This is a genomic window from Nocardia sp. NPDC006630, assembly GCF_040611495.1.
Lineage (GTDB): Bacteria > Actinomycetota > Actinomycetes > Mycobacteriales > Mycobacteriaceae > Nocardia.
Genome location: NZ_JBEXOK010000013.1, coordinates 115344 through 172038, shown reverse-complemented (window position 1 = coordinate 172038; position 56695 = coordinate 115344). Strand labels below are relative to the sequence as shown.

Genomic DNA, 56695 nt, shown 5'->3' with positions numbered 1-56695 from the left:
GGCCTCCTCCACGGTGAGCTTCTCCTGATTGAGCAGCTCGATGCAGCGGTCGACGAACACGCGCACGGCCGTGGTCTTGGTGGCCAGCTCGGCCAGCACGAAGCGGGTGTTCTGCTGGGCTCCAATGGGTTTGCCGAACGCCTTGCGATCGCGCACGTACTGGATGGTCCCCTTCAGCGAGCCCTCCATGGCCGCCGCCGCCATGACGGCGATGGACAGCCGCTCCTGCGGCAGGTTCTGCATGAGGTGGATGAAACCCTGGCCCTCGGTGCCGAGCAGGTTCTTGCCCGGGACGCGCACGTCCTGGAACGAGAGTTCCGCGGTGTCCTGCGCCTTGAGTCCGATCTTGTCCAGATTGCGGCCGCGCTCGAAACCGGCCATGCCGCGCTCGACCACCAGCAGCGAGAAGCCCATGGCGCCCTTGGCCGGATCGGTCTGGGCGACCACGATGACGATATCGGCATTGATGCCATTGGTGATGAAGGTCTTGGAGCCGTTGAGCACCCAGTCATCGCCGTCCTTGACCGCGCGGGTCTTGATGCCCTGCAGGTCGGAGCCGGTGCCGGGCTCCGTCATGGCAATGGCGGTAATGATCTCGCCGGAGCAGAAACCGGGCAGCCAGCGCTGCTTCTGCTCCTCGTTCGCGAGCTCCAGGAGGTAGGGGGCGATCACATCGTTGTGCAGGCCGAAGCCGAGACCCGAGTACTGGCCGTAGGTGACCTCTTCGGTGACGACGGCGTTGTAGCGGAAGTCCTTCACGCCACCGCCGCCGTACTCCTCGGGCACCGCCATGCCCAGGAAGCCCTGCTTGCCGGCCTCCAGCCAGACCGTGCGATCGACAATGCCGTCGTGCTCCCACTGCTCGTGGTTGGCAGCGACATGCTGATCGAGAAACTTTCGGAACGACTCCCGGAACAGATCGTGTTCAGGTTCGAAAATAGTGCGTTCCACGCCAACCTCCTGAGTGACCACATCGGCACATGCCTCTGCCACATACGGTACTAGAAAGTCGAATCAGGGTTAACTTCGAACCCCGGAAAAGTGGTTCGAACTGCGACAGTCGCCTTTGACGTCGCCGGTCGAATCAGATGAACCCCGGTAAACTACCGGGCGGCCCGAGCGGTCGGGGACAGCATGGCCCGAGCGGTCAGAGACCGACGGCGGAGAGGGTGCGGCCGAGCAGATGGCGGCCGCGATCGCGAGACCGCTCGGTGAGCAGGAAATCGAGCTCACCCTCGAGCGCCTTACGCGTCACCACCTGCAGTTCGACCGCGGCGGCTTCGATATCCGGGGCATCACGCCACGGGCTGGTATCGATCGGCGTGCCCAGTGCGTAGTAGAAGCGCTCCGGCTTGGGCACCAGCGTCGGGCCGAGGCCGCGAATCAGCGGCGGCGTGAGGTTCGCGCGCAGACCCAGACCCGTGACCGCCTTGCGCAGCGGGCGCATGACCGGATGGTTGCCGTCGAAGACGATGTCGTAGATATCGTCACCGCCGACCATGGCGATGGGAACGATCGGCGCACCGGTCTCGATTGCCATGCGCGCGAAGCCCGTTCGCCCCTCCCACAGCAGCTTGTACTTCTGCCCCTTGCCGCGCATGGCCTCCCGGCCACCGCCGGGGAATACCGCCACCGCCTCGCCCGCCTCCAGCAGCGAATAGCAATTGTGCCGATTGCCGCGCACAACTCCCAAGCGGTGCAAGCCATCTCGCAGCACCGGCACATCGATGAGGACATTCTCGGCCAGGCCCCGCACCAGCCGGTCATGCTTGACGAGGATTTCGTGCGCCAGCACCGGCGCATCCGTGCCACCGGCCAGGGTGTGGTTGCCGACCAGCAGCACCGGACCCTCGGCCGGGAAATTCTCCAGCCCGTAGAAGCGCGGGCTGAACCAGGCCCGCGACGGCGCCACCAGAAGTTCGATCGCGCGCCGATCCAACTCGGTCAGCGCGACATGTAGTGGGGCCCCATCGGTGAGCCCCTGAGCCTCGGATTCTCGAGCGTCATTTCGAGACAAGACATCCCTCCCTGCAGAGATTTCGATAGCAGCATGCTAACGAAAATCCCCGCAGGGGACTCGGCCGGGTGAGTCCACCCCTAGTGGATCCGTTGCGGCTCAGTCGATTTCGACCGGCTCCGTACCGGCGGAGACGAATTCTGTGAGTACGGCGGCCAGGAACTGGGGCACGCGGGCGCGGACCCGGGTTCCGGACTCGACATGCTCGGAGCTGATGATGCGGCCGTCGGCGTGAATACGGGCGAGCAGATCACCGCGGGTGTAGGGCAGCAGCACGCTGACCTCCACATCCAGACCACCGAGGATATTGGCGAGCTGGGCGCGCAGGGTCTCGATGCCCTCGCCGGTCTGGGCGGAGACGAAGACCGCATCCGGCAGCCAGCCGCGCAGCTCGGTCAGCTCCATCGGCGCCAGGGCGTCGATCTTGTTGACCACCAGCAGTTCTCGCGGCGCCGGAGTCTTGGTATCGCGCAGCACATCCGCGATGACCTCGCGCACCGCCTTGATCTGCCCGTCGGGCAGCGGGTCGGAGCCGTCCACCACATGCAGCAGCAGATCCGCGCCGGTGACCTCTTCGAGGGTGGAGCGGAAGGCCTCGACCAGCTGGGTGGGCAGATGCCGGACGAAACCGACGGTATCGGTGAAGACGACCTCGCGCCCGTCTTCCAGCGCGGCCCTGCGGGTGGTCGGATCCAGGGTCGCGAAGAGTGCGTCCTGCACCAGTAGTCCAGCGCCGGTGAGCGCGTTCATCAGGCTCGACTTGCCCGCATTGGTGTAGCCGACAATGGCCACCTGCGGTACGCCGCTCTCGACGCGGCGGGCGCGCTTGGTATCGCGGGAGGTCTTCATCTCGCGAATCTCGCGGCGCAGCTTGGCCATGCGCTCACGAATGCGCTGGCGGTCGGTCTCGATCTTGGTCTCACCGGGACCACGGGTACCGACACCGCCATTGGCGCCGGCGCGACCACCGGCCTGCCGGGACATGGACTCACCCCAGCCGCGCAGTCGCGGCATCATGTACTGCATCTGCGCCAGTGCGACCTGCGCCTTGCCCTCACGGGAGGTGGCGTGCTGGGCGAAGATGTCCAGAATCAGGGCGGTGCGGTCGATGACCTTCACCTTGACGATCTTCTCCAGCGCGGTCAGCTGCGCGGGGCTCAGTTCACCGTCGAGGATGACCGTATCGGCGCCGGTCTCGAGCACCATGGCCCGCAGCTCCTCGGTCTTGCCGGAGCCGATGTAGGTGGCCTTGTCCGGTTTGTCGCGGCGCTGGATCAGCGAATCGAGCACCTCCGAACCGGCGGTCTCGGCGAGAGCAGCCAGCTCGGCCATGCGTGCGTCGACCTGGGCGGTGCTGCCCTCGGTCCAGACGCCGACCAGCACCACACGCTCCAGACGCAGCTGCCGGTACTCGACCTCGGTGACATCCTCGAGTTCGGTGGACAGCCCGGCGGTGCGGCGCAATGCGGCGCGCTCGTCGAGCTGCATCTCACCGACTGTCGGCGACGCGGACTCGGACCAACCGGTCTCGGCCTCGGCGTCGCCGGTGTTCTCCTCAGCGGGAGTGAACTCGTACGTCTCTTGTTTACTCATACGCCTTCCATGGTCCCACGGACCAACCGAATGGCGCATTCGGTTATTTAACGGCGATTCTCGACTAGGCGTCTTGCCACCACTTGGCCGCAATGGTTCCGGTGGCTACGAGGACCGAGGGGCCTCGGAGCGAGGCTGCGCCGTTGTCGATGCCCACGGTGACCGTTCCGCCTGGGATGTGGACCTGGACGTGGCCGGAGTCGGTGGCGAGGTCGAAGCCGTCGCGGGCCAGGGCGGCGGCGGCCGCGGCGACGGTTCCCGTTCCGCAGGAACGGGTTTCGCCTACACCGCGTTCGAAGACGCGCATGTCCACACCGCGCTGACCGTCGGAGGCGACGCCGAGGGCGGTGAGGATTTCCACGTTCACGCCCTTCGGGAAGAAGGTGTGGTCGAAGGACGGGGCGTGGGTGAAGTCGAGTTCGCCCAGTTCCTGATGCGTGAGGGTGGCATCCACGCAGGCCAGGTGCGGGTTGCCGACGTCGATGCCGAGACCGGTGAATTCGCGGCCGTCCAGGGTGGCGGCCGACTCACCGAGCACGCGAACCGTGCCCATGGCGACGGTGACCTCACCATGGACGGGATCGGCGTGGTGCACGACCACCGGGCGTGCACCCGCGCGGCTGCCGACCACGAACTCTTCACGCTGTTCGAGACCGGTGGCGACCAGATAGTGAGCGAAGACACGGACGCCGTTGCCGCACATTTCGGCGATCGAGCCGTCGGCATTGCGGTAGTCCATGAACCAGTCGCTCGCGCTCACGCCCTCGGGGAGCACCGGCAGGGTGCCGTTCTCGAAGAGTGCGCCGGCACGTGCCACGCGCAGGACACCGTCCGCTCCGATGCCGCGCTGGCGATCGCACAGGGCCGCGATACGCGACTCGGTCAGTTCCAGCCACGCGTCCGGATCGGGCAGCACCACAAAATCGTTCTGGGTGCCGTGTCCTTTGCTGAATTCGATATCAGCCGCGCTCTCGTTCACCATGCCGTCCTCACCCACACCGTTGTCCGCACCCGGACCCGAAGTTTTCACCGCAACGCCCGGCGCTGCCGAGAAATTTCGTACAGCGCCACCGCCGCCGCCGATGGCGCACCGAGCGTGCCGTCGGACGGAATGCACACCAGCTCGTCGCACGCCTGCTGCCAGGCGGGGCCGAGCGTCTCGCTTTCATCGCCGAGGACCAGCACGGTCCCGCCGTCGAATGCGAGCTCGTCGAGGGCGATTCCGCCGTGATCGTCACTGCCGACGATACGGGTGGCGATACCGCGGCGGCGCTGCCGGTCCCGGAATGCGAGCACCTGCGCGGGTCCGGAGGCGCGCAGCACGGGCACCGCGAAGAGGGCTCCGGCGGATGCCTGCACGCTGCGCGGATCGTAATGGTCCGCGCCCGAACCGGTGACGATCACACCGCCCGCCCCGAAGGCCGCCGCCGAACGAATGAGCCCACCCAGGCGCGCGGGCGAGGCCGGGCGGTCGATGACCACCACATTCGGCGGGTGATCAGGTGTGCCGGGCGCGAAATCCTCGAGCTCCATGCGCCGCGCGATGGCCACCGCCACCAGTTCCGGCACCTGCTGCGAGGGTTCGGCCAGCTCGGACATCACCTCCGGCACCAGTCCGACGCTCGGCACACCGCTGGAATCGAGCACCTCCCGGGCCCAGGCCGACGGCTCCGGGCCGCCCAGGCGGTAGACGAGAGTCTCCAGCGGCCAACGGCATTCGAGCGCCTGGGCGATCGGCCGCATGCCGTGCACCAGAAACCGATTGTCCCGAAGTCGGCTGGCGCGATTGTTCAGGTACGCCTGCCACACCTGTACCGAGGCATTGCGGGCGTTCGCGCGACGGGTCACTTACCGCACTTCCTGTTCATCCTTCTCGGTCGAGGAGTCGATGAGCGCCAGTGCCGTCACCGCCAGATCGGGATCCGCGCCGTTCACCCATCGCACCCGCGTATCGCGGCGGAACCAGGAGCGCTGTCGCCGGACATAGCGCCGGGTACCGATGAAGGTGCGCTCCTGTGCTTCGTTCAGGTCGTATTCGTTGTCCAGGTAGTCCAGGACTTGTGCGTAACCGATTGCGCGGCGGGCGGTCTGGCCTTCGCGCAGGCCCTGGTCGATGAGGGTGTGCACCTCCTCGACCAAACCGGATTCGAACATGCCCGCGGTGCGCAGTTCGATGCGGGCGTCGAGTTCGGCGGTCTCGCGGTCCACGCCCAGAATGACCGTGCCCCAGCGGGGTTGACCGATCTGCGGGGCCGAGGCGGCGAAGGGTTTGCCGGTCAGTTCGACCACCTCGAGGGCGCGCACCATGCGGCGGCCGTCGGTGGGGAGAATGGTGGCGGCGGCGACCGGATCGGCGGCCCGCAGCGCTTCGTGCACGACCACCACACCGCGCTCGTCCAGCAGGGCTTCCCATTTGGCGCGAACCGACGGGTCGGTGGCCGGGAAGTCCCAATCATCCAGTAGCGCTTGCACGTACATCATCGAACCACCGACGATGACCGGTGTGTGGCCGCGCGCCATAATCGCCTCGACATCCGCGCGCGCCGCGGTCTGGTAGGCGGCGACCGTGGCGGTCTCGGTGATATCGAGAACGTCCAGCTGGTGGTGCACAATGCCGCGGCGTTCCGCGACGGGCAGTTTCGCGGTGCCGACATCCATGCCCCGATACAGCTGCATGGCATCGATATTCACGATTTCGCCGTGTAGCCGCTCCGCCAGATCCAGTGCCAGATCGGATTTTCCGGTGGCGGTGGGGCCGACAACGGCGATGGGGGTGATCATGCGGCGCCGCCCGGGTACCAGACGCTCACGTGGTACGCCACACCGAACGGGGCTGCGGCGTAGCGGGTTTCGACCTTCGGGTGGGTGTCGTCGGCGCTGAAGAGCCCGGCCAGGATCTGGTAGGCGGGGCGGCCGGCCACATCCAGGTCGGCGCACAATTGCGGGTCGAGGGCGGCCAGTGCGGCCCGGTCCCCCGCTGTGAGCGCTCGATCGATATCCGCCTGCACCGCTTCCGCGCGCGTATCGAGGTATCGGGGGGCTGTGGTGGACATGGTTGCCGCACCGTCGCCGACGACCAGGACGCCATACCGGTCGGTCTCGGCATCGAGTTCGGCGCGCAGCCGGGCGCCGAAGGCCACACACTCCGCGGGCGTGCTGTCGGCGGCGATCAGGCGGGCCTGTGCCGACGCCTCGGGAGCGACCTGTTCGCGGAGCCAGCCACCGATCAGCATCGGCAGCGGCAGCGCCGGGTCGGCCGTCGTCGATGCCACGGCCCTTGACAAACCCACCCGCACATCGACGCCGTAGCCCCGGAACGTGCCCGCCGTCTCCGGTCCCAGTACCAGATCGGACTCGGCCGCACCGACCACGATCCAGCGCGAGACCTGCTCGGCAAGCGCTCCCGCGGCGGACAAAACAGCCCTGCGCAGCACAGCGGGTTCACCATCGGTCGCTGCGCCCGCCGCGCCCCCGAGTTCGGGTACCAGGGCGGGCGGTGAGGGAACCAGCGACGCAACACAGAACACGCCGTCAACCGTAGCGCTACCGTGCCTCACCAGCCCCACCCCGCCCGGGTCGCCGCGCCACCCAGGTGGCCTCAAAGACAGCATTTCGCACCCCAGCCTGGTTGAATGGGGTCAGCTAGACAGATGAGCTAGGGCGTAACCAGGCAGCCGTGACGCGCGGCAGGGACGAGGAGCGATGACCGAGAACAGCGGAAACGAAAAGGCTACCCAACCGGAGTCGGCCCCGACGCCTGTGCCCGGCGCCGCCGCTCGACCGTCACCGGCCACTGTCGCCGGTCCCCGTCCGGGGCCCGGGCCGCGCAAGCCGGAAGCCCCGAAACCACACGCCGTCAAGCCCACTCCCGGCGCGGCGACCCCGCATCCGCATCCGGTGGTGGTTCCCGCCGTGAGCGACCCCAGCCAGTGGGGACGGGTCGACGAGGACGGCACCGCCTGGGTCAAGACCATCGAGGGCGAGCGGGTGGTCGGCTCCTGGCAGGCCGGCGATACCGCCGAGGGCCTGGCCCACTTCGGCCGCCGCTTCGACGATATCGCCACCGAGGTGGCACTGCTGGAGGCCCGGCTCGCGGCCGGTACCGACGCCCGCAAGACCAAGGCCGCCGCCACCGCGCTTGCCGAAACATTGCCGACCGCTGCTGTCATCGGTGATATCGACGGTCTCACCACCCGGCTGCGGGCCATTATCGAGCACTCCGACGAGGCAGCCGCACACGCCAAGGAGGAGAAGGACCGCTCCCGGCACGAGCAAACCGAGCGCAAAGAGGCGCTGGCCGCCGAAGCCGAGCAGATCGCCGCCGAATCCACCCAGTGGAAGGTCGCGGGCGACCGGCTGCGCGAGATCCTCGACGAGTGGAAGACCATTCGCGGCGTGGATCGCAAGGTCGACGATGCGCTGTGGCGGCGCTTCTCCAAGGCGCGCGAGGCATTCAACCGCCGCCGGGGAGCACACTTCGCCGAACTCGATCGTGAGCGCGCGTCCGCCAAGACCCACAAGGAAGGGCTGTGCGTCCGGGCCGAGGAGCTCTCCAGTTCCACCGACTGGGCCGGTACCGCCGCCGTCTTCCGAGATCTGCTGGCCGAGTGGAAGGCCGCCGGCCGCGCCCCCCGCGAGGCGGACGAGCAGTTGTGGAAGCGCTTCAAGGCCGCACAGGACGTGTTCTTCGCGGCCCGCAATTCCGCCGCCTCCGAGCGGGATGCCGAATTCGAGGACAATGCGACAGCCAAGGAAGAGCTGCTGCTGCATTACGAAAGGCTCGATCCCGAAACACATCTGGACGCCGCCCGCGCCTCCCTGCGCGATCTGCAGGAGAAGTGGGACGCCATCGGCAAGGTCCCGCGCGAGCGCATCCACGATCTCGAGGCCCGCCTGCGCGCCGTCGAGAAGCGAGTCCGCGACGCCGTGGACGCCCAGTGGCGCCGCTCCGACCCCGAAGCCATGGCCCGCGCCGCCCAATTCCGCGAGCGCGTAGCCCAATTCGAGGAACAGGCCGCAAAAGCCCAGGCCGCAGGCAAGACCCGTGATGCCGAAAAGGCACTGGAACAGGCCAAGCAGTGGCGCGAATGGGCCGAAGCCGCCGAAGGCGCCGTCAGCCAGCGCTGAGCACACCCGCGAAACGGGCCTGGGCAACCGAATACGGTCAGCCCAGGCCCTTTTCGTCGGTCCACGCGGCTCGAAGCCCTCGGCAACCCGGGCGGTTTCGTCGGCGTGCCGGCGAGAAGCCGAAGCCCCTCGTCATCCCGGCGCGCTTTTGGCCGGGATCCACAGAAACCTGTTGAGCGCAGCCGGGTTGGATCCCGGCCAAAAGCATGCCGGGATGACGGGGGCGGCATTTCCTTGATGGCCAGGGACGCAAGCGCGCTGTCGGCCTGGCGCGAGCGCTGGCACTGCTCGGCTGCGCCCCTTCGGCCAGCGCGGCGCGCTCCCTCGTCGATGTCATCGGAGGGGCCGGCATCCAGCGCGAGACGACTGGCGGCGGCGCGATGAGCGTTCCCACCGGCCGGCGGGGCGGGTGGATTCTGTTGGGGGGCAAATGAAACCAGCGCTGGGTGGGGAGCGGCGTTAGGCTCGCGGGATGGTACCGAACCGGGAAGCACTTATCGCGCATCTGCTGGCGACCGGAATGGCGGGGCGGGTGGCCACGCCTCGGGAGAACAATCTGCTGCATTATCTGCTGCTGGCGCATCGGGATCCGGATTATTTGTTCGGGCTGGATCCGGGGCCGCAGTGGACCGCGGATGCGGTGCTGGAGTTGATGGCGCGCAAGGTGGGGGTGAGTCCGCGGCTGAATTTTCGGCGGGGGGTGGACACCATCGATCCGGAGCTGACGGCCGCGGCGCTGGACCGGTATGCCGCGAGATTCCGGGTGGCGCTGCGGAATCGGCAGCGGGTGTTGTTCGCCACCGGGCATCCGCGCACGCTGGGTCCGTTCTATCAGCTACTGGCCGCGGCGCTGGAGGAGGCGGGCGGCACGGTGGTGAATGCCGGTGCGGGACTTGGCTACAACGGTGAGACGCGGTACGGCATGCAGCGGCTGGAGGTCGACTTCTTCCTGGGGGTCGCGACGCTGCACGATCCGGGCGGCCCGATCCATACGCACTCGGCCGAGCCGGTGCAGATCGTGCTCGCGGAGCTGGCGCACACCGGCGCACAGATGCCGGATCTGGTTGTCGCCGATCATGGTTGGTGCGGCGGGGCGGCGCAGGCGGGTCTGGATGCGATCGGGTTCGCGGACTGCAATGATCCGGCCCTGTTCGTCGGCGAGGAGGAGGGCACGGTCGCCGTGGCGGTGCCGCTGGACGACGGCATCGATCCCGACAGGTACGGGCTGCTGGCCGAGTACATCCTGGCCGACTCTCGCAGCAACGCAACCGATCTCAACCGGTGACGACCTCATGCCTGCTGGCGCGATGAGAGCGGCGGTACTCACTCGGTGAGACGCCCACCTCGCGGCCGAAGTGCGCGCGCAGGTTGGCGGCGGTGCCCAGACCGCAGCGTTCGGCCACGGCATCGACGGGAAAGTCACTGGCCTCCAGCAGTTCCCGGGCCCGGATCAGCCGCTGGGTGAGTAGCCACTGCAGCGGGGTGCCGCCCAGTTCGGCATGGAATCGGCGGGCGAGGGTGCGTTCGCTGGTATTGGCGTGCCGGGCCAGATCCGACACGGTGAGCGGCTGATCCAGCCGGTGGATGGCCCATTGCAGCGTGGCCGACAGTCCGCTGTCGTCAGGGTAGACCGGGACCGGCGATTCCAGATATTGCGCTTGCCCGCCCGCCCGGTGCGGCGGCACCACCAGATAGCGCGCGGCGGCATTGGCGGCCCCCGAACCCAGATCCTTGCGAATCAGGTGGATGCACAGGTCCATTCCCGCCATGGTGCCCGCACTGGTGAGAATGCGGCCATCGTCGATATAGAGCACCGACGGGTCGACCTCGAGGTGCGGAAAGCGTTCGGCGAGCGCGCTGATATGCCGCCAGTGCGTGGTCATGCGCCGACCGTCGAGCAGCCCCGCGGCCGCCAGGACGAACGCTCCCGTACATAGCGAGGCGACGCGGGCACCCGCCTCGTAGGCTGCGCGAACGGCGTCCACCAGATCAGCGGGCGGGTCCTCGCGCACATTCGGCACGGACGGGACGATGACGGTATCCGCGCGGACCAGATCGTCGTAATCGTGATCGGTCAACGCCACGAACGGATCTCGCAGTTCCGCCGACCGGGTGCCCCGCGGGCCGCAGAGCTGGAAGCGATACCAGGAGTCCGGATCGACGCCCAGCGGCGGCTCGTAGAACACCTGATAGGGAATGGCGACTTCGAATATCGGCATACCCGGCGCCACGGCGACCGCGAGCGTGCCGGGGTCAGTTCGGGTTCCGGAGCCATTCTGGTCCATGTCAGAATCCTAGCGCATCATGGCATTCCTGCCACTGTTCGCGGGAATCCCCAGGTCGCATAGTCGAATCATGACGACAACGACCGAACGGGAAGCAGCGCTGCGGCAGCAACCGCAGGATGCGCCGAACCCCCGGCGGTGGCAGATCCTGGCCATCGCCGGCATTGCCCAATTCCTGGCCATCCTCGACCTTTTCGCGGTGACCGTCGCCTTCCCGACCCTGCAGGCGACCTTCGGGACCTCCACCAGCGCGGTGTCGTGGACGCTGAACGCCTACACCATCGTGATGGCGGCGCTGCTCGTACCGGCCGGGCGACTGGCCGACGACACCGGCCGCAAGCGCGGATTCCTCATCGGCATAGCGCTTTTCGGGCTCGCCTCGATCGCCTGCGGCTTCGCCCCCACACTGGGGACGCTCATCGCGGCACGGGTGGTGCAGGCCGCGGCCGCCGCGCTCCTGGTGCCGACCGGCTTGGGGCTGGTGCTCCCCAGCTTCCCGCGCCGGGAACACGCCACCGTCATGGGCATCTGGACCGCCATTGCCGCCGCCGGTGCGGCCAGCGGACCGGTACTGGGCGGACTGCTCCTACAGGCCGGGTGGCGCTGGATCTTCTTCCTGAATGTGCCGTTCACGCTGGTGGCCTTCATTCTCGGCATAGTGGTGCTGCCCGATATCAAGCTGCATGCCAAGCGACGGCTGGATCTGCTCGGCGCGCTGCTGATTCTCGGCGCGACCGCAGGCTTCACGACGGTGTTCGTACAGGCCTCCACCTGGGGGTACACCGGTCCGGCCACGCTCGGATGCCTGGCTGCCGCCATCGTGCTGACGGGTTGGTTCGCCTGGCACGTGCAGCACCATCCGGATCCGGTGGTGAGCCCGGTCGTCCTGCGGCACAAGCTTTTCCGCACCGCCACCTTCGGAGTGTTCTGCTACTACCTGGCTTTCGCCGCCATGATTCTGGAGGCGACACTGTTCCTGACCGAGCACTGGCACTACTCGGTGCTGGCGGCCAGCCTCGGCGTCGCACCCATGCCGATCAGCTGCCTGGTGCTCTCGCCGTTCTCCGGGCGCTTCGTCGCCTGGGTCGGCGCGCGCGCCTCGGCCGCGCTGGGTGGTGCGAGTCTGGCGGTGGGCTGCGCGTGGTGGGCGGTGAGCAGTGGGTTCACCGATTCGTATGCGCTGGTCATACTGCCCGGCAGTGTGCTCGCCGGAGCCAGCACCGCACTGCTGCAGCCGCCGCTGTTCGGATCCGCGGCGCTGCTGCCCGCCGATCAGATCTCGCTGGGGTCGGGCACTCTCATGATGGCGCGGCAGACCGCTTCGGCGCTCGGCGTCGCGATTCTGATGGCGATACTCGGCGAGGGCTCGCAGCGGACCCTGGGGGAATTCCGGGCGGGCTGGATCTACATGGTGGTCGTCGGCATCGCGGCCATGTTCGCCGGTCTGGCGTATCGGCCGAAAACCATGGCCGAGCAGAGCTGAGAGCAGCGCACGAAAAAGGCCCGGCGGCACCGAATTCGGTGCCGCCGGGCCTGCTGTTCGCGTATTCGCTGTTCGCTTATTCGCCGAACAGGCGACGGCGACTCGCCTCCTCGGCGGCCGCGGCGGCCATGCGGCGCTGCTCCTCGGCGGCCAGGTGCACGGAGGTGCGGCCCCACACCACGCGCACCCAGTGGAAGGTCAGCACCACAATGGCGACGGCGGACAGGATCAGGCCGAAGCCCGGTCCCGCACCGTGATAGTTGTTCAGGCCCGGCGTATTGCGATGCCAGATGGAGAAGACGCCGAACACACTGCCGACAGCGGACCCGGCGACCGCGATCCAGGCCAGCGCCCAGCGGCGGGTCATCAGGGCGAGCAGTGAGAAGCCGATGCCGAAGACCAGGACGAACCATTCGAAAACGCGGGACGGCAGCCCGATGTGCTCGGCCTTGGCGGCGGCGTCGTACATGATGACGTCGAAGCCGCGGGCATGACCGGCATGCGGCAGCACCATCGAGAGCAGCAGCACGAACACCGCACCGGCGACCACCATGGCGCGCACGCCCGGATCGATCTCGCCCGCGATCTTGCGCTCCACCGCTTCGAGGTCGTCCCGGAACTGCTCGAAGTCCTGACTGTTCTCGGCCGGCTTCATGCTCTCCTCGTTCGCTTCGGGCGCCGGTGTCGACGCCGAATCGGGCTGTGCGGCTTGATCTTCCGGTCGCGCGTCGCTCGGCTCGCGAGCCTCGTCGGGGCCGGTGGGCTGCTGCTCGGTCATACGCTGTGATCCTGAGTCGTCCTGGAGGGGTGTCGACCCATCATGCTCCCGCACCGATCGGCCCTACTACGCGGTGTCGGATTGACCGTGGGGCGCTGCTGATCGGCCGCGTGATTGGGGACCACCGACCGCATTAGACCCGTCAGGCTCCGCACTCGGAACCGCAGCCCGCCGCGGCGGTTTCCACCACGATCGGCGCGCCGATCTGCGGCAGGCCGAGACCGACGCCGATGGGTGCGGTCTTCGGGGTGATGCCCAGCTCGTGCGCATCACCGGCGCGGGTACGGCGGTGGGTCTGCACGGGGGCGTCGGCGATCAGATGGTGCGGGGCGGCACCGGTGATCTCGACGGTGATGATGTCGCCGGGGCGAATCTCCGAGCCCGCGGGCAGATCCGCCGTCGGGCGGAAGTGCACCAGGCGGCCGTCCCGGGCGCGACCGCTCATGCGCGCGGTGGCCGCGTTCTTCTTGCCCGCGCCCTCGGCGACCAGCAGCTCGACCGTGGTGCCGACCATCGCCTGATTGCCTTCGAGGGAGACCTGCTCCTGCAGTTCGATGAGTCGCATATAGCGCTCCTGCACGACTTCCTTCGGCAGCTGATCGGGCATATCCGCGGCGGGAGTGCCGGGGCGGATGGAGTACTGGAAGGTGAAGGCGCTGGTGAACCGCGCCTGCCGCACCACATCCAGGGTCGCCTGGAAGTCCTCCTCGGTCTCGCCGGGGAAGCCGACAATAATGTCGGTGGTGATGGCGGCGTGCGGCATGGCGGCACGCACCTTGTCGATGATGCCGAGGAATTTGGCGCTGCGGTACGACCGCTTCATGGCCTTGAGCACCCGGTCGGAGCCCGATTGCAGCGGCATGTGCAGCTGCGGGCAGACATTCGGGGTGGCGGCCATGGCCTCGATCACGTCATCGGTGAATTCGGCCGGATGCGGGGAGGTGAAGCGCACGCGCTCCAGGCCTTCGATACTGCCGCAGGCGCGCAGCAGTTTCGCGAAGGCGCCGCGGTCGCGCTCCTCGTTCGGGTCGGCGAAGGAGACACCGTAGGAATTGACGTTCTGACCCAGCAGGGTCACCTCGAGCACACCCTGGTCGACCAGTGCCTGCACCTCGGCGAGCACATCACCGGGGCGGCGGTCGACCTCCTTGCCGCGCAGGGCCGGGACGATGCAGAAGGTGCAGGTGTTGTTGCAGCCCACCGAGATCGACACCCAGCCGGCGTACGCGGATTCCCGCTTGGCGGGCAGCGTGGAGGGGAAGGCTTCCAGGGATTCGATAATTTCGACCTGGGCTTCTTCATTGTGGCGGGCCCGCTCCAGCAGCACCGGCAGCGAGCCGATGTTGTGGGTGCCGAACACCACATCCACGTACGGCGCCTTCTTGACGACGGTGTCGCGGTCCTTCTGCGCGAGACAGCCGCCGACCGCGATCTGCATTCCGGGGCGCTCGGCCTTGATCGGCGCGAGATGGCTGAGCGTGCCGTACAGCTTGTTATCGGCGTTCTCACGCACCGCGCAGGTGTTGAAGACCACCAGATCCGCGATCACACCGGGGTTGGCCTGCACATATCCGGCGTCTTCGAGCAGTCCGGAGAGGCGTTCGGAATCGTGCACGTTCATCTGGCAGCCGTGCGTGCGCACCTCATAGGTTCGCGCTTCCTGCTCGCCATCGCGCTCGGCTACCGCGCCACGTGCTGAAACCTGCCCCAACGAATTCACCCAACCAGGGTAATCGCTGCCCAGCCGGGGTTACGGGCGGGTGTCGACTCGGCGCAAGGTACCGATGCTGGAACCAAAGACGAGCATTTCGGGCACAGTGCCTCTAAGGTCACAATTCATGACCGACGCGCCTGTATCCGTCAGCAAGTCCGCGCCGATGATTTCGATGCGGAGTGTGGACAAGCACTTCGGCTCGCTGCACGTGCTGCGTGACATCAATCTCGAAGTGCCCGCCGGGCAGGTCGTGATCGTGGTGGGACCCTCCGGCTCCGGCAAGTCGACCCTGTGCCGCACCATCAATCGATTGGAGACGATCGACTCGGGCGAGGTCGCCATCGACGGGGTGCGGCTGCCCGATGAGGGCAAGGCCCTGGCCAAGCTGCGGGCCGATGTCGGGATGGTGTTCCAGTCCTTCAATCTGTTCGCGCACAAGACGATTGTCGAAAACGTCATGCTCGCGCCGGTGAAGGTGCGCGGCCTGGACAAGACGACCGCGCGCGCCCGCGCCATGGAATTGCTGGAGCGGGTGGGCATTGCCGAACAGGCGGACAAGTATCCCGCGCAGCTGTCCGGTGGACAGCAGCAGCGTGTTGCCATCGCGCGGGCGCTCGCCATGGATCCCAAGGTGATGCTGTTCGACGAGCCGACCTCCGCACTCGACCCGGAAATGGTGTCGGAGGTCCTCGATGTGATGGTGCAGCTCGCCAAGGACGGCATGACCATGGTGGTGGTCACCCACGAAATGGGGTTCGCGCGCCGGGCCGGCAATCGTGTGCTGTTCATGGCCGACGGGCAGATCGTCGAGGACACCGAGCCCGAATCATTCTTCACCGCACCGAAATCGGAACGCGCCAGGGATTTCCTCGGCAAGATCCTCAGCCACTGACCTGCTCTCCCTACAGAATAGGATTTTCGATGAGGCTCAATAACGTGCTCAAGGTCGCCGCCGGGGCGGTTGCCCTGGCGGTCGTCGCCACCGGATGTGGTGGCGGCAGCGATAAGACCGCCAGTCAGCACGCCGCCGACGGAAAGCTCACCGTCGGAATCAAATACGATCAGCCGGGTCTGGGCCTGCACAATAAGGACGGCTCGTTCAGCGGCTTCGATGTGGATGTGGCCAAGTTCGTCGCCGACAAGATGGGCGTGAAGCCGGAGAACATCACGTTCAAGGAGGCGCCGTCCGCGCAGCGCGAGACGCTGATCCAGAACGGGCAGGTCGATTTCATCGCCGCCACCTACTCGATCACCGATACGCGCAAGGAGAAGGTCGATTTCGCGGGGCCCTACCTGCTGACCGGGCAGTCGCTGCTGGTGCGTGCGGACAATACCGATATCACCGGTGCGGACTCGCTGAACGGCAATAAGAAGCTGTGCTCGGTGAAGGGCTCGACCCCGGCGCAGAATGTGAAGGACAAGTACGCCAAGGAAGTTCAGCTGCAGGAGTACGACACGTACTCGCTGTGCGTGGAGGCGCTCAAGTCCGGTTCGGTCGACGCTGTCACCACCGATGATGTGATTCTGCGCGGTTATGCGGCGCAGAATCCGGGTGCGCTGAAGGTGGTCGGCGCGCCGTTCACCGTCGAAAAGTACGGCATCGGCGTCAAGAAGGGCGATACCGAATCGCGCACCAAGATCAATGACGCCATCGACGCCATGATCTCCACCGGTGCCTGGAAGACGGCGCTCGAAAAGAACTTCGCCGGAACCGGATTCCAGGTTCCCGCGCCGCCGCAGGTCGATCGGTACTGAGTCGATATCGCGTGCCGGGCGGTGATTCGCCCGGCACGCTTCGGCTTTCAGTAGTTACTGCACTCAGAGTTACTGCGATCGGAGGGGCGCGGACGCCGTGTTCGACTTGATCTCGAAATATCAGACCCAGCTGCTGGATTCGTTCTGGGTGACCATCAAACTGACGGCGTATTCCGCGGTGCTGGCGCTGATTCTCGGCACGATCATCGCCGCCATGCGGGTGTCACCGATACCGGTCGCGCGCTGGCTCGGCACGGCGTACGTGAATACCTTTCGCAATACGCCGCTGACGCTGATCATTATCTTCTGCTCGATCGGGCTGTACACCACGCTCGGTGTGAAACTGGCGCCCGCCGGGCCGAATGATCTGGCGGAAAACAACTTCCGGTTCGCGGTTCTCGGATTGAGTGTGTACACAGCGGCTTTCGTCTGCGAATCGCTGCGCGCGGGCATCAATACGGTATCGCTGGGGCAGTCGGAGGCGGGGCGCTCGCTGGGCTTCACCTTCCTGCAGAATCTGCGACTCGTGGTGCTGCCGCAGGCTTTTCGCGCCGTCATCGCGCCGCTGGGGAGCGTGTTCATCGCGCTCACCAAGAATTCGACCGTCGCATCGGTGATCGGTGTCGGTGAGGCCGCGCTGCTCATGGACACCATGAACGAGAACGAGGCCGCCCCGCTGGCCATCGGCGCGATCTTCGCGCTCGGCTTCGTGGTCCTCACCCTGCCCACCGGCCTGCTCTTCGGCTGGCTGGCCAAACGATACGAGGTAGCCCGATGAGCTCGGCTTCGGTCCTCTACGACGCCCCGGGGCCCAAGGCCCGGCTGCGCTACCGGCTGTACTCGGTCGGCGTGGTGGTGGTGCTGGCCGCGGCCGCCTGGTTCGTGCTGCACGCCCTCGACAGCAAGGGCCAGTTCGAGGCCGCCAAGTGGAAACCGTTCGTGGACGGGCAGATCTGGTCCACGTACCTGCTGCCGGGTCTGCGCGGGACCATCGAGGCGGCGGTGCTGTCGATCGTCTTCGCACTGGTGATCGGCATGGTGTTCGGCATTCTGCGACTGTCCGAGCATCGGATCGTGCGGGTGGTCGCGGGCGCCGTGGTCGAGGTGGCGCGCGCCATCCCCGTGCTGATCCTGATGATCTTCCTGTTCGCGCTGTTCTCGACCAAGAACCTCTTCCCCTCCGATCAGCTGGCGCTGGCGGCGGTGGTGACCGCGCTGACCATCTACAACGGATCGGTCATCGCCGAGATCGTGCGCTCGGGCATTCGCTCGCTGCCGAAGGGGCAGTCCGAGGCGGCCGTCGCGCTGGGCCTGCGCAAGAACCAGGTCATGCGGGTGATCCTGCTCCCCCAGGCCATTACCGCCATGCTGCCCGCGCTGGTCTCGCAAATGGTGGTGGCACTGAAGGATTCGGCGCTGGGCTACCAGATCACGTTCGTGGAAGTGGTCCGCGCCGGCAAACAACTCGGTGCCGCCGAACAGAACACCGTCCCCGCCCTACTGGTGATCGCCGCCATCATGATCACCCTCAACTACACCCTCAGCGTCGTAGCCACCCAGCTCGAACGCTGGCTGCGCACCCGCAAACGCGGGTCGACCGTAGTGAGCGCCAACATCACCACCGGCGCACCGGGCATGGACCTGACCGGCGCAACCCGCCCGTAATTCCTGTCGCCCCAGCCCGGGACGGAATGTGATTCCCGGGCTGGGGCACATCTCGTTCTCCCCGAACGACCGTTCGCGTTCACTCGTGCAGCTCACATCAGCTTTCGAGTTGGGGCCAATGTCCCCGAGCCTCGGACAACCGGCAATCCTTCCTCGCATACTGCTCTATATGAGCGAAGAGGACAGAGCCCGAAGACAATTCCTCCTCGGCCTGATCACGGTCGCGGTCCTCACCCCCCTCGCGGCCCTCTGCACCGCCCTCGCCGCAGCCCTGGGCACCCTCCTGATGCAAGACGCCCGCACCCGCCTGGCCCACGCCCTCCGCCGCGAGCCCGCATCCTCTCCACGCCTACCCCTCCCCCGCACGGCCACCCCCCGCCCGGTGAGCCCAGCCGGCACCCGCCACCCCCGCCGTGGCCCCGCCCCCGCCCGTCTCCGCGGCCGAATAGTCCACTGAGCCGCCAGCTTTCACCACCCTGCCGCAGCGCCACGCCTCACAACAGGCCCGCGAGGTCATACCCTCGCGCGAAGTCATCCGCCCAAGCAGCCGCGTGATCGCACTCATAGGCCCGGAACAACCTCTCCCGCACAGCTTCTCGCCGAACCCACGCGGCTATCGCATCCTTCGAGTCCGATATCCGAACCATCTCGTTGACCAGCGCGGCCAGATGGCGGTCCGCCGAGCTACCGGCAATGTTCTCCCACGCGACCAGATACCGCGCCGGGCCGATCCCCGCCGACGCCACCCCATCGAGAAACCCACGCGCACCGGTGAACACTCCGACCCGAGCCGGAAACTCCCCCAGCACTCGCCGCCACACCGCATCCAGAAACTCCTCAACGGCCTGCCGCTCCCCCAACGGCCAACTCTCCCAACGCTCCTGCCTCAGCTTCCCCAAAACGATCCCGGCATCCAGCTCATCCGAGGTAATCAATCGCTCGAACAACACCGGCAAAAGCGCCTTCACATCGTCGCGCCCACCCACCGTATTGCCGAGCTTGATGCTGAGCCAGAACAAATCACACTCATCGACCCGCACCGGCGGCCCACAGTGCGGGCACCGATCCAGCACCGCCCTGCGGGGATACGCCCCGAACGCCGCTGCCAAATCATCAATCACATGGGCAATCCTGGCGCCGCATCGTCCACCCATCAAGCCGTTTCCTCAGCAACAGCCGGCGGCAGCCACGGCCGATCGCCAGGCGGGAGCGTTCCGCTCCGCACACCGAGATCCGCACGAGCGCACTCATAGAATTCGTTTCTCCTTCGCCCCATTTCGGAGTACAGGCGAACGTATTCCGCATGCTCGATGGCATGCCCCCGCGCCGGCCAGCCGAGCTCCCATGCCGCCCGGTTCCAACTGCGTGCCGCAGCCACCGCCTCTGGAGACCCCAGCAGCAGAACGGTTTCCCACTTGATGGTCTTGTCCGCTTCCGCCTCAGCCAATAGCCGCATACCCGTATCGATATCGATCGGCAGCGCCACCGCAGGGTAATCGCGCGCTGCTGCCAGTCGATACGAAACCTGCACATACTGTTTCAGCGAATTCGCGTACTCGCTGTAGGCGGCAAGTCGCTTGTCATCCCACCGAGCGTCCTGCCCCCTCCGCCACTTGGCCCGCTCGTTCATCATCGTCACCACGAACGTCGCCCCCGCACCGAGCACGACCCCCGCCAGCGTTAGCAACTGCCGCACAACCCACTCATATATAGAATCCAGCCGCACCACAACAGAATTAGCCACACACAGTCGCCCATTGCGTCGAGAGGGCACTGATGGTGGCGACACGCCGTGGAAGGCCACCGTGAGAGCCCTTTCGATGGTCAAGATCATCAGGAACTGGTGGCGGCGTTGTGCGAGAAGACTCTGCCGGCAGTTCCTGCTCGATGGGAGAGGGCCGACGCCGGGAGTTCGCGCGTTGCTGGTGGCGTGAGCTTTGCGGGGTGGGGATGGTCACGCGCTGCTTGGTTCCGACTGCCAGTGGCTCTCGCGGAATTTGGCTACACGAAGTTGGCGGCTGCGAGCTCTTGTTTTACTACGGAGTAGGCGGTGGAGGGGGTGTAGCCGCGGCGGGCGAGCATGGCTACCAGGCGGCGGGTTGCTTTGTCGCGGTCGAGGTTTGGGGGGAGGGAGCGGATTTTTCGGCGGATCAGGGCGGCGGCGGCTTCCTGATCATCGGCAGTTGAGGTTGCCGAGGGGTCTGCGTCGTCCGAGGCGAGGTCTGGTGATGGGTTCGAATCGTGGGTGGGGGCACCGTCGTCCGAATCGGTGGTGGTGCGGGGTTGCGGGCGGTTCGGCCTCGCGAGTTGGCGGGGTTTTTCCTGCCTGCGGGGTTCGGGGAAGGCGGCTGTGGAGAGTTCGGCGGAGACTACCGAGTAGGCGGTGGAGGGGTCGTAGCCTTTGCGGGCGAGCATGCCTACCAGGCGGCTGGTGGCCTTGTCTCGGGGCAGGTCGGCGGGGAGGGTGCGGGCTTTGCGGGTTACCAGGTCTATGGCTCGGGCGCGCTCGTCGTCGGGGGTGATGGTGGAGAGGGACTCTTCGATGAGGTTGGGGGCTATGCCTTTGCGGCGGAGTTCCTCGGTGAGGACCTTTTTGCCCTTGCCGGAGTAGGTGTGGCGGGAGTAGACCCACTGCTGGGCGAAGGCGGCGTCGTCTACCAGGCCGACCTCGGTGAGGCGGTCGAGGGCGCGGTTCGCCACCTCGACGGAGAAACCCTTGGCGGCCAGGCGATCCGACAGCTCGAAGCGGCTGCGGGCGCGGTCGGTGAGCAGGCGCAGGCAGATTTCTTTGGCCTGCGCGTCGGTGCCGCCGCCGGGCAGCGGTTCGACAACACCGGGACGACCACGGCCGCGGCGGGAGCGACGGTCGCGCGAGGATTCCTCGTCGTCGGAGAAGCCGGAATTCGCTTCGCCGGTACCGGCTTCCGCGTCCCGCGAGTTCCTGGATCGCCCACGCCGGCGCGGGCGATCGTCCGCGAAGTAGGAGTCTGGGTCGGTAATGGACCGGCCGGCACCGCCCGAAGCGGGCGGCGCTTCCTCTCGCTGCCCCTCCGGCCGATGCCGACCGGCATCCGGCGAACAACGCTGTGGCGACTGTTCTTCGGCGGCGAATCCCGCATCGGAATCCGACCCGATGCCGGAATCAGCCTCGGCGCGAGAGCCGCGCGAGCGCGACCTGCCGCGGCCCCCGGATCGCTCGCGATCACCGGACTCTTCACGGAAGTCGGCCTCATCACGCGACCCGGACCCGTCGCGAGACTTGGACGCGCGGCGCGCCCCGGACCCGCCACGCAACTCGGACTCGTCACCAAGACATGCCCCGCCATGCGACTCAGACCGGTCGCGCGAGTGGGACCCGCCGTGCGACTCAGACCTATCACGCGACTCGGATCCGCCACGCGACCCGGACCGGCCGCGCGAGTTGGATCCGTCGCGGAAGTCGGATGCGCTGCGGGAGGAGAACTCCTCGCGGATGCGGGAGTCTTCTCGTGGCGCGGGCTCTTCGGGAGTGCTGGGCTGGGCGGGTGGGGCGGACTCGGTCCAGCGGCTGGAAGCGGCCCAGGGGTCGGAGTCGTAGCGCTTCGAGGCGGGGGTGCGGCCGCGGGCTGCCAGTGAATCCAGTTGGCGGCGCAGGCGTTCCACCGCGTCGAGGCGGGAACTTTCGGGTCCCGGCGACGTGGGCCGGGACCCGGAGGCGTTCCGATCGGTCATCGACTAGAAGTCGGCCGGGGCCTCGGCGGCGTCGGCGGTGACGACTGCGCCGATGCCGAGCTTCTCCTTGATCTTCTTCTCGATCTCGTCACGCACATCGGTGTTCTCGAGCAGGAACTTGCGGGCGTTCTCCTTGCCCTGGCCGAGCTGATCGCCCTCGTAGGTGTACCAGGAGCCGGACTTGCGGACGAAGCCGTGCTCGACACCCATATCGATGAGCGAGCCCTCCTTGGAGATGCCGTGCCCGTAGAGGATGTCGAACTCGGCCTGCTTGAACGGCGGGGCCACCTTGTTCTTGACGACCTTCACGCGGGTGCGGTTACCGACCGCGTCGGTGCCGTCCTTGAGGGTCTCGATGCGGCGGACGTCCAGGCGGATGGTGGCGTAGAACTTCAGCGCCTTACCACCGGTGGTGGTCTCGGGCGAGCCGAACATGACGCCGATCTTCTCGCGCAGCTGGTTGATGAAGATGGCGGTGGTGCCCGAATTGTTCAGGGCGCCCGTCATCTTGCGCAGCGCCTGGCTCATGAGGCGGGCCTGCAGACCGACGTGGCTGTCACCCATTTCGCCCTCGATCTCGGCGCGCGGCACCAGGGCGGCGACCGAGTCGATGACGATGATGTCGATGGCGCCGGAGCGGACCAGCATGTCGGCGATTTCCAGCGCCTGCTCACCGGTGTCGGGCTGGGAGACCAGCAGTGCGTCGGTATCGACGCCGAGCTTCTTGGCGTAATCGGGATCCAGCGCGTGCTCGGCGTCGATGAATGCCGCCACACCGCCCTGAGCCTGCGCGTTCGCCACCGCGTGCAGGGCGACGGTGGTCTTACCGGAGGATTCCGGACCGTAGACCTCGACGATGCGGCCGCGCGGCAGACCGCCGATGCCGAGCGCGACGTCCAGCGCGATGGATCCCGTCGGAATCACGGCGATGGGCTGGCGGGTCTCATCGCCCAGGCGCATGACGGCGCCCTTGCCGAAGCCCTTCTCAATCTGCGCCAATGCCAACTCGAGTGCCTTGTCGCGATCGAATGCCTGTGGTGCCATCGTGGTCCCCTTCTCGACGGGTGAGTCTCATTCTGTGGTTGGCGCCCACGTTAGAGGGCGGCACCGACAAGTTCCGACGCCGAGCTTAGACGAACAGGTGTTCGACGCAAGCAACGCGCCACCCGACACGCGGATCTCACCTCGAAGTCATCGGGTGGACACCTCATAGTGACGGCACGACGCCGGGGCGGTGCACGTCGAGCAGCGTCTGCGACTGCTTGTAGGTCCGCAGCGCAGGCGTCACCTCGACATCACCGATCCCCTCGAGCGAGCCGAGCCGCTCGGTGACGAACCGGTACAGATGAGCGGTATCGCGACAGGCCACGGAGGCGAAGAGATTCGCGGGCCCGCTGATCGCCGAGAGAAAGGCGACCTCCGAATAGGCGGCAATGGTGAGGCCCACCTTCTCCAGATCCCCTGGACGCACCCGCATCCACAGCAGCGCGCGGGCGTTGTAACCCATTGCGCCCATGGCGAAGTCGAGATCGAAGTACAGCACCCCCGATTCGACGAGCTCGCTCATGCGCCGCGCCACCCGGGTCGCGCTCCACCCGGTGGCCGCGGAGATCTGCGCATAGGGCGCGCGGCCGTCGCGACCGAGGATGGTCAGCATGATCCCGTCCTCACGGGAGAGCGTCACCGGCGATTCCGGCCCGGAGGGCTCCCACAGACTGGGCCGCGGACCGAGTTCGCTCAATTGCCGGGCACTGAGCAGCCGCCCATAGCGTGGCCACTCATCGGCGAGCGGAAACTGCCGCATCGATTCGTGCACACTCAACTCGAGCACATCGCTGACGCGGGGAATCAGGCGTAGCAGCAATTCATCTCGGCGCTCGGCCGAGCGCGGCCGGCCGGTGCAGAACACCTCGTAGCCGGTGGAGAGCAGGGAAACCCAGCTGAGATCCGGTACCCGAGCGAGCGTTTCGGCCAGCACCGGCGCGCGGCTGGGCGTGGACCTGATCCGCAGCAGCCATTTGGTGTGCCCGAGCGGCACCGAATTCACCTGCCCCGAAACGTGGATCATGCCGCGGCGGCGCAGTGATCGATACCGGCGCGCGGCGGTCTGCTCCGAGATGTCGAGGATCGCGCCGAGCCTGGCGAAAGGGATCCGCGCATCGGCGGTCAGTGCGTGCACGATCTGCTTGTCGAGGACATCGAGCATGTCGGAATCTTCGATGTATTCATCCTCCATAGGAGGATTCTAGCGGATATGACGCCACAGCTAGGTAGATATACCACCCATCCCGGAGGCTAGGAGACGAAATCGTTCGTTCTCTTTTGGAGGTTCCCGTGCGGAAATGGCTACCCCTGTTCGCGGCGTGCCTCGGCACCTTGATGCTGCTCATAGACGTGACCATCGTGAATGTGGCACTGCCGGACATGTCCGCCGATCTCGGCACCGGCCTGTCCGGACTGCAGTGGATCGTCGACGGCTACGCGCTGGCGCTGGCCGCACTGCTGCTGGCGCTCGGCTCGCTCGCCGACCGGGTGGGTGCCAAGCAGGTCTATCTGGCCGGACTCGCGCTGTTCGCGATCGCCTCGCTGATCTGCGGCATCGCCGACAATGCACCGGTGCTGGTGGCCGCGCGCATCTTCCAGGGCGTCGGCGGCGCGGCGATGTTCGCGACCACGCTGTCGCTGCTGCACGCCACCTACACCGGGCGTAATCGTGGCGTCGCCTTCGGCACCTGGGGTGCGGTCTCGGGTGCGGCGGCCGGAATCGGCGTGGTCCTCGGCGGCGTGCTGACCGATCTGCTGTCCTGGCGCTGGATCTTCTTCGTGAACCTGCCCATCGCGGCGGTGACGATCGTGTTGTCCGCCATGGTGTTTCCCGCTTCGCAGCGGCATCCGGGTCGTGATGTGGATGTGCCCGGCATGCTGGCCTTCACCCTCGCGGCCGCGGGCGTGACCTTCGGCATCATCCGCGGCGGCGAACACGGCTGGGGCAATGGCGGCGCACTGCTGGCGCTGGCGGCCGGCGTGGCCGCCGTGGTGATCTTCGCGATGATCGAATCCCGGGTTGCCGCACCGATGTTCCCGCTCTCGCTGCTGCGCAACCGGACGCTGGGGGCGACTCTGCTCAGCGCCTCGGGCCAGACCTTCGCCGCCTTCGCGACCATGCCGCTGCTGTCGCTGTGGTTGCAGCAGCAGTTGCACATGACCCCGCTGAACGCGGGCCTGGCCATGCTGCCCATGGCCGCGACCGCATTCCTGGTCGCCGGGCTCACCGGCCGGGTACTGCACGACGCGCGCCCCGAATGGACCATCGGCGCGGGCCTGATCGTGGTCGGCGCGGGCTCCGGCCTGCTCACCCTGATCGGCACTGGATCCTCCTGGGTCGCCATGGTTCCCGGCTTCGTGGTGATCGGCGCGGGCATCGGCGTCAATGCCCCGGCCCTGGTCTCGACCGGTATGGCGGCCGTCTCGCCGCAGCAGGGTGGAACTGCCGCCGGTGCGGTGAATACGGCGCGGCAGCTGGGGCTCGCGCTGGGAGTCGCGGTGCTTGGCACCGTATTCCGGAATGTCGCCGGTGATGCGGGCCGGATGCCGCTGTCCGACTTCGTAAGTGGGCTCGACGCCGCGGTGGCAGTGGCGGGAGCTGTCGGACTGGCCTTCGGTGTAGCCGCATTCGCCCTGTTCCGGCGGGCACGGGCGCAGGAGCCCGTGGTCACGCCCGCAGAACCGGCGCTGGTCGGCTGAGCACGGCAGATCACCGGCTCGTCCCCGCTCTACTCCTGGAGCGGGGACGAGCCATTTGTTCAGCGCAGCAGTGAGATTCGATCGGTATCCATCAGCGCCTGCGCTTGCTTGAACGTCCGCAGGGCCGGCGTCACCTCCACATCCACGATCCCCGGGAGTGCGCCCAGCCGCTCGGTGACGAAGCGATACAGATGCGGAGTATCGCGGCAGACCAGAGCGGCCGTCAGCGTAGTCGGCCCGGTGGTCGCCGCGACGTAGGTGACCTCGGGGAACATCGCAATGGCGGCCCCCACCGCCGCGAGATCCGCGGGCCGGACGCGCAGCCAGATCGCCGCGCGCACGGCATAACCCATCCGTTCCAGTGCGAAGTCGAGATCGAAGTACAGCACATCGGATTCGACGAGTTCGACCATGCGCCGCGCGACACGGGGTGCGCTCCAGCCGGTGGCGGCGGCCAATTGCGCGTACGGCGCACGCCCGTCACGGGCGAGGATGACCAGCATCACCTCGTGCGCTATCAACTCGGTCACCTGCGGCGCGCGCGGAATCAGCTGCAGCAGCAACGCATCTCGCCGCTGTGCGGTACGCGCGCGGCTCACGCACATCACCTCGGAACCGGTGGACAGCAGCGAAACCCAGCTCAGCTCGGGCTGGCGGGCGAGCGCCTCCCCGAGCCGCAGCGCGCCGCTGGGTGTGGATCGAATGCGCAGAATCCACCGCGCGTGGCCCAGCGGCACCACATTGACCTGCCCCGAGACATGGATGATGCCGCGCTCCCGCATCGAGCGGTAGCGGCGCGCCACCGTCTGCTCCGACACTCCGAGGATCGCACCGAGTTTCGAGAACGAGATGCGAGCGTCCACGACCAGGCCGTGCACGATTTGCTTGTCGAGATCATCGAAAACAGCGGATTCCCTGGGCAATTCAGAAGACACCGGAGGAATCTAACGAGAAGACCGCTGCAGGTGTGTGGAAAGAGACGGGAGTCGCAGGCTGAGCGTTGAAAATCGTTCGCTCTCCTGGAGGCTCCTGTGCGGAAATGGCTCCCCCTGCTCGCCGCGTGTCTGGGCACGTTCATGCTGCTCATCGACGTCACCATCGTGAATGTCGCACTGCCCAGCATGGCTACCGATCTCGATGCCGGGCTGTCCGGCCTGCAATGGATCGTGGACGGCTATGCGCTGGCCCTGGCCGCGCTGCTGCTGGTCCTCGGCTCGCTCGCCGACCGGCTCGGCGCCAAACCTGTCTACATCACCGGACTCGCGCTCTTCGCGGTCTCCTCGCTGGCGTGCGGAATGGCCGATGACACTGCGGTTCTCGTGCTTTCGCGGGTAGTGCAGGGTGTCGGCGGCGCGGCCATGTTCGCGACCACACTGTCCCTGCTGCACGCCACCTACACCGGCCGCGATCGCGGTATCGCGTTCGGCGCCTGGGGCGCGGTGGGCAGCGCGGCCGGCGCCTTCGGGGTGGTACTGGGCGGCGTACTCGTGGATCTGCTCTCGTGGCGGTGGATCTTCTTCGTCAATCTGCCGATCGCGGCGCTCACCATTATTTTGTCGGCGAGCGTTTTCCCGGCGTCACAACGGCATTCGGGGCGCGGGGCGGATCTGCCGGGCATGCTGAGCTTCACGGCGGCGGCGATCGGCGTGACCTTCGGCATTATTCGCGCCGGTGAACACGGCTGGGGCGATGCGGCCGCGCTGGCCGCGCTGGCGGCCGGTGTGGCCGCCGTCGCGCTCTTCGCGGTGATCGAATCTCGCAGCGCCGCACCGATGTTCCCGCTGCAGTTGCTGCGCAATCACGCTTTCGCGGCCACCCTGTTCGGCGCGTCCGGCCAGACCTTCGCGGCTTTTTCCGCCTCACCGCTCATCTCGCTGTGGCTGCAGCAGCAGTTGCACCTGAATCCCCTGCACACCGGTCTGGCCATGCTGCCGATGGCCGTGACAGCCTTCCTGGTGGCAGGCGGAACGGGACGCTTTCTGCATGACGCCGAACCCGCGTGGACGATCGGTGCGGGTCTCATGGTGATCGGCGCGGGCGCGGGGCTGCTGACCCTGGTCGACACCGGATCTTCCTGGACCGCTTTGATTCCCGGACTCGTAGTGATCGGTGCGGGTGCGGGCGTCAATGCTCCCGCACTGGTTTCTACGGCCATGGCCGCTGTGCCCCCGCAGCAGGGCGGTCTCGCGGCCGGGGTGGTGAACACGGCTCGGCAGCTGGGCATGGTGCTGGGAGTCGCGGTGCTGGGCACCGTATTCCGCAGCGCGGCCGGTGGTCTCCAGCCTGCTCCTATCGATCAGTTCGCCGATGGGCTGGATACGGCGTTCGGTGTCGCCTGCGTAGTCGGTGTGGTGTTCGGAGCCGCGGCATTCGCCCTGTTCCGCCGGGCGCGAGCGGAGGCACCCGCCGCACTCCCCGCAGAAGCTGCGCTTGTCGACTGAGGCCGACGCTCGCCGCTGACGGCCGAGCAGGGCCCTCCCGATAGCGAAATGCACTGGGAGGGACCTGTTTTGTCTCGGATTCACTCGAGCGGTAGCGACCAATTCTCGTCCTCCGCGCTGCGGGGACCGAAGATGCGCCGCTCGGATTCCTCTATCCGGGTGTCGTTGATACTGGCCTCACGCCGGGACATGAGACCCTCGGGGCTGAACTCCCACAGCTCATTGCCGTAGCTGCGCCACCACTGCCCGGAGTCGTCGTGCCACTCGTACTGGAAGCGCACGGCCATGCGATTGTTGCGGGTGCCCCACAGTTCCTTGCGCAGTGCATAGCCGTTTTCGGTGGCCCACTTGCGCTTCAGGAACTCCACGATCTCCGCGCGGCCGGTGATGAACTCATCGCGATTGCGCCACACCGAATCCTCGGTGTACGCCTGCGCGACGATCTCGGGATCGCGGGTGTTCCAGGCATTCTCGGCGGCACGGACCTTGATCGCGGCCGATTCCATATCGAAGGGTGGCAGTGGGGGACGCATGAGGGGAATCCTCTCAGGGATTGGCGGGCGAGAGTTCGGGCGCACTCCAGCGCAGTGAGCTCGCGCCGGAGATCTCGACCACCCGGGTGAGGGTGAAGTCGATGGCGCACTGTGCGCCGGGGGTGAATGCGGCTTCGTCCCAGGTTATTTCGGCGGTGCCGGTGAGCTGCAAGGTGCCACCGGTACGCCAATCCGGGACCAGCAGTCCGCAGCGCGGGTCGGCGGCGATATTGCCCAGGGTCATGAACATGGAGTTGCCGCGGTAGTCCGGCCAGCGCAGGTGGGTCGGGGAAAGCACCTGCAGGAAGCCGGGATTGCCGCCGCGATGAGAGGCATCGGCATTGCCGTCCGGATCGGCGGAGGCGATGAAGAAGGCGTCCGCCGCCGAGATCGCCTGCTGTTGCGCGGTATCGAGAGCGCCCGCTTGCCGCACAGCCACCGGCCCGCTCTCCGACCACTGCTCGACATTGCGGCGCGAGATGTATTTCGGGCAGTTCGAGTACACCTGATCGGTGATTACGCGCAGCCCCGTCGCGGTGGGCTCCGCGGTGCCGTTCACCCGCATGCGCCGCCGCAGCTGCGGTTGCAGCGCGATCATGCCGAGATGCCTTGGGCTGCGCAGTGCTTCGGCCAGCGGGTCGCCCGGTACCGGGCGCGCGTCGATCTCGATGATCCGGTCGTCGAGCGCCCTCGCGAATCCCGGCCGCCCGGTGAGCTGGCTCGCCCACAGCCGGCCCGCGTCATCGGCGGCGGCCACCACGACCATCGGCTGCCGGGCCAGGAAATCGGCTGCGGCATCAGGAATGCAGGGACTGATCATCCGCCCGACCCGCTGCGCGGTATCGGCCTGGCCCATCCGCTGCTGGACGGCCAGTTCTCCCGGGTGATAGGCGATGGTCACGGTGCACTCCTGTCAGCGTCGACTGCGAATTCCGCAGCAGCCGAGGATATTTCGATTCAGAAGAACCCACACGTCGGGGCCGCGCCGCTCGGCGCGGGAGCCTGCTCGGCGCCGGTGGGCGCGAATACCTCGAGCCGGATGCCGTCCGGATCGGTGAAGAAGATGCCACCGGACGCCGAGCCCTCACCGTGCGCGACAACACCGTCGTGGGCGAAGCTCACCTGCAATTCCTTCAGCACCGCTTCCACCTCGCGGACCTTGTCGATGCTGTCGACCTGGAATGAAAGGTGGTGCAGGCCGGGTGTTTTCGCCGAGAACTCGCCGTCGCTCTGCTGCCACAGCGTCAGCTGGAGCTGACCTGCCGTGCCCAGGAAGGCGAAGCGCTGCGCGCCTTCGCCGCCCGAACCGAGCCGCTCCAGCCCGAGGGCGCGGCCGTAGAAGTCCACCGAGCGGTCCAGATCGGTGACATTGAGACCGATGTGGCCGGTGGCGAGTGCTGGTGCGGTCATGAGGATCCCTCCGGAAGATTTAACTGTCATTGTTGGTTTGACTGGTTATAATTTAAGGTCAGAGCTCTCCCGCTGTCAACCCTCATATTTGTTGTTACCGGTTAGAAGGGAGGTGATCCACTGATGCCGGGTCCTGGACGGTTATCCTCGGGCGTGCCCGATCCACGCCCCCACCTCGGCGAACCGCTCGCCGTGGACCTGCTCAACACCCGCTGGATGACTCCCGCGGGACAGCAGGATCTGCTCACCGATGTGGACGGACTGCGCCGGTGGCTGGCCGACAACAACCTCACCGCCGTGGCCGACGAACCGACATTGCGTGCGGTCGTCACCGCCCGCGAGGCCGTTCTGCGCACGGTGCGCGGTGAATCCATCGATGATCTCAACAAGGTGCTGGAGCACGGGCGCATCCGCCGCACGCTGACCGCCGACGGTCCCGCCGACGAACCCGATGTCCGGCATCCCGAATGGCTACCGGCCTGGCTGGCCGCCGACAATCTCCTGCACCTGCTGGCCAGCACGCCCGGCCGCATCAAACAGTGCGACCATCCGCACTGCGTGCTGTGGTTCCACGACACCTCGAAGAACGGCGCCCGCCGCTGGCATTCCATGGCCACCTGCGGAAATCGGGCCAAGGCGACCCGGCACTACGCCAAGAAGGCGCATCCCGGCAGCTAGCCGGTCACCATCTCCCGCGCGGCACATCGAACTCCGAGCACAGCGCCCGCCACACCTCACGCGGATCCACCCCGGCATCGATGGCCTGCGCCCCCGTCTTCCCGATACGCGGTAATACATGGTCGATGAGCAGCGCATCCCCGCGCGCCGTACCGAATTCGGTATGCAACAGCTCCTGGAATTCCGTCAATCGCACGGCCGCGAGCCTACGCCACGAGAGCGAAGCCGCAGCACGCGTCATCCGCCGCGGCTGACCCAACAGCGACCGACAAGCTTCGCGCCGCATCGAATCCCACCTCGATCACTGCCGAACCGGCTGCGGGATCGCGCCGATATTGCGCGCTGGACCAGCTCGTACTCGCGAACAGCGGCATCGAAGCCCGACCCTCGCACCCTGACGCACGGAATTCGACGACCCGGCAGTCGAACAGCTTCGACCTCAACGGGATGGCAGCTGGTTCAGCACAACACGGCCGGAGCCGAGCCGGGGCTAGTGCGTGCCGGCCGCTTCGGCTACGTCATGACAGATCTGGACCGGATCGGAGACCACGGCCGCGCCGGCCGCAGCCGATCGGGCTGCGGTCGTGTAGGCCGGGTCGTCGAGGATCTGCTTGATGGCGTCGCGGACGGCTTCCGGGGTGAGCGGGCGCACGAGAATCGAACTGCCCTGTCGGACAGCGCGATTGGCGAGTTCCCACTGGTCGCCGCCGCCGGGGATGGTGACGATGGGCACGCCCGCCAGCAAGGATTTGGCGAGCAGGCCGTGCCCGCCGCCGCCGATGACGACCGAGGCATGACGCAGCAGTTCGTCCTGACGGCCCAAACCTGCTGTGGCCCAGGACGGGAGGTCGACGGGCGGGGTGTCGAGGGTGGAGACGGCGACGCGGACGCCCGCACCTTCCAGGCCCGCGAGAACGGTCGCGACCATATCCGCGATGCCGGTGTGCGCCGTGGAGGGCGCGACCATGACCAGGGGTTCGTCACCCGGCGGCAGGTCCAGGACCTTATCGGTCGGCTCCCACAGCAGCGGCCCGACCAGGTGCGCATCCTCGGGCCAGTCCGGGCGCGGCACCTCGAGCGCCGGCAGGGTCGCGATCAGCCGCGCCGCCGGACCCGGATCCTCCGCGGGCAGGCCGATACTCGCACGCGCCTGCTCCCGCTGCACACCACCACGGCGAATATCGCGCGCGGTCATGGTGCGCAACACCGAATCCCGTACCCGCCCGCGCACGCCCTCCCCCGGTGCCAGACCACTTCCGATGGGCGGCAAGGCTTTCGACGGCAGATACAGCGGATGCGGCGACAGCTCCACCCACGGCAGCCCCAACCGCTCGGCCGCCATCCCGCCACCCGCGGTGAGCACATCGGACACCACCATGTCCGGCAGCATGGCACTGAGCTCCGGCAGGATCTCGGTAGATATATGCGCAGCCCGCTGATGGATCCGCGCCCCGGCATCCATATCGTCATCCTCGGCCCGCGGCGCCAGCCCCTTCAGCCGCCGCACCCCGATCCCAGCCTTGCGCGCCGCATCGAACCAGCGCGGACTGGTGAACAACACCGCATCATCACCGGCAGCCTGCAACCGCAGGCACATCGCGATCGCCGGAAACGCATGTCCCGGATCAGGCCCCGCCACCACAGCTACTCGCACGAGCCCACCATGTCATACCGCCGCCGCCACAGCGTCACCACCACCGCCAACATCCCGAACACCGGTAAGCACGCCGACAGCCAGCGGATTCGCCGGGGCCACATCACCTCCAGCGCTTCCCCACCGGCCTCGTCACCAGACCTCGGACACGCGATCTGCGAGTTCATCGGGGTACTCGTCCCACCGCGGTCATGCCGCGCAAACAACCGCACTACGACACTCGGCCCAACACGACTGTTCACAACGCCGGCCTGGCAGACCGCCATCGACGCCGCAAGCTGTCGCTACACCGCGGGCAAGTCGGCCCGGTCGAATCGGTCTCGCTCTCCGAACCGGGCTCAGTTACTGAAGTGGTAGAGCTCGAAGCTGATGGCGTGGGCGGCCGGGAAGCCTTCTTTCGGGCCTGCGGCCATGTCGAGGACGGCGCGGGCCTGGGTGGCTACCGGGTCGGAGCTGAGGGCTTCGAGGTAGCGGGCGTGGGCCGTCAGGGATTCGACGGCCAGATCGATGGTGTCGGTGACGTCTACGGCGTGGCTGCCGTCGGCTACGCCGAAGACGGCGGCCCAGCGGGGAGAGTGCGGGGGGAGGTCGGCGAGGCAGGGGTGGATCCACTCGTTGCCGGCGTCGGAGACGGCGTCGAGGGCGGCGCGGCCGACGGCGCGGTGGTCGGCGCTATTGGCGTAGCCGCGGGCCCAGACGTCGCCGAAGTTGAACAGCACCACCAGTTCCGGGCGGTGGCGGCGGATGGCGGCGGCCAGATCGCGGCGCAGTGCGAGGCTCTCCTCGATGCGGCCGTCGGGGTAGCCGAGGAAGTCGATCTCGGTGACGCCGACGATCTTCGCGCCCGCCCGCTCCTCGGCTTCGCGCAGTGGTCCGGACTCCGCGGGCGGCAGGCCCGCAATGCCCGCCTCACCACTGCTGACCAGCACGTAGCGAATGTCCTTGCCCTGCCGCGTCCACCGCGCCACCGCGGCGGCCGCGCCGTATTCGATGTCATCGGGGTGCGCGACGATGACAAGTCCGCGCTGCCAGTCTTCGGGGAGCTGCTCCATGTCTGGAATTCAACACCACCGCGCATTTCGGCGGCTCACAAGCCCGTCAGCACGCCCTCGAAGGCGGCTTCGGCCGCGCCGAGCAGCTGCAGATCCGCTCCGAGCCGGGACTTTTCGATGCGCACCCCGCCGAGCGCCCGGCTGACCATGCTGCGCCGGCGCACCTGATCGCCGACGCGCGCCACCACCGCATCCGGCAGGGCGGTGAACAGGTCGCCGAGGACCACCAGTTCCGGGCCGAGAATATTCACCACATTGACCAGGCCGAGGATCAGCCAGTCCAGATAGTCGTCGAGCCTGCCCTCGCTATCGTCTTGCAGCGCACGCAATTCCGCGACGATCGCGCCGCGCGGTCCGTATTCGGACAACCCCAGTGCACGGCACAGCGCGGCCTCACCGACCTCGGTCTCCCAGCAGCCCTCATTACCGCAGTGGCAGGGCCGACCACCCGGTCGCACTGTCATATGGCCGATTTCGCCGAGATAGCCGGCGGATCCGCGCAGCAGCGCGCCCTGGGCGATGAGTCCGCCGCCGACACCGACATCCGCGGAGACGAAGACCGCATCACCCGCACCCCGGCCCGCACCGCGCAAATGCTCTGCGAGAGCACCGAATTCGGCATCATTGCCGACCACGACGGGCACATCCAGCACCGCGGTCATGCGCTGTCCGAGCGCTACTTCGGCCCAGCGCAGATTCTCCGAGCTGCGCACCAGGCCGTCGGCGCGGCGCACCACCCCCGGCACCGACACCCCGGCCGCCACCGGAGAGAGTCCCAGATCCTCGGCCAGTAGCGCCGCCGATTCGGCGACATGGGTGATCACCTCCTGCGGTTCCCGTTGCCGCCCATGCAGATTCCAGCTGTTGCGCCCCAGGATCTGCCCGCCGAATCCGACCATGGCAATGCCCGCGTGCTCGGCCCGCACATCCACCGCCAGCACCACCACCGCCTGCGGCTGCGGCAGCACCAGCAGCGACGGCCGCCCCGCACCTCGCGCCAGTCGCGGCACCCGCTCCTCCACCAGCCCTGCCTCGGCCAAGCCGTCGACCAGCATTTTGATGGTGGATCGGTTGAGCCCCAACTCGGTCGCGAGTGCTGCCCGGGTGGCGGGGCCCCCGGTGTGCAGCGCCCGCAGCAGACTGGACCGGTTGGAGCGGCGCGCCTCGTCCGGTCGAGCGACGGTCATGGACTCAGGAATACCATTGGCGCCTCCGCCGTCGTCCATCGCGGCGTCCCCGCGTGCTCATCGCTGTGCCACCGCCCGCCGCCGCGACAGCGCGTCGACCGTCGCGGCCAGCAGCAATACCAGTCCGGTGACAATGGAGACGACGGCAGCGGGCTGGCGCAGCAGACCCAGACCATTGGATACCACCGCAAGCACCGCACCGCCGATCACCGCGTCCGCGACCCGGCCCTTACCGCCAAACAGCGAGGTGCCGCCGATCACCGCCGCACCCACCGCGAACAGCAGGGTATTGAGCCCGCCCGCCTGCGGATCGACCGAGCCGACCTTCGACGAGTAGACGATGGCCCCGACCGCCGCGCACGAGGAGCAGATAACGAAAACGCTTGCCCGCAACTGGGTGACATTGATGCCCGCCCGCCGCGCCGCCTCCACATTGCCGCCGACCGCGTAGATGTGCCGGCCGTATCGGGTGCGCTCGAGCACGAAGGTTCCGGCCACCAGCAGCACCAGCACGATCGGAACCACGTACGGCACACCGGAAATGACGATCAGCTTGCTCGGCGATCGATTGACGGTCAGCAGCGCCGTCACCACCACGGCGAGCACGGTGAGCACCACCACTTTCGCCACCACCAGCGGTGTCGGCTGCGCTACCAGTCCCCTTCTGCGGCGTAATGCGTGGCCGCCCAGCGTTATTGCCGCATAGCCTCCGGCCGCCACCACGCACAGCGCCCAGCTGCCGATCGTGGACAGATTCCCATTGGCCACCTGATCGAGCACATGCGAGGAGCTGATGCCGAGCACGCCGCCCTCGCCGATGAGCTGCAGAATCACACCCTGCCAGGCCAGGAACAGCGCCAGGGTCACCACGAAAGACGGCATGCCGATTTTGGCTATCAGGAAGCCGGTGATGCAGCCGATAGCCGCGCCCACGCAGACCGCGAGCACCATCTCCACCCACGGATTCGCCTTGAACCCGACGACCGTGATCAGCACGCCGAGCAGTGACAGCGCCACACCCGGCCAGATCCGCAGCAGCGCAGCGAGTATCGCCGCCAGCACCAGCAGGCCGTTGAAGAGGAAGAACACCGTGGAACCCATGCCCGTCAGCAGGTTTCCGTCCTTCACGTAGTGCATGGCCAGCACCGCACCGGCCACCCCGGACGCGGTGCCCGCCGACAGGTCGATCTCACCGATCAGCAGGACGTACACGATGCCGATCGCGATGATGGTCTGTCCCGCGCCCTGCGCCAGCAGATTGGCGATGTTGTTGAGCGAGAAGAACACATCCGACTGCACCGAGAACAGGATGACAAGTGCAACCAGGCCGAGCAGCGCTGGGAGCGAGCCGATCTCGCCGGACCTGAGTCGTACCAGGTACTCCCCCAGCGCCTCTCGCGTCGAGCGCGTCGTGGTGTCGATCCCGAAATCGGTGATCACCGTATCCGCGGACGGGGCCGCCGGCTCCGAAACCTTGCTCATATCAGGAGCTTTCTCGTTCACAACACCACCGCTTCCGGTCGGGCCAGCCCCAGATCGCCGGAGCGTCCGGCGGTGATCAGCTCCACCACCTGGCTGTGGGTGACATCGGCGGTGCGCACCTGTGCGGCCATCCGGCCCAGGTACAGCACCGCTATCCGGTCGGCGACCTCGAAGACATCGGCCAGATTGTGGCTGATGAGCACCACGCCCAGACCCTGTTCGGCAAGCCGCCGCACCAGATCCAGCACCTGCCGGGTCTGTGCCACGCCCAGTGCCGCGGTGGGTTCGTCCAGCAGCACCAGATTGCTGTTCCACAGCACGGCTTTGGCGATGGCCACGGTCTGCCGCTGTCCGCCGGACAGCGACGAGACCGGCGTGCGCACCGATTTCACGGTGCGCACTCCCAGCGAGGCCAGGGTTGTGCGCGCCGCCTCCTCCATGCTCGCCTCGTCCAGCAGCCACGGTTTCCCGCGCTCACGGCCGAGGAACATATTGGCCACGATGTCGAGATTGTCGGCGAGGGCCAGATCCTGGTAGACGACCTCGATGCCGAGCGCCGCCGCATCCTTGGGACTGCGCAGATGCACCGGTTCGCCACGGAACCGCACCTCGCCCGAATCCGAAGGATGAATTCCGGCAACACATTTCACCAAAGTGGTCTTGCCCGCGCCATTGTCGCCGACAAGCGCGGTGACCTCACCGGCGGGCACGGTCAGATCCACATCGTGCAGTACGTGCACCGGGCCGAAACTCTTGTTCAGCCCGGTGATCTGGAGCAGCGGCTCGGTCATGGCTCAGGCGATGCCGAGTTGGGTGCAGGCGGCCTTCACATCGCCGGTGCAGATATCGGAGGCCTTCACGAAGCCCGAATCCGTCACCTGCTTGACCTCGTTGCGGGTGATCGTCTGCGGCGGCAGCAGGACCGATTTCACCTGACGATTGCCCTTGGGATCCTGACTCACGGCCTGTGCCAGCGCATTCGCCGCGGCGGTATCGCCCTTGGCCAGTGCCGCTGCGAGTTTCGCGGCCGATTCGGCCTCATCCTTGATCGGCTTGAACACCGTCATGTACTGATCGCCGCGCAGCACCGCCTTGAGCCCGTCGGCGGTGGCGTCCTGACCGGTCACCGGCACATGGCCATTGAGCCCGTTCTTCTTCAGCACGGTGATCACCGCGCCCGCCAGACCGTCATTGGCGGCCACCACACCGTCGACCTTGCCGCCGTTGCCGGTGAGGATCTGCTCGAAGGTATTGCCGCCGGTCTGATTGTCCCAGCCGTCGATGGCCTGGCTGCGCACCAGTTTCAGGGCGCCCGAATCGTAGAGCGGCTTGAGCGCCTGCTCCTGTCCCTGGTGGAACAGGGTCGCGTTATTGTCGGTCGGCGCGCCCTCGATCTCGATCACCTGCGCGCCCGGCTTGTCCTTCAGCGCCGTGATCAGCGCCTGGCCCTGGAGTTCACCGACCCGCACATTGTCGAAAGAGACGTAGTAGTCGGAGGATCCGCCGAGATTGAGCCGGTCGTAGTCGATGGTCGGAATGCCGGCCTTCTTCGCCTTGGCGGCGACCGCACTGCCGACCTCACTATTGATCGAGGCCACGACCAGCACCTTCACGCCCTTGGCGATCATGCCGTCGGCGAGGGTGCTGAACTTCTGGACGTCGCCCTGTGCGTTCTGCACATCGGCGTCGAAACCCTGTGCCTGCAGGGCTTGTTCCAGCATGGGTTTGTCGAACGACTCCCAGCGGGCGGAGGTGGCGGTCTCCGGCAGGATGACGCCGACCGTGCCATTGGCGCCGCCGCCGGACGGCGCGGCCGAGGTGGATCCGGAGCTGCTGGTCGAATTCGATCCGCAGGCGGTGAGCGTCAGTACGCCCGATAGCGCCACTGCCACCGCCACGCAGCCGGTTCGCGAGAGGCGACGTGAATTCTTGGGCAGGAGCGAGCTTTTCGTCCTCATCAGGGTGACCCTTCCGAGCGGCAGCCACTGGATTGCGGCCGCGCACCGATATGTTGTGGGCAACAACATATGCCAGCCGGGTCACCGAGACGGGACAATTCGCTGAATCAGGGCAGCAGGATGACCTTTCCACCGGCGTGTCCGCCGAGCACGAACTCGTGTGCCGCGGCCGCCTCGGTGAGCGGATAGGTCGCGGTGATCACCAATTCCAGCTTGCCCGAGGCGATCAGGGGCAGCAGTTCGCGCCAGGCGTTGTCCCGGATCTCGGTACCGGGATCCGCACCGGGCCCGCCACCGAGCGCCTGGAAGCCGTCCGCCGCCGCGCGGCCGAAGGCGGCAATGGTGGCGATCCGGGTGTGGTCGGCGACCAGTTCCAGCGAAACATCCACGGCCTCATCGGTTCCGATGGTGTCGATCGCCGCGTCCACGCCGTCCGGCGCCAAGGCTCGCACCCGATCGGCCAGCCCGGGACCGTACTCGACCGGCTCCACGCCGTAGCTCCGCAGCCGTTCGTGGCGCGCGGGCGCGGCGGTACCGATCACCCGGGCGCCGCGCGCGACCGCGAGCTGGGCGGCCAGGGAACCCACACTGCCCGCGGCGCCGTGGATCAGAACGGTATCGCCCGGACCGACACCGGTCGCGACAACCAGATGCACCGCGGTGCCGCCGACTGCCAGCAGCCCCGCCGCCACCTCCCAGCTCACCTCGGCGGGCTTGGGCAGAATGCGGGCGGCAGGCACCGTCAATTCGGTGACGTACCCGCCCCCGCGCACGATCACTTCTTCGCCGACCGTGATCGGACCGGCGGGCCCGAGCGCATCCGGGCCGACCGCGGTGACCACACCGGAGGATTCCAGGCCGATCCGAAGCGGAAGCTTGGAATCATCGGTGCCGAAGGCGCCGCTGTAGATCTTGTAATCGAAGGGGTTCACGCCCGCCGCGCGAACCTGCACGGTCACCTCGCCCGGACCGGGTTCGGGTACGTCTACTTCGACAGGAGTCAGTACTTCAGGTCCACCGTATTCGGCGGCAACGATCGCAGTAGCCATAGCCGCCTCAACGAACCGCCGCCCCACAGGATTCCCCCGGCCGCGCTTTTCCTAAAGACACGACAATGCGGCTCCGCCGCCGCTACAACTTGCTGATAGGGGACTTGTTCGAGCCCGATACCGCCTTGTAGAGCAGGTACAGCCCGAAAACGACCGCGCTGATCATGAGGATCGGGAAAAGCCCTTTGATCAGGGCGCCGATGATGGCGAGCGCGATCCAGACAACCGCGACGACGCCGATGATCTTCCAAAGCATTCCGTGCCTCCCATAAGTTCCGAATCACCATCATTGCGATCCGACTCCTCAATACTGACCCCTGCTCCAGCGAAAATCACCTGGTCAGCACCAATATCGGGGAAAGTTCAGGGTTGTCCCGGAGGCCGGGGTCAAGGATTGGCGCGGTAGCGGGTGTCGGCCAGGTCGGTGAGTGCTTGGGCCCAGCCGTCGAGGCGGTCGGCGGCGTCGCGGAGGTTCACCATGGCCCAGCCCAGGTCATCGGGTAGGGCGGCGCTTTCCGGGACGGCGAGGACGCGGGCGGCGGCGGCTACCATGCCTTCGAATTCGACCACTCCGACGTCTAGGCGGATCGAGACCGAGCGGACGTGTTCGGCCAGTGGGGAATTGCGGGGGCCGAGGGCGCCGGCGGCCTGCTCCATGGCGACCACGTCGGTGGAGAGTGCGTGCAGGGCCGCGGCGCCTGAGGAAGCTGTTTCCATCATGTCGGTCAGATCGTCGGCGGGTAGCCGACCGGATCTCGCGATCTGCGCGCCCAGGCCGTGCAATGCCCGTTCCGCGCGGACCAATCTGGCGATCGAGGCTCGGGCCGCCGAACGCAGTGGTGGCAGTCTGCGCGGCACGAATGTCGCCTGCGGCAACGGTTCCCGGCGCAGCTGCAAATACCGCTTGGCCGTGACGGCAGTACCGGTCACGAGTGCGACGGCACCGCCACCGACCACGATCACCGCCCAGGCGGGCGCCGAAATCAGCACCAGCCCAACGGTTCCCGCGGTGGTCAGCCCCGACGCCGTGCCCAGTCGCAAACTCCGCCGCCGAGTCCGGCGCCGCTTGCGCAACTCCCGCTCCCGCGGATCCGCCCACTTCCGCACCGCGACCAGCGCCTGCTCCCCCACCCCTCGCAGGGTGTCGGGCAGCCGCTGCGCCAACTCCTCCGGACCGATCCCGGTGGGAGCCAACATCTCCCGGGCCGCCTGGGCGGCCCGTGCACGCTTACCGCGCCGCGACGAGCCCTTCCCATCGTCAGCATCAGCTGTCCGCCACTGCTCGGATCCAGCCGCCGGACCGGCAAACCGGCCCTGCCCATCCGGCACAGTCTGCGCCCAGCCGGGATCGAATCCGCCTGCCGGACCGCCGAACCCGTACTGCGGCCGCGCATCCGCCGCGGGCGGCACCCAGCCGCCCGCAGAATTGGCGGCCGTCGGCCAGGGCGCGCCCGATTCGGATCGTCCTGGAAAGTCACCAGTCCGGTGCGTTGCGGCACTACCCCTGGAATTCGCGCCCGGCTGCGACGCCGCACGCGGTGAAGTCGTTGCGCGCCGCTCTCGCGACGCGGTGTTCTGACCGGGCCCAGCCACCGGGGCACCGAACCCGTACTGCGGCTGCGTATCCGGTGACTGCCCGCCGCTGACCGCTTCGGCAGCGGCCGGTCCGGACGCCCTGGATTCGGGCCGAGGCGCGGTACCGCCCGGGGCTGTACTCGCGGAAGACCATCCCGTCGCCGGGATGAAATTCGGTGCCGGATAGCCGGATTCAGGCCGTGGGCCGACACCGGATGGCTTTGCCTCGGATGAGGGGGCCGATCCGGTTGCCGAGACGGGACCCGGTGCCGGATGACCGGTTTCGGGGGTGGGTGAATCGGGTTGGGGTGCAGCGCTGTCGGCGGCGGGGCCGAAAGCCGAGGGGAAGCCGGGGATGGGGGCGGCTTCCTTGGTACGGGAGCGGCGGCGGAAACGGGCAGGGGAGGTCGCGGGGTTGTCGTGCGCCCGCGAACTCCCCATCAGCAATCGCCTTCGTTCCAAGGGACCAGCACTACTGCTGGGCGGCCTGGCCCTTGTTGGTGTTGATCTGCGGCGCGGCCGCAGGATTCGGGACGGCCTGCGGCTGGTTGTTCCCACCGGCGGGCAGCGCGTCACCGCGCATGGAGGCGCGGATCTGCTCGAGGCGGCTGTGGCCGGCCATCTGGACGCTGGCCTGCTGCACCTCCATCATTCGACCCTGGACGGTGTTCTGAGCCAGCTCGGCCGAACCGAGTGCATTGGCGTAGCGGCGTTCGATCTTCTCGCGCACCGCATCCAGGCTCGGGGTGGTGCCCGGCGCGGAAAGTGTGGAGTCCATCTGCTGCAGCGAGGCCGAAACCTGCTCCTGCATCTTGGCCTGCTCCAGCTGGGACAGCAGCTTGGTGCGCTCGGCGACCTTCTGCTGCAGCAGCATGGCGTTCTGCTCGACCGCCTTCTTGGCCTGCGAGGCAGCCTGCAGCGACTGGTCGTGCAGTACCTTCAGGTCCTCCACCGCCTGCTCGGCGGTCACCAGCTGTGCGGCGAAAGCCTCAGCGGCATTGGTGTACTGGATCGCCTTCTCGGTATCCCCCGCAGTGCCCGCCTGATCGGCCAGCATGACCGCCTGGCGCGCATTGGCATTGAGCTTCTCGACCTCGTCGAGCTGGCGGTTCAGCTTCATCTCCAGCTGACGCTGGTTGCCGATCACCGACGCCGCCTGCTGCGACAGCGCCTGGTGCTGCCGCTGGGCCTCTTCGATGGCCTGCTGGATCTGGACCTTCGGATCCGCATGCTCTTCGATCTTCGAATCGAAGAGGGCCATCAGGTACTTCCAGGCCTTCACGAACGGATTAGCCATCGATTGATCCCGCCTCCATCTGACGTGCCACGCGCCATCGCGCGACATAGTGCGCGACCGTCACGCACCCGGTTGTCCCTATCCTCCACTGCGCGGCAGAGAACCGGAAAAACCCGCACCTGTATGGCGCCTCCGGCTCAAAGCCTACAGAGAATTTATCCCTTTCGAGTCCTGTGCACAGCGATCACTTGGCGGCCACCAAAACCAGGCGATCCGACTTGGGTGCCGGAATGACGATGCGGGGGCCGAAACCGGCCTCCCCGGACCGCGGCGCATCGCCGTCGCCACCGCGCGGGCGGACACCCGCACCGGCGGTCGCGAGCGAGGCATTCGCCGTGGCCACAGACTTTTTGGCGGTAGCCCGGTCGGCATCGGCCAGGGCCGAACTGACATCGAAGAGCACCTGCGCCAGTGGCACGTCCAGGGCCGTGCAGATGGCCGCCAGCAGCTCGCTGGAAGCCTCCTTACGACCGCGTTCCACTTCGGACAGATACCCGAGACTGACCCGCGCCGAGGTCGAAACCTCACGCAGCGTCCGGCTCTGAGCGACCCGAGCGCGCCGCAAACTGTCCCCGATCGCTTCTCGCAGCAGCGTCATCCCGTTCTCCTCACACTCGTCTCGCCGGACCCAGCGTTTGACTGGACAACGTCCGGCGTCGGCCGCGCGTTCCCGGCCGCTTCACCCGTTTCGAACACTCCGGACGAGCTCTGCGACCGCGGCGCGGACCGCGCCCACCCTGATAGTCCACCGGTCGCCCGACAGTTTCAACCGGATGACCTCCGTGCCCTCCGCACCGGCGATGCCGAGGAACACGGTGCCGACCTCGCGTCCGTCCTGCGGATCGGGTCCGGCGACACCGGTCAGGCCGATTCCCCAGTCCGCTCCGCAACGCGACCGCGCGCCCACAGCAAGCTGCTCGGCGGTGCTCGCGGCAACCGGGCCGTCGGTAGCGAGAGTGTCCGCGCTCACACCGGCCAGATCGTGTTTGAGCTCGGTGGCGTAGACGATCAGTCCACCCCGCAACACCGTGCTCGCGCCCGGAATTCCCGCGATGGTGGCGGCCAGCAGGCCGGCGGTGAGCGATTCCGCGGTCGCGACGGTCTGTCCGGCGGACTTCAGGGCAGCGACCAGGTCCGCGGCGGGGACGAGCGAGGTGAGTGGATCTCCCGACTCAGACGGCACGACTGCCGCCGGGCGAGCCGAACCACAACCTGGCCGCCTGCACCACATAGTCGAGGCCGGTCACCACGGTGAGCACCACGGCCACATACATCAATGCCATTCCGGCACTGGCGAATCCGCCGGAAAGGGGCAGCAAAATAACGGCAATCGCGACCGACTGCACCAGGGTCTTGAGCTTGCCGCCGCGTCCGGCCGGGATCACGCCGCGGCGGACGACAGCCAGCCGCAGCAGGGTCACTCCGAGTTCGCGGGCCACGATCACAATGGTCATCCACCACGGCAGATCGCCCAGCATGGACAGTCCGATCAGGGCGGCGCCGATGAGCGCCTTGTCCGCGATCGGATCCGCGAGCTTGCCGAAGTCGGTGACCAGGCCGTACTTGCGGGCCAGCTGACCATCGATGCGATCGGTGATGGCGGCGACGCCGAACAGCGCCGCGGCGCCCCAGCGCCAATGGGCATTGTGGCCGTCGGCGGCGAACAGGGCGGCCAGGAAGATCGGAACGATCAGAATCCGCAGGATCGTCAGGATATTGGCGATATTCATCAGCGGCACCGCCGCCGGTTCCACTACGCCGGGATTGGGCACGAATCCCGATCGCGCTGGACCGGCATCGGCCCAGCGACCTTCCACCTCATCGCGCTGCACCGTCACCAGCGCCCCCACCGGCCGCGAAACCCGCGAGGGTTTCCGGACCATTCCGGTATGCGGGGAGGCTGGATGTACGACACACCTCAAGCCTATCGGTACCGGGGCCGACTACTGTGCACCCCATGACAACACGGGTGCCTCACAGCGGTTCGGTCGGCGGCGAGTCGGGGACACAACCGACCATCCGCCGTGCCCGAACCTCTGATGTGCCCGGGATAAAACGACTCATCGACTACTACGCCGGCAAGATCCTGCTGGAAAAGAACCTGGTCACGCTGTACGAGTCGATCCAGGAATTCTGGGTCGCCGAACGCGACGGGGAACTCGTCGGCTGCGGGGCGCTGCATGTGCTGTGGGCCGACCTCGGTGAGGTGCGCACCGTCGCGGTGCATCCGGAAATCAAGGGCACCGGCGCGGGACACCTGCTGGTGCAGCAATTGATCACCGTCGCGCACGAGTTGGCGCTGGGACGGGTCTTCGTGCTGACCTTCGAGGTGGACTTCTTCTCCCGGCACGGCTTCGTCGAGATCGAGGGGACGCCGGTCACCGCCGAGGTGTACGCCGAGATGTGCCGGTCCTACGACACCGGCGTCGCCGAGTTCCTCGACCTCAGCTATGTGAAGCCGAATACGCTCGGCAATACCCGAATGCTGTTGACACTCTGATTCATTCGACCTCTCCCCTCCCTCGAACCCAGAAAGCGGAACCGTGCCGATCTTCGCCGTCCACTACACCTACTCCGACGCCACCGTTCCCGGTCGCGACGAGGTCCGCCCCGTGCACCGCGCCTACCTGGGCGGCCTGTCCGAGCAGGGCATCATCCTCGCGCGCGGGCCCTACCCGGACGGGTCCGGTGCACTGATCATCTTCCAGGCCGAGGATGCCGACGCGGTATCGAAGCTGCTGGCCGACGATCCGTTCGCGCTGGCGAACCTCATCGACGACACCCGGATCGTGGAGTGGCTGCCGACGGACGGGTTCCCCGGCGCGGCGTAAGCGGTCAGCGGGATCGCACCCGCGTGCCGGTCTCGGCCGATCGGCGGATGGTGTCGAGCAGGCGGTGCAGGTGCAGGCCGGTCTCGAAGGTGGGGGCGGTGTGCGTACCGGTGCGGATGTCTTCAGCCAGTTGCCGATACAGCCGGGCCACGTTCTCGGATTCGACGGGCAGCTCGGAGATGGGCCGCCCATCGGATTCGGTGAGGTCCTGCCAAACGCCTGCTGGGCCCTGTGCGCCCAGCAGGCGCAGTTCGCTCATCTGAATACCGCCGGGGCCGTGCGGGCCTGCGGAGATGATCGCCAAATCGCCTTCGGTACCCGCGATTTCGATGCGGGTGCGGCCATCGGTGAGCTTGGCGTCGTGGATGTGGGCCGAGATGACTGTGCCGCTCGTCAATGTGGCATTGAGCAGCAGGTGGTCCGGACTGGTCACCGTGATGCGTTCTCCTGTTTCCGCAATCGTGTTGTGCGAGTTACGGATCGCCAGGTCCGCCGAGAGTTCGGCGATCTCGCCGAGCAGGTGTTCGAGCGGGTCCAGGGTGTGCCCGCCCGCGACCTCCAGTAAGCCTGCGCCACTGCGGCGATCCAGGGTGTAGGCCGCCCATTCCGGGATCAGCCCGCCCGCGCCCTTCCCCCGGGCGGCGTACACGGTCGCTGAAACTACCCGCCCCACATAGCCTTCGGCGATCAGACGCTTGGCCTTATCGATGGCCGGCGAGAATCGGGCTTGCAGCCCGACCACTCGATGACCGTCACCGCCGAGCGCGATCACAGATTCGGCTTCCTCGGTCGTTCTGGTCAGCGGCCACTCCGAGTACACGTGCTTGCCCGCGGCCAGCGCCGCCTCGATCAGTTCGGCGTGCGCGGGGACTTTCACCGTGATCGCCACCAGATCGACGTCCGGATGCTCGGCCAGCCGCCGCGCATCGGTGAAGGCATGCGCGGCGCCGAACAGCCGGGCCGCCGCGTCCGCGCTCTCCTGCCGACTGGTCCCGACCGCGGTGAGCTCGAAGTCGGGCAGTGCCCGCAGGGCCGGGATATGCGCCCGCGCCGCCCAGCCCCGATTCGGGCTGGCGCCGATGATTCCGACTCGAATCCTGTCCGACATGTGCCGCTCCCATCCATAAACGGACTCACTCAGTCCGTTTACCACGGTAGCTAAACGGACTCCCTGAGTCCACTTTTGCTAGGATCGGACTCATGACCGCCGTTGATCGCCTGCTGACCCGCGAATCGGGTCCGGCTCCCCGCGCGGATGCCCGCCGCAATCTGGAGCGCCTGGTCGTGGCGGCCCGCTCGGCCATCGCGGACACCGGCGTCGCGGCGACCGCCCAGGAGATCGCCCAGCGCGCAGGCGTCGGCAAAGGCACCTTCTACCGCCGAGTCCCCTCGCTCGAGGCGCTCCTGCAGGCAGTTCTCGAAGAAATACTCGAAGAAGGCATCGCCGCCGCCGACCGCGCCCTCGCAGATCCCGACCCCTGGAACGGTTTCCGCGACTTCGCCGCGACCTACGTCCGCCTGCGCGCCGAAAGCTGCGGCGTCAACGAGGCTTTGGGCGGCACCGGCGCCTGCGACCTCGACGCCACCATCACCACCCTCCGAGAAGGCCTCCGCACCTTGGTCGAACGAGCCCAATCCAGCGGCTCCCTGCGCACCGATGTCACCTGGCAAGACGTCGCATTCGCCCTCGCCGGCGTGGCCACCGACCCCCACACCATCGGCCTCCGCGCCGCCGACGACCAATGGAACCGCAACCTGCGAATCGTCCTGGACGGCTTGATTATTCGATACTGAACAGCCGTACGCGACTGCCCCGTCAGCCGTGCACGACTGCCCCGCAATCCGTCAGCTGTGCGACTGCCCCGCAGGCCGTCAGCCGTGCACGGCGGCCTGTCAACCGTCAGCCGTGCGCGGCGGACTGCCCGTCGTCAGCTTCGCGCCACAGCCTGCCAGGTGGCGGCGGCGATCTCGTCGATGCCGGAATGCTTTGGTGACCAACCGAGTTCGGTCTGGGCCTTCGCCGGATTGCTGATCAAAGCGGCGGGTTCGGGGGCGGCGGGGCCGTGGACACTGGCGACGGTTCGGCCGGTTACCCGTTCGACCGCGGCGACTACGTCGAGAATGCTTGTTCCGCAGCCGCTTCCGATGTTGTAGCGGGTGTGGGCGCCCGGTGCGGGGGTCTGTTCGATACACGATACGAAGGCGGCGGCCGCGTCGTCGACATGGAGGTAGTCACGTACCGCGGTGCCGTCGCCATTGATGTGCAGCACGCTTTCACCTGCTGCTGCGGCGATTACGCGTGGGATGAGGCGGGTGGGGTCCGGGTCCGCTCCCCCGGCGACGTTCAGCAGGCGCACGATCACCGCGCCCAGGTTCCCCGATCGTGCTTGCGCTTCGATTGCGAGTTCGGCAGCGAGCTTGCTGGCCGCGTACGGGTGGGGTGGGGAGTCGGCTAGATCCTCGCTCATCGGCTGGCTCTCCGGGGATCCGTAGATCGCTCCGGTCGAGGAGAACACGATCCGCGACACCCCCTCGGCGGCCATCGCCTCGAGCAGCGCGACGGTCCCTGCGGTATTCACCCGGAAGAACGGCAGGGGATCCCGCACAGATTCGCGCGCCCGGCCGAGTCCGGCCAGATGGCACACCACCTCGACACCACTCACCGCACGCCGCAACCCCTCCGGATCGAGGAGATCGGTGGTCCGCACCTCCCTCGCGTGGGGAACCTCACCGCCTCGCGCGCCCACCATCGCGATCGGCTCATGCCTGGCCGCAGCCAGCGCCGCGACAACAGCCCGCCCCAAATAGCCGCCCGCCCCGGTCACCAGCACTCGCACCCTCCCATCTTGCCACCCCGCCCACACCTGCCTCGAAACAGCCGCTGATGAACAGCACGCACCGAGATCCTCGGCCCGGTCCAATTTCTGATCCATCGGGGCGAAAACAGCCAACACATATGGGCACACCGGCAGGCCCTGGACCAAGATGGCAGCGGCTGTGCATTGATAGCCCGAAATACTCAGTTTCACAGCAGCTCTCACAGCGCTGCCTTACCGAGGAAAACTAATTGAAAACCAACCGCCCTATTGTCTATGCGCGGTGGAATTTTGACGCATATGTCGGCGATGCGAAGTCTCGTATGTCACACTGCAAAGAATTGCGAAGTCTCGTACCAGAATTCAAAAAAGCTGCCGTGATGAGCGGTTGACATCAATTGCGCAACAACGATCCGGTTTCCTTCCGCATGTGGGCGGGTAGCGAGGCTACCGTATAGGAATCGATCCTCGGGGTCTCGGGTAGGAAGGCTCGCGAGTGAGCGTCCGAAGGGGGACGTCATGCCGGAAATCAAGGGAGTACTACTGCCGGCCTATGTGCTGGCCGACGAGTCGGGATCGATGGGGCCGTTTCGCAGCGACCTCAGCAACGGGCTCGTGTCGCTGTGCGAAGGATTACGTGCCGAGCCGATGATCGCAGCCAAGTTGAGGCTCGCTATTCTCGGATTCTCCGACGATGTCCAGGTCCGTTTGGCCATAGCCGACATGCGGGTGCAGACCGCACTGCCACAGGTCATCATTCGCGGATTGACCAATTATCAGGCGGTTTTCGATGATCTACTGTGCCGGATCCCCGACGATGTGCGATGGCTGCGCGGCGAAGGCTATAAGGTGCACCGCCCGGTGGTATTCATGCTCACCGACGGCCAGCCGACCGATGGCGGCGCCTGGCGCAGCCCGCACGGTCTGCTGATCGACAAGTCACGGACTCCCACTGCCCCCAACATCATCATGTGCGGGATCGGAGATGCCGAGCCTGCCACGATGATCGAGGTCGCCACTCGCCCCGAGTTCGCGTTCATCGCCAAACCCGGCGTCGATATCGGCCAGGCGATATCAGAATTCTTCCACGCACTCACCGCCAGCCTCGTTGCCTCGGGCATCGCTTTGAATTCCGGTACACCGCAACTGGTCATCAACAAACCTGACCAGTTCACCATGGCCATCGACGAGGTCGGGTAGCAATGTCGCGGCTCTGGCAGCGGAAACCGCTGGAGGACAGCGACATTCCGGTGGCCTACGAACCCGCCCCAGGCTCGCCGCCGCCCGCGGCGATTGTCAGCGGCACCGAGCCATGGCAGCAGATCGAGGTGGACGAGGCGGGGCCCGTCTTCGAGGCTCGCCCGCCATCGGGCCCCGACTGCTTCAGCTTCCCCGACAGTGAATGCGACGGCTGGTCCACCTCGGATCTGACCATGCGCTATGCATCCGTTCGCGGCGCCCGGCACCGCTATCACCGTCTGCCACGCCAGGATTCGGTGCGAGCCGCCCTGCACGAGCAGTCGGGCACGATCGTTTTCGCGGTCGCCGACGGCGTTTCGAGCGCCTCCATCTCACATCGTGGTGCGCACGCGGTATGCGAAACCTCTGTCCGCACCATGCTCGATGGCTTGTCGAGAGAGCCGACCTGGGCTGATTTCGACGAACTGGCACGTCGCAGTGCCGAGGAATTGCACGCGTTGACGCGCTGGTGGCTGGGCGAGGCGCGGCCGAACCAATCCCAGGTCATGAACCTCTATGCGACCACACTGGTGGCGGGTTTGGTCTGGGCGCACCAGGACGGTCCCGTCGTGGAGCTGTGCCGCATAGGCGATTCCGCAGCCTGGATCCTGGACCTCGCCGACGGTCGGTATCACCCACTGTTCGGCGCCGAGGTCGACGAGGTCTCGGATGTGGTGTCCACCAACGTCATACCGCTACCCCATGTGCCCGAGCAGATGGAGAGGGTTACCCGGCAACTGAGTTCATCACAGGTTCTGCTGGTAGGCACCGACGGCTTCGGGCTGCCACTGGGTGACGGAGACGGCCGGATCGGCGCACTGTTCGCCCGCCACCTCGAATCACCGCCCACACCACCGTGGTTCGCCCACGTACTGGACTTCTCTCGCGCGACCTTCGACGACGACCGCACCTTGCTGGCCGTCTGGCCCAGCACACCCTCGAGGCCACAATGACCTCGGCTCGGCCACAGACCGTCGACTATGCCCAGCTTCTGCTCGGCCGTCGAGTCGGTCAGGGCGGACAAGGCTCGGTCCACGAGGTGACCAACCGCACCATCACCATCGGTAGCGGGCCGAGCTGGCCGGTCGTGTTCAAAGAATATGACGCGGCGTCCTTACAGCACCTCGACTCGGCGGCGCTGACCGCGATGGTGGACCTGCTGTTGGGGCTGAGCGCGACCGAGGGCGAATGGTTGTGCGAGCACGCGGCCTGGCCCTCGGCCGTTGTCGAACGTCAAGGCGCGGCGTGCGGATTCCTCATGCGTTCGGTGCCCGACCGATTCCGGTTCGACCTGCGCAGTTTATCGGGAACCGCACCGACCACCCGTCGACTCGCGAACGTCGAATACCTACTCAACGATGACGCCTACATTGCCGGAATCGGTTTGCGCATCAGCGATTCGGACCGCTTGTCGCTGCTGACGGATCTGTCGGCCACACTGACCCGCCTGCACCGGCTCGGCATCGTCGTCGGCGACCTGTCGCCGAAGAATCTGCTGTTCAGCACCATACCCGAGGCCGCCTGTTTTCTGCTCGACTGCGACGCCATGCGCCTACACGGGACAAGTGTGCTGCCGCAGGCCGAAACACCCGACTGGCAGTTGCCTGCCGGTGAGGAGAAGGCGACCGGACCGGGCGACATCTACAAGCTCGGGCTGCTCGCCGTGCGACTGTTCGAACGAAACCAGACCTCCACCGACCCCACTGCATTGAATACGGTTACGCCCACTCTCGGCAATCTCGCACACTCCAGCCTCTCCGCCGAGCCCGGCCGTCGGCCGAGCCCTTCGCTGTGGACTGAAATGCTCTCTGCCGCAGCCCCAACCGTCCGTATCACGCTGCAACCGCAATCGGCCGTTCCGACTCCGGCCCCGAATGTCACCGGGCCACAACCGACTCCGATATTCAAGTGGCCCGCTCCGGCGGGCCTCAGCGCAGCCGTTATGGCCATCGCCGCCGTCGTGATCGTTGCGCTGGTGGTGGCGTTGGTGAGCAAAGGATCGAATTCCGCTCGCGATACCAGCCTGCAAGCCGGCACCACAACTGCTGAGGGCAGCGGCAATTCACCGGCCACCACCTCGACCCGCACGCCGGCGAACCAGATCGGCGTCGTGACGATCGCGCCCTCGCTCATCGGAGACCCCCGAGCCATCGCGGTGGCCACCACACTGAATACCTACTTCAGTGGAATCAACAACCACGACTACGACTCGGCACTGAGCACACTGGACCCGTCGGGCCCCTTCGACACCAGCAACCAACAGAACCGAGCCAACTTCGCCGATGCGGTCTCCACCACTTTCGACCGCAATATCGAACTGATCGATCTCACGCCGACCGGCTCGTCGACCGCGACCGGGGCCCGAGTCACCTTTCAGAGCAATCAGGCGGCAGGCATGGGCCCGCGAGGGCAGGAATGGGAAACCTGTACGAACTGGGACCTCATGGACAGCCTCACACCTTCGGGCGGCACGTATCTGATCTACCGCACCGCCGCCGTCGGCGGGCCCAGCGCATGTTGAGGTCGAGATCACTGACATTCCAGCGCAATTGACGAAATTGGAGGGGAGATGCCGACCTGGAGCAACAATCCGAACGCAGCACCGCAACCGGCCCCGGCCATGCCTGCGACACCGTCCGGGGGGTCCGCGACAGTCTCGTTCACCATCGCACCGGCGCCGACCAGCACTGCGTCCGGTGCGGGCGCTCCGCGGGCTGCGCAATCCTCCACGCGCGTCTCGGCCGCGACCCGGTATCTATGTATCGCAATGCATCTCGACAGCCGAGTCGCGCGGACCGTCATCGAATCCGTGCTCGAAGAACCCCGGCTGGCAGTCACCCGGTCCCCTGCGGTGGACATGGTCACGGTGTGCCTGCACGCTGTCGCGGCCAGTCAAAGACAGGCAATACGAGACGGCCTGCTGGTCGGCACCTCAGTGCTGGCGATGTACGGGCTAGCCCAGTCGCTCCAAGGGTTGCAGTTGATAGTGCTCGCTCTCCTACTCGCGTGGGCCATCGTCTTCGCTGAGGCGTGCATCGCCTACTGGGGCGCCATTGCGCAGAGTCTGCGCCAAGGCAACTTCGCGACCGCCTCGCCGCCACCCGCGCCGACCGACCGCATCAAGCAGCAGATCGCCCACGTGGCCGCACACGCCACCGGCAATGTGACGGTCTACCGCGGATACAACCCATTCGGCGGGCACGGATGGATCCGGGGCGGTTGGTCCCTCGCATTGGACACCACCAAACCCGAGAATCCAGCCGAGCCGATCATTCCGTTCAGCGCCGTTGAACTGAATACACGGCTCTCCGCCGATCTCGGAAGGCTCGATATTCCCGATCTCACAGTCGGCAATCGCCTTCTCGTCAATGGCGCCGATGTGCACAACGATCGCCGTTTCGTCCCGGACCCGTATGGCGCTCCGGCGCCGTGGACGGATCCGGCTACTCTCGCACAACTGATGACCCACCCCGAAGATTGTGCGCGGCCGTACCTGACTGTCGAAATCATCTGCTGGGAAGGCGAATTGGTGTGGTCGGCGTTCATTCGCCTGGTGCGCAACGATGATTCGCTGTTCGTCGAGACCAACTACACGGTCCTGCCGCCGTACGCGCCGGACTACTACGCGATCGATGATCTGCTGGCCCGTCCTACCGCAGTTCAGGTCATACGACTGGCGGCGCGCTGTGGCCGCCGACTGCCGAGGGCCCTGCTCGATGCTGTCCCCGGGGTGTCCTACCAGGCCTTCGGCGGATTGCGCTGCTGGCGCAAAGAACGACGGCAGCAACGCCTGATCCGCGAACTATCCAGGTTTCACCACGGCGCACTGGTCAGTCCGCGCGAGAACGCCGCGAACCGCGATGCCAGAGGTGCGATCGTCTACCACCGCTATTTTCAGAGCCTCGACGAGCAGATGGTCATGAAGATCGTCGACAAACGCATCTTCAACACACTGGTTGCGTTCCTGTCCGAGAAGAACATCGATCCCGCCGAGTTGAAGCGGCGCAGTGAGCACATCATCAACAACGGCGTCGTGATCGGCGGCGACCTGCACATGGCCAACTCGGCACTGGGCGGATCGTCCGCCACCATGAAATCGTCCACGTTCTCAGGGACGTCCTAGCCTCTGAACACCTGCAGCACAAACGAACTCACTTCACGGAAAGGCGCCATCATGCAGCGCGACGAACACTCAGGAGTACACATCGGCGGCGACGTCACCATGACCGGATCGGCAATGGCAGGTGGCGATGCCCATATAGTCCACGCCGGGGCGGGCGCATCAGTCACTGTCGCCTCCGATCCGGCCGCGATCCAGCGCGCACTGTTCGACCTTGCCCAACAGATCCGCAGCGGCGAAACAGATGTGGCGGACAAAGCCGATGTGGCAGATACCGTCGACCGCGCCGCTGCCGAGATCGCCCAGCAACGCCCCAACAGGACCTATCTCGCCGGACTGATGCGAGCAGTCGGAGGCGCGGTCGGCGCCGCAGGGTCCCTGGCCCGAACCGTCTCGTCCATAGAAGCCGCGATCGATGGCCTGTTCGGCTGAGACGGACGACACCTTCGCGACGGCGGAGATGTCCGCTGCCCGTTGGCCTTCGGGAGAGCCGGGAGGTCGCCTCGAACAGATCTGGGTAGTCGGTTGTCGGTGCGCGGGATTAGGGTGCCCGGTCATGGAAGCTGCCACGGCCGTGATCGCCGAGATCGTCCGGAATGTCGCTCCAGTCGACGACCTCGAGCGCCGGCACCTCGGCGAGACGCTGCGCTGGCTCGGGCAGACCGACGACATCTTCCGCCGCGCCAAGCCCGCTACGCCCGCCCGCCACCTGGTCAGCTACGTGGTGCTGATCGATCCCGACGCGCGCGCAATCCTGTTGGGCCACCACCGGAAAGCGGGTTTGTGGCTGCCCACCGGCGGTCATGTCGACCCGGGCGAGCATCCCTTCGCGACCGCCGGGCGCGAGGCCGCGGAGGAGATCGGCATCGCGGCCGAATTCTCGGTTGTCGGCCCGGAACCGCTCTTCCTGACCATCACCACCACGGTAGGCATCGGCGCCTGCCACGAGGACGTCTCCCTCTGGTACGTGATCCGAGGCGACCGGACACACCCCTACCAGCTCGATCCCAGGGAATTCAGCGACCAGCGCTGGTGGAGCATCGACGACTTCTCCACCTCCGAAACCGACCCATACCTCCCCCGCTTTCTGACCAAACTGCGGGCGGCGCTGTCCCGGTAGGCCGATGGCACCGAAATACTCTGTCTCGCCGCATATCTCGTGGCGTCACCGTCGCTCCGGATGACGTGCGGCCGCGGTTATGGGTTGAGGCTCTGAAGGAAAGCGGCGGAGTCGATCACGTCGGCCTGGGCCGGGAACACCCTGTCCAGCAGTACGCGGTTCACGTCGGCGACGCTGGTATTCCGCTTTTTCAGCGTTCGACGATTCCGGTCAGCCGGGCGCGGTCGAGGACGGGGGCGGTGATGGTGGGCAGGAGGACGCGGGGCCGTGCCCGGTGCGGTGCGTCGGTGGCGCTGGCCACGGGTTCGGACAGGGCGAAGAGCTGGAAGATGTAGTGGTGCGGCCCATGGCCTTTGATGGGAGCGGGACCGTGATACCCGCGTCCGATGGTGGACCGCAGCAGCTGCACTCCGGCGGCAGGCCGCTTCGCACTGAGCGCGCCGGGATCCAGGTGTGCGAGGGACGGGTCGATCAGGGCGGCGCAGTGCACGGCGGGCTTGGCGATCGGGACATCGATGTCCTCGACTACCAGGAGAAGTTGCGCGGTACCCGGAGGCGGTGGGGTCCAGAACAAGTGGGGCGACAGGTCGTCTCCGCCGATGGTCTTCGCGCACTGCTGCAGCGGTATGGCGGCACCGTGGGCAAAATGTTCGCTGGTCAGCGTCAGCAGCTCGGGGCCGTGCAGATTGGGCAGGTTCCACGCCGTGTGGGTATCGCCTGCTCTGCGATTGTGCAGGAGTCGGCCGATCAGGGTCATCGGGTAGCCCCGACCATGCCGATAACCTCTGCGGTGGTAGCGGTTTCGCCGAGCTTGGGGAAGACGCGGTCGATGCTGTGCCGATGCGAATCGGCATCCGGATCGAGCATGGCGTCGGTGGCCAGGACGACGTGGTATCCGTAGTCGGCGCCCGAGCGCGCGGTCGACTCGACGCCGGCGCTGGTCGAGATGCCGGCGAGCACGATCTGGGTGACGCCCAGATCCCGCAGCAGGGTGTCGAGCCCGGTGTCGTGGAATGCGCTGCGCCGCCGCTTGGTGATGAGGTGGTCGGTCGGCTGCACATCGAGTTCGTCGATGAGGTCGGCCCAGCCGGGCGGCAGTGCGCCCAGTCCCCCGGGCCGTCCGGCCTCGGTGCGTCCCGGAGCACGCCCGGTGACATTGACCAGCACCACGGGCAGGTTGTGCCGGCGGAACTCGGCGGTCAGCTGCGCCGCCTGTTCGACGACATCGGTGACCGCGGGGTCGCTCTGGGCGGAGACGATGCCCTGCTGCAGGTCGATCACGATCAGCGCGGAGGTGGGGTCGATCGTTGTCAGTGTCATAGGTGCTTCTCCTGGGGAGGTCGGAGCGGAAGTGGTTCCGCGCAGCATGGAGGCGATCGCGGCAAGAACCGCGAGGACGGCGCCGAAGCCGAACACGATGACCAGACCCGAGTGGAACGGCCCGGAGATCAGGGTCGGGAAGAACTCACGTCCGGTCAGGGTCTGTTGCTGCGCCGCCGTCAGATGGGTCAGCGCACCGCTGGGCTGGAGCAGATTCTGGATCGGATTGACACCCAATTGCGCGGCGAACAGGGATGACACCGGGGGCAGGTTGCCGACCTGGGCGGCGACGTCGGCGGGCACGCCCTGCTGTTGCAGACCGCTGGTGAGGGTGTGCGGAAGGCTGCTGGCCAGTCCGGCGATCATGAGGGAGAAGAACACTCCGATGGAGACGGCGGTGCCGGAGTTCTGGAAGGTGGCCCGCATCCCGGAGGCGACGCCGCGGGCCCGCGCCGGCACGCTGCCCATGATCGAGGAGGAATTCGGGGAGGCGAACATGCCGCTGGCAATTCCATTGAGCGCGATCAGCAGTGCGAAGACCCAGTAGCTGAAGTCGATCGGCAGCACCATCAAACCCAGGAAGCTGGCGCCGAACAGCAGCGCACCACCGGTGGCCAGGCCCCGGGAGCCGAGGCGATCGGACAGATATCCGGAAACCGGTCCTGCCGCAAGGAATCCGGCGGTCAGCGGCAGCATGAAGATGCCCGCCCACAGCGGTGTGCTCTCGAAGTCGTAGCCGTGCAGGGGCAGCCAGATGCCCTGTAGCCAGATGATCAGCACGAACTGCATGCCGCCGCGCCCGATCGAGATGGCCAGGCCCGCCAGATTGCCGAAAGTGAAGGCGCGCAGGCGAAACAGGCTCATCTGGATCATCGGCGCGCTGACCCGGTTCTCGATGACGACGAAGGCCGCCAGCAGCGCGAGCCCGCCGATGATCAATCCGTCGACCAGCGGGTTGGTCCAGCCCATGGTGTGCCCGCCGTAGGGCTGCAGGCCGAAGGTGACCGCGATCAGGATCGAGCTCAGACCTACCGCGAAGGTGATATTGCCCCACCAGTCGA

At 66.9% G+C, this 56695-nt stretch carries 56 protein-coding genes and 2 pseudogenes (2 of these 58 only partly in view); 20 read left to right on the top strand and 38 right to left on the bottom strand.

The features are described from left to right. The 7 genes from ABZX86_RS34420 to ABZX86_RS34390 form a co-directional block, all read right to left on the bottom strand. Positions 1 to 951: the 5' portion of an acyl-CoA dehydrogenase family protein gene (locus tag ABZX86_RS34420; protein WP_355129661.1), read on the bottom strand. It extends 195 nt beyond the left edge of the window; 951 of the gene's 1146 nt are visible here — the first part of the coding sequence; it begins with the start codon at positions 949 to 951; its stop codon lies off the left edge, out of view. Between the two features lie 196 nt (positions 952 to 1147). Next, a complete protein-coding gene (locus tag ABZX86_RS34415; protein ID WP_355129659.1) occupies positions 1148 to 2017 on the bottom strand; it encodes a lysophospholipid acyltransferase family protein in 870 nt (289 codons plus the stop codon). A gap of 99 nt (positions 2018 to 2116) precedes the next feature. After that, positions 2117 to 3610: a GTPase HflX gene (gene hflX, locus ABZX86_RS34410; protein WP_355129657.1), complete on the bottom strand. Its 1494-nt coding sequence runs from the start codon at positions 3608 to 3610 to the stop codon at positions 2117 to 2119. 64 nt (positions 3611 to 3674) lie between these two features. Then, complete coding sequence (gene dapF, locus ABZX86_RS34405; protein WP_355129734.1) at positions 3675 to 4568, bottom strand: diaminopimelate epimerase; 894 nt, start codon at positions 4566 to 4568, stop codon at positions 3675 to 3677. A 68-nt stretch (positions 4569 to 4636) separates the two neighbouring features. Then, entirely contained in the window at positions 4637 to 5458 is an 822-nt protein-coding gene (locus ABZX86_RS34400) for a TrmH family RNA methyltransferase (protein WP_355129655.1), read from the bottom strand. Beyond that, positions 5459 to 6391 carry a tRNA (adenosine(37)-N6)-dimethylallyltransferase MiaA gene (gene miaA / locus ABZX86_RS34395; RefSeq protein WP_355129653.1) on the bottom strand — a complete coding sequence of 311 codons (933 nt, stop codon included), beginning with the start codon at positions 6389 to 6391 and terminating at the stop codon, positions 5459 to 5461. Beyond that, complete coding sequence (locus ABZX86_RS34390; RefSeq protein WP_355129651.1) at positions 6388 to 7137, bottom strand: hypothetical protein; 750 nt, start codon at positions 7135 to 7137, stop codon at positions 6388 to 6390. The genes miaA and ABZX86_RS34390 overlap by 4 nt, the downstream gene beginning before the upstream one ends. Before the next feature lie 175 nt (positions 7138 to 7312). On the opposite strand from ABZX86_RS34390, the gene ABZX86_RS34385 reads away from it, so the two are divergent. Together ABZX86_RS34385 and ABZX86_RS34380 are read left to right on the top strand one after the other, a co-directional pair. Continuing rightward, positions 7313 to 8737, top strand: coding sequence for a DUF349 domain-containing protein (locus ABZX86_RS34385; protein WP_355129649.1), 1425 nt, complete (start codon positions 7313 to 7315; stop codon positions 8735 to 8737). A gap of 472 nt (positions 8738 to 9209) precedes the next feature. Then, entirely contained in the window at positions 9210 to 10022 is an 813-nt protein-coding gene (locus ABZX86_RS34380) for a phosphatase (protein WP_355129647.1), read from the top strand. On the opposite strand, the gene ABZX86_RS34375 is transcribed toward ABZX86_RS34380, so the two are convergent. Continuing rightward, a complete protein-coding gene (locus ABZX86_RS34375) occupies positions 10012 to 11022 on the bottom strand; it encodes a helix-turn-helix domain-containing protein (protein ID WP_355129645.1) in 1011 nt (336 codons plus the stop codon). The two genes, ABZX86_RS34380 and ABZX86_RS34375, sit on opposite strands and share 11 nt — an antisense overlap. Before the next feature lie 70 nt (positions 11023 to 11092). Here ABZX86_RS34375 and ABZX86_RS34370 point away from each other — a divergent pair, with 70 nt between their 5' ends. Beyond that, positions 11093 to 12505, top strand: a complete 1413-nt coding sequence (locus tag ABZX86_RS34370; protein WP_355129643.1) for an MFS transporter — start codon at positions 11093 to 11095, stop codon at positions 12503 to 12505. 76 nt (positions 12506 to 12581) lie between these two features. Here the strand turns inward: ABZX86_RS34370 and ABZX86_RS34365 are convergent, their stop codons facing one another. Both ABZX86_RS34365 and miaB read right to left on the bottom strand, forming a co-directional pair. Then, positions 12582 to 13160 carry a hypothetical protein gene (locus ABZX86_RS34365; protein WP_355129732.1) on the bottom strand — a complete coding sequence of 193 codons (579 nt, stop codon included), beginning with the start codon at positions 13158 to 13160 and terminating at the stop codon, positions 12582 to 12584. Positions 13161 to 13425: 265 nt separating this feature from the next. Further along, a complete protein-coding gene (miaB, locus tag ABZX86_RS34360; protein ID WP_355129730.1) occupies positions 13426 to 14994 on the bottom strand; it encodes a tRNA (N6-isopentenyl adenosine(37)-C2)-methylthiotransferase MiaB in 1569 nt (522 codons plus the stop codon). A 166-nt stretch (positions 14995 to 15160) separates the two neighbouring features. Here miaB and ABZX86_RS34355 point away from each other — a divergent pair, with 166 nt between their 5' ends. The 5 genes from ABZX86_RS34355 to ABZX86_RS34335 all read left to right on the top strand — a co-directional run bounded on the left by ABZX86_RS34355 (position 15161) and on the right by ABZX86_RS34335 (position 18874). Beyond that, a complete protein-coding gene (locus ABZX86_RS34355) occupies positions 15161 to 15889 on the top strand; it encodes an amino acid ABC transporter ATP-binding protein (protein ID WP_327146478.1) in 729 nt (242 codons plus the stop codon). 29 nt (positions 15890 to 15918) lie between these two features. Continuing rightward, positions 15919 to 16752: a glutamate ABC transporter substrate-binding protein gene (locus tag ABZX86_RS34350; RefSeq protein WP_355129641.1), complete on the top strand. Its 834-nt coding sequence runs from the start codon at positions 15919 to 15921 to the stop codon at positions 16750 to 16752. A gap of 97 nt (positions 16753 to 16849) precedes the next feature. Beyond that, positions 16850 to 17530 (top strand): amino acid ABC transporter permease, encoded by a 681-nt coding sequence (locus ABZX86_RS34345; protein WP_327145018.1) that lies wholly within the window; start codon positions 16850 to 16852, stop codon positions 17528 to 17530. Continuing rightward, positions 17527 to 18417 (top strand): amino acid ABC transporter permease, encoded by an 891-nt coding sequence (locus ABZX86_RS34340; RefSeq protein WP_355129639.1) that lies wholly within the window; start codon positions 17527 to 17529, stop codon positions 18415 to 18417. The genes ABZX86_RS34345 and ABZX86_RS34340 overlap by 4 nt, the downstream gene beginning before the upstream one ends. Before the next feature lie 169 nt (positions 18418 to 18586). After that, the gene (locus ABZX86_RS34335) at positions 18587 to 18874 is read left to right on the top strand and encodes a hypothetical protein (RefSeq protein ID WP_355129637.1); all 288 of its coding nucleotides are present in this window, start codon (positions 18587 to 18589) and stop codon (positions 18872 to 18874) included. Positions 18875 to 18911: 37 nt separating this feature from the next. Here ABZX86_RS34335 and ABZX86_RS34330 read toward each other — a convergent pair whose 3' ends face one another. The 5 genes and pseudogenes from ABZX86_RS34330 to ABZX86_RS34310 form a co-directional block, all read right to left on the bottom strand. Further along, positions 18912 to 19538, bottom strand: coding sequence for a hypothetical protein (locus ABZX86_RS34330; protein ID WP_355129635.1), 627 nt, complete (start codon positions 19536 to 19538; stop codon positions 18912 to 18914). Between the two features lie 32 nt (positions 19539 to 19570). Next, positions 19571 to 20113, bottom strand: coding sequence for a hypothetical protein (locus tag ABZX86_RS34325; RefSeq protein ID WP_355129633.1), 543 nt, complete (start codon positions 20111 to 20113; stop codon positions 19571 to 19573). Between the two features lie 659 nt (positions 20114 to 20772). Beyond that, positions 20773 to 21282: pseudogene (recX, locus tag ABZX86_RS34320) on the bottom strand (recombination regulator RecX); the annotation flags it as partial. An 849-nt stretch (positions 21283 to 22131) separates the two neighbouring features. After that, a complete protein-coding gene (recA, locus tag ABZX86_RS34315) occupies positions 22132 to 23172 on the bottom strand; it encodes a recombinase RecA (protein WP_355129631.1) in 1041 nt (346 codons plus the stop codon). A 163-nt stretch (positions 23173 to 23335) separates the two neighbouring features. Continuing rightward, positions 23336 to 24364: an Lrp/AsnC family transcriptional regulator gene (locus ABZX86_RS34310; RefSeq protein ID WP_355129629.1), complete on the bottom strand. Its 1029-nt coding sequence runs from the start codon at positions 24362 to 24364 to the stop codon at positions 23336 to 23338. A gap of 98 nt (positions 24365 to 24462) precedes the next feature. Between ABZX86_RS34310 and ABZX86_RS34305 the strand changes: the two genes are divergently transcribed. Continuing rightward, positions 24463 to 25872: an MFS transporter gene (locus ABZX86_RS34305; protein WP_355129627.1), complete on the top strand. Its 1410-nt coding sequence runs from the start codon at positions 24463 to 24465 to the stop codon at positions 25870 to 25872. A gap of 59 nt (positions 25873 to 25931) precedes the next feature. Here the strand turns inward: ABZX86_RS34305 and ABZX86_RS34300 are convergent, their stop codons facing one another. Continuing rightward, entirely contained in the window at positions 25932 to 26807 is an 876-nt protein-coding gene (locus tag ABZX86_RS34300) for an Lrp/AsnC family transcriptional regulator (RefSeq protein WP_355129625.1), read from the bottom strand. Positions 26808 to 26903: 96 nt separating this feature from the next. On the opposite strand from ABZX86_RS34300, the gene ABZX86_RS34295 reads away from it, so the two are divergent. Then, positions 26904 to 28313, top strand: coding sequence for an MFS transporter (locus ABZX86_RS34295; protein ID WP_355129623.1), 1410 nt, complete (start codon positions 26904 to 26906; stop codon positions 28311 to 28313). 80 nt (positions 28314 to 28393) lie between these two features. Here the strand turns inward: ABZX86_RS34295 and ABZX86_RS34290 are convergent, their stop codons facing one another. From ABZX86_RS34290 to ABZX86_RS34280, 3 genes are all read right to left on the bottom strand, one after another. Beyond that, complete coding sequence (locus ABZX86_RS34290) at positions 28394 to 28846, bottom strand: nuclear transport factor 2 family protein (protein ID WP_355129621.1); 453 nt, start codon at positions 28844 to 28846, stop codon at positions 28394 to 28396. Between the two features lie 13 nt (positions 28847 to 28859). After that, a complete protein-coding gene (locus ABZX86_RS34285) occupies positions 28860 to 29741 on the bottom strand; it encodes a pyridoxamine 5'-phosphate oxidase family protein (RefSeq protein ID WP_355129728.1) in 882 nt (293 codons plus the stop codon). 62 nt (positions 29742 to 29803) lie between these two features. After that, the gene (locus tag ABZX86_RS34280) at positions 29804 to 30256 is read right to left on the bottom strand and encodes a VOC family protein (protein WP_355129619.1); all 453 of its coding nucleotides are present in this window, start codon (positions 30254 to 30256) and stop codon (positions 29804 to 29806) included. A 153-nt stretch (positions 30257 to 30409) separates the two neighbouring features. Between ABZX86_RS34280 and ABZX86_RS34275 the strand changes: the two genes are divergently transcribed. Next, positions 30410 to 30934 carry a CGNR zinc finger domain-containing protein gene (locus ABZX86_RS34275; protein WP_355129617.1) on the top strand — a complete coding sequence of 175 codons (525 nt, stop codon included), beginning with the start codon at positions 30410 to 30412 and terminating at the stop codon, positions 30932 to 30934. Positions 30935 to 30938: 4 nt separating this feature from the next. Here the strand turns inward: ABZX86_RS34275 and ABZX86_RS34270 are convergent, their stop codons facing one another. The 14 genes from ABZX86_RS34270 to pgsA all read right to left on the bottom strand — a co-directional run bounded on the left by ABZX86_RS34270 (position 30939) and on the right by pgsA (position 43918). Continuing rightward, positions 30939 to 31130 carry a DUF3046 domain-containing protein gene (locus ABZX86_RS34270; protein WP_327145005.1) on the bottom strand — a complete coding sequence of 64 codons (192 nt, stop codon included), beginning with the start codon at positions 31128 to 31130 and terminating at the stop codon, positions 30939 to 30941. Between the two features lie 294 nt (positions 31131 to 31424). Then, positions 31425 to 32588, bottom strand: coding sequence for a nucleotide disphospho-sugar-binding domain-containing protein (locus ABZX86_RS34265; protein WP_355129615.1), 1164 nt, complete (start codon positions 32586 to 32588; stop codon positions 31425 to 31427). A 338-nt stretch (positions 32589 to 32926) separates the two neighbouring features. Next, positions 32927 to 33640 carry a PIG-L deacetylase family protein gene (locus ABZX86_RS34260; RefSeq protein ID WP_355129613.1) on the bottom strand — a complete coding sequence of 238 codons (714 nt, stop codon included), beginning with the start codon at positions 33638 to 33640 and terminating at the stop codon, positions 32927 to 32929. A 35-nt stretch (positions 33641 to 33675) separates the two neighbouring features. Continuing rightward, on the bottom strand, positions 33676 to 34827 hold the full coding sequence (locus ABZX86_RS34255) for an ROK family transcriptional regulator (RefSeq protein WP_355129611.1): 1152 nt from the start codon (positions 34825 to 34827) through the stop codon (positions 33676 to 33678). Between the two features lie 57 nt (positions 34828 to 34884). Next, positions 34885 to 36309 carry an ABC transporter permease gene (locus tag ABZX86_RS34250; protein ID WP_355129609.1) on the bottom strand — a complete coding sequence of 475 codons (1425 nt, stop codon included), beginning with the start codon at positions 36307 to 36309 and terminating at the stop codon, positions 34885 to 34887. Positions 36310 to 36326: 17 nt separating this feature from the next. Beyond that, the gene (locus ABZX86_RS34245; RefSeq protein WP_355129607.1) at positions 36327 to 37100 is read right to left on the bottom strand and encodes an ATP-binding cassette domain-containing protein; all 774 of its coding nucleotides are present in this window, start codon (positions 37098 to 37100) and stop codon (positions 36327 to 36329) included. A gap of 3 nt (positions 37101 to 37103) precedes the next feature. Beyond that, positions 37104 to 38267, bottom strand: a complete 1164-nt coding sequence (locus ABZX86_RS34240) for a substrate-binding domain-containing protein (protein ID WP_355129605.1) — start codon at positions 38265 to 38267, stop codon at positions 37104 to 37106. Between the two features lie 107 nt (positions 38268 to 38374). Further along, positions 38375 to 39316 (bottom strand): NADP-dependent oxidoreductase, encoded by a 942-nt coding sequence (locus tag ABZX86_RS34235; protein WP_355129603.1) that lies wholly within the window; start codon positions 39314 to 39316, stop codon positions 38375 to 38377. Positions 39317 to 39398: 82 nt separating this feature from the next. Next, positions 39399 to 39572 (bottom strand): hypothetical protein, encoded by a 174-nt coding sequence (locus tag ABZX86_RS34230; protein WP_355129601.1) that lies wholly within the window; start codon positions 39570 to 39572, stop codon positions 39399 to 39401. A 131-nt stretch (positions 39573 to 39703) separates the two neighbouring features. Then, on the bottom strand, positions 39704 to 40726 hold the full coding sequence (locus ABZX86_RS34225; RefSeq protein WP_355129599.1) for a hypothetical protein: 1023 nt from the start codon (positions 40724 to 40726) through the stop codon (positions 39704 to 39706). Between the two features lie 637 nt (positions 40727 to 41363). After that, entirely contained in the window at positions 41364 to 42188 is an 825-nt protein-coding gene (locus ABZX86_RS34220) for a PspA/IM30 family protein (protein ID WP_297620068.1), read from the bottom strand. 184 nt (positions 42189 to 42372) lie between these two features. Next, positions 42373 to 42786, bottom strand: coding sequence for a helix-turn-helix transcriptional regulator (locus ABZX86_RS34215; RefSeq protein ID WP_355129597.1), 414 nt, complete (start codon positions 42784 to 42786; stop codon positions 42373 to 42375). A gap of 81 nt (positions 42787 to 42867) precedes the next feature. Beyond that, positions 42868 to 43371, bottom strand: a complete 504-nt coding sequence (locus ABZX86_RS34210; RefSeq protein WP_355129595.1) for a CinA family protein — start codon at positions 43369 to 43371, stop codon at positions 42868 to 42870. Beyond that, positions 43361 to 43918: a CDP-diacylglycerol--glycerol-3-phosphate 3-phosphatidyltransferase gene (gene pgsA / locus ABZX86_RS34205; protein WP_327146476.1), complete on the bottom strand. Its 558-nt coding sequence runs from the start codon at positions 43916 to 43918 to the stop codon at positions 43361 to 43363. The genes ABZX86_RS34210 and pgsA overlap by 11 nt, the downstream gene beginning before the upstream one ends. A gap of 227 nt (positions 43919 to 44145) precedes the next feature. On the opposite strand from pgsA, the gene ABZX86_RS34200 reads away from it, so the two are divergent. Beyond that, a complete protein-coding gene (locus tag ABZX86_RS34200) occupies positions 44146 to 44688 on the top strand; it encodes an amino-acid N-acetyltransferase (protein ID WP_355129593.1) in 543 nt (180 codons plus the stop codon). 43 nt (positions 44689 to 44731) lie between these two features. Next, complete coding sequence (locus ABZX86_RS34195; RefSeq protein ID WP_327144992.1) at positions 44732 to 45019, top strand: YciI family protein; 288 nt, start codon at positions 44732 to 44734, stop codon at positions 45017 to 45019. A 4-nt stretch (positions 45020 to 45023) separates the two neighbouring features. Here ABZX86_RS34195 and ABZX86_RS34190 read toward each other — a convergent pair whose 3' ends face one another. Further along, positions 45024 to 46127: a Gfo/Idh/MocA family oxidoreductase gene (locus ABZX86_RS34190; RefSeq protein ID WP_355129591.1), complete on the bottom strand. Its 1104-nt coding sequence runs from the start codon at positions 46125 to 46127 to the stop codon at positions 45024 to 45026. A 92-nt stretch (positions 46128 to 46219) separates the two neighbouring features. Here ABZX86_RS34190 and ABZX86_RS34185 point away from each other — a divergent pair, with 92 nt between their 5' ends. After that, positions 46220 to 46813: a TetR/AcrR family transcriptional regulator gene (locus tag ABZX86_RS34185; protein WP_355129589.1), complete on the top strand. Its 594-nt coding sequence runs from the start codon at positions 46220 to 46222 to the stop codon at positions 46811 to 46813. Positions 46814 to 46947: 134 nt separating this feature from the next. Here ABZX86_RS34185 and ABZX86_RS34180 read toward each other — a convergent pair whose 3' ends face one another. Beyond that, positions 46948 to 47856 (bottom strand): NAD-dependent epimerase/dehydratase family protein, encoded by a 909-nt coding sequence (locus tag ABZX86_RS34180; protein ID WP_355129587.1) that lies wholly within the window; start codon positions 47854 to 47856, stop codon positions 46948 to 46950. A 498-nt stretch (positions 47857 to 48354) separates the two neighbouring features. Here ABZX86_RS34180 and ABZX86_RS34175 point away from each other — a divergent pair, with 498 nt between their 5' ends. From ABZX86_RS34175 to ABZX86_RS34150, 6 genes are all read left to right on the top strand, one after another. Continuing rightward, positions 48355 to 49035 carry a hypothetical protein gene (locus ABZX86_RS34175; RefSeq protein WP_355129585.1) on the top strand — a complete coding sequence of 227 codons (681 nt, stop codon included), beginning with the start codon at positions 48355 to 48357 and terminating at the stop codon, positions 49033 to 49035. Positions 49036 to 49037: 2 nt separating this feature from the next. Further along, positions 49038 to 50027: a protein phosphatase 2C domain-containing protein gene (locus ABZX86_RS34170; protein WP_355129583.1), complete on the top strand. Its 990-nt coding sequence runs from the start codon at positions 49038 to 49040 to the stop codon at positions 50025 to 50027. Next, on the top strand, positions 50024 to 51595 hold the full coding sequence (locus ABZX86_RS34165) for a hypothetical protein (RefSeq protein ID WP_355129581.1): 1572 nt from the start codon (positions 50024 to 50026) through the stop codon (positions 51593 to 51595). The genes ABZX86_RS34170 and ABZX86_RS34165 overlap by 4 nt, the downstream gene beginning before the upstream one ends. A 246-nt stretch (positions 51596 to 51841) precedes the next feature. Beyond that, positions 51842 to 53197, top strand: a complete 1356-nt coding sequence (locus ABZX86_RS34160; protein WP_355129579.1) for a hypothetical protein — start codon at positions 51842 to 51844, stop codon at positions 53195 to 53197. 51 nt (positions 53198 to 53248) lie between these two features. Further along, the gene (locus ABZX86_RS34155; RefSeq protein ID WP_355129577.1) at positions 53249 to 53626 is read left to right on the top strand and encodes a hypothetical protein; all 378 of its coding nucleotides are present in this window, start codon (positions 53249 to 53251) and stop codon (positions 53624 to 53626) included. Between the two features lie 124 nt (positions 53627 to 53750). Further along, positions 53751 to 54314, top strand: coding sequence for an NUDIX domain-containing protein (locus ABZX86_RS34150; protein WP_355129575.1), 564 nt, complete (start codon positions 53751 to 53753; stop codon positions 54312 to 54314). A 190-nt stretch (positions 54315 to 54504) separates the two neighbouring features. Here ABZX86_RS34150 and ABZX86_RS34145 read toward each other — a convergent pair whose 3' ends face one another. From ABZX86_RS34145 to ABZX86_RS34135, 3 genes and pseudogenes are all read right to left on the bottom strand, one after another. Further along, positions 54505 to 55071 carry a YbhB/YbcL family Raf kinase inhibitor-like protein gene (locus tag ABZX86_RS34145; protein WP_355129573.1) on the bottom strand — a complete coding sequence of 189 codons (567 nt, stop codon included), beginning with the start codon at positions 55069 to 55071 and terminating at the stop codon, positions 54505 to 54507. After that, positions 55068 to 55634: an isochorismatase family protein gene (locus ABZX86_RS34140; RefSeq protein ID WP_355129725.1), complete on the bottom strand. Its 567-nt coding sequence runs from the start codon at positions 55632 to 55634 to the stop codon at positions 55068 to 55070. The genes ABZX86_RS34145 and ABZX86_RS34140 overlap by 4 nt, the downstream gene beginning before the upstream one ends. A gap of 36 nt (positions 55635 to 55670) precedes the next feature. Continuing rightward, positions 55671 to 56695: pseudogene (locus tag ABZX86_RS34135) on the bottom strand (MFS transporter) (its annotated part continues 640 nt past the right edge of the window); the annotation flags it as partial.

Bases quoted from the DNA above. Each gene is read 5' to 3' on its own strand.
- ABZX86_RS34375 (WP_355129645.1), bottom strand. From the start codon at position 11,022: ATGGACCAGAATGGCTCCGGAACCCGAACTGACCCCGGCACGCTCGCG.
- ABZX86_RS34365 (WP_355129732.1), bottom strand. From the start codon at position 13,160: ATGAAGCCGGCCGAGAACAGTCAGGACTTCGAGCAGTTCCGGGACGAC.
- ABZX86_RS34260 (WP_355129613.1), bottom strand. From the start codon at position 33,640: ATGGAGCAGCTCCCCGAAGACTGGCAGCGCGGACTTGTCATCGTCGCG.
- ABZX86_RS34290 (WP_355129621.1), bottom strand. From the start codon at position 28,846: ATGCGTCCCCCACTGCCACCCTTCGATATGGAATCGGCCGCGATCAAG.
- ABZX86_RS34350 (WP_355129641.1), top strand. From the start codon at position 15,919: ATGAGGCTCAATAACGTGCTCAAGGTCGCCGCCGGGGCGGTTGCCCTG.
- ABZX86_RS34235 (WP_355129603.1), bottom strand. From the start codon at position 39,316: ATGGCTACTGCGATCGTTGCCGCCGAATACGGTGGACCTGAAGTACTG.
- ABZX86_RS34340 (WP_355129639.1), top strand. From the start codon at position 17,527: ATGAGCTCGGCTTCGGTCCTCTACGACGCCCCGGGGCCCAAGGCCCGG.
- ABZX86_RS34310 (WP_355129629.1), bottom strand. From the start codon at position 24,364: ATGGAGGATGAATACATCGAAGATTCCGACATGCTCGATGTCCTCGAC.
- ABZX86_RS34190 (WP_355129591.1), bottom strand. From the start codon at position 46,127: ATGTCGGACAGGATTCGAGTCGGAATCATCGGCGCCAGCCCGAATCGG.
- hflX (WP_355129657.1), bottom strand. From the start codon at position 3,610: ATGAGTAAACAAGAGACGTACGAGTTCACTCCCGCTGAGGAGAACACC.
- ABZX86_RS34250 (WP_355129609.1), bottom strand. From the start codon at position 36,309: ATGAGCAAGGTTTCGGAGCCGGCGGCCCCGTCCGCGGATACGGTGATC.
- ABZX86_RS34140 (WP_355129725.1), bottom strand. From the start codon at position 55,634: ATGACACTGACAACGATCGACCCCACCTCCGCGCTGATCGTGATCGAC.
- ABZX86_RS34165 (WP_355129581.1), top strand. From the start codon at position 50,024: ATGACCTCGGCTCGGCCACAGACCGTCGACTATGCCCAGCTTCTGCTC.
- ABZX86_RS34380 (WP_355129647.1), top strand. From the start codon at position 9,210: ATGGTACCGAACCGGGAAGCACTTATCGCGCATCTGCTGGCGACCGGA.
- ABZX86_RS34170 (WP_355129583.1), top strand. From the start codon at position 49,038: ATGTCGCGGCTCTGGCAGCGGAAACCGCTGGAGGACAGCGACATTCCG.
- ABZX86_RS34200 (WP_355129593.1), top strand. From the start codon at position 44,146: ATGACAACACGGGTGCCTCACAGCGGTTCGGTCGGCGGCGAGTCGGGG.
- ABZX86_RS34175 (WP_355129585.1), top strand. From the start codon at position 48,355: ATGCCGGAAATCAAGGGAGTACTACTGCCGGCCTATGTGCTGGCCGAC.
- ABZX86_RS34155 (WP_355129577.1), top strand. From the start codon at position 53,249: ATGCAGCGCGACGAACACTCAGGAGTACACATCGGCGGCGACGTCACC.
- ABZX86_RS34185 (WP_355129589.1), top strand. From the start codon at position 46,220: ATGACCGCCGTTGATCGCCTGCTGACCCGCGAATCGGGTCCGGCTCCC.
- ABZX86_RS34245 (WP_355129607.1), bottom strand. From the start codon at position 37,100: ATGACCGAGCCGCTGCTCCAGATCACCGGGCTGAACAAGAGTTTCGGC.
- recA (WP_355129631.1), bottom strand. From the start codon at position 23,172: ATGGCACCACAGGCATTCGATCGCGACAAGGCACTCGAGTTGGCATTG.
- ABZX86_RS34385 (WP_355129649.1), top strand. From the start codon at position 7,313: ATGACCGAGAACAGCGGAAACGAAAAGGCTACCCAACCGGAGTCGGCC.
- pgsA (WP_327146476.1), bottom strand. From the start codon at position 43,918: ATGAATATCGCCAATATCCTGACGATCCTGCGGATTCTGATCGTTCCG.
- ABZX86_RS34255 (WP_355129611.1), bottom strand. From the start codon at position 34,827: ATGACCGTCGCTCGACCGGACGAGGCGCGCCGCTCCAACCGGTCCAGT.
- ABZX86_RS34215 (WP_355129597.1), bottom strand. From the start codon at position 42,786: ATGACGCTGCTGCGAGAAGCGATCGGGGACAGTTTGCGGCGCGCTCGG.
- miaA (WP_355129653.1), bottom strand. From the start codon at position 6,391: ATGATCACCCCCATCGCCGTTGTCGGCCCCACCGCCACCGGAAAATCC.
- ABZX86_RS34355 (WP_327146478.1), top strand. From the start codon at position 15,161: ATGATTTCGATGCGGAGTGTGGACAAGCACTTCGGCTCGCTGCACGTG.
- ABZX86_RS34150 (WP_355129575.1), top strand. From the start codon at position 53,751: ATGGAAGCTGCCACGGCCGTGATCGCCGAGATCGTCCGGAATGTCGCT.
- ABZX86_RS34220 (WP_297620068.1), bottom strand. From the start codon at position 42,188: ATGGCTAATCCGTTCGTGAAGGCCTGGAAGTACCTGATGGCCCTCTTC.
- ABZX86_RS34370 (WP_355129643.1), top strand. From the start codon at position 11,093: ATGACGACAACGACCGAACGGGAAGCAGCGCTGCGGCAGCAACCGCAG.
- ABZX86_RS34145 (WP_355129573.1), bottom strand. From the start codon at position 55,071: ATGACCCTGATCGGCCGACTCCTGCACAATCGCAGAGCAGGCGATACC.
- ABZX86_RS34280 (WP_355129619.1), bottom strand. From the start codon at position 30,256: ATGACCGCACCAGCACTCGCCACCGGCCACATCGGTCTCAATGTCACC.
- ABZX86_RS34335 (WP_355129637.1), top strand. From the start codon at position 18,587: ATGAGCGAAGAGGACAGAGCCCGAAGACAATTCCTCCTCGGCCTGATC.
- ABZX86_RS34230 (WP_355129601.1), bottom strand. From the start codon at position 39,572: ATGCTTTGGAAGATCATCGGCGTCGTCGCGGTTGTCTGGATCGCGCTC.
- ABZX86_RS34160 (WP_355129579.1), top strand. From the start codon at position 51,842: ATGCATCTCGACAGCCGAGTCGCGCGGACCGTCATCGAATCCGTGCTC.
- ABZX86_RS34240 (WP_355129605.1), bottom strand. From the start codon at position 38,267: ATGAGGACGAAAAGCTCGCTCCTGCCCAAGAATTCACGTCGCCTCTCG.